This is a genomic window from Amycolatopsis sp. NPDC004079, from assembly GCF_040610415.1.
GTDB lineage: Bacteria > Actinomycetota > Actinomycetes > Mycobacteriales > Pseudonocardiaceae > Amycolatopsis > Amycolatopsis halotolerans.
This window is the reverse complement of record NZ_JBEXMH010000015.1, coordinates 55919-111865: the sequence shown is the minus strand read 5'-3', so window position 1 is coordinate 111865 and position 55947 is coordinate 55919. Positions and strand designations below refer to the sequence as shown.

55 protein-coding genes and 3 pseudogenes (2 of these 58 only partly in view) are annotated in these 55947 nt (G+C 68.8%); 27 read left to right on the top strand and 31 right to left on the bottom strand.

All coding sequences use genetic code 11. From position 1 onward, the window contains the following. The 4 genes and pseudogenes from ABZX37_RS18230 to ABZX37_RS18215 all read left to right on the top strand — a co-directional run. A protein-coding gene (locus tag ABZX37_RS18230; protein ID WP_354740817.1) for an alpha-L-fucosidase crosses the window boundary here: on the top strand, positions 1 to 751 show its 3' portion. It extends 671 nt beyond the left edge of the window; the window shows 751 of its 1422 coding nt (coding positions 672-1422); its start codon lies off the left edge, out of view; the stop codon is at positions 749 to 751. 274 nt (positions 752 to 1025) lie between these two features. Then, positions 1026 to 1442, top strand: coding sequence for a hypothetical protein (locus ABZX37_RS18225; RefSeq protein WP_354740815.1), 417 nt, complete (start codon positions 1026 to 1028; stop codon positions 1440 to 1442). A 755-nt stretch (positions 1443 to 2197) separates the two neighbouring features. Continuing rightward, positions 2198 to 2473: pseudogene (locus ABZX37_RS18220) on the top strand (hypothetical protein); the annotation flags it as partial. Between the two features lie 382 nt (positions 2474 to 2855). Continuing rightward, a complete protein-coding gene (locus tag ABZX37_RS18215) occupies positions 2856 to 3413 on the top strand; it encodes a TnsA endonuclease N-terminal domain-containing protein (protein WP_354740813.1) in 558 nt (185 codons plus the stop codon). A 545-nt stretch (positions 3414 to 3958) separates the two neighbouring features. Here the strand turns inward: ABZX37_RS18215 and fbaA are convergent. Both fbaA and ABZX37_RS18205 read right to left on the bottom strand, forming a co-directional pair. Beyond that, a complete protein-coding gene (gene fbaA, locus ABZX37_RS18210) occupies positions 3959 to 4990 on the bottom strand; it encodes a class II fructose-bisphosphate aldolase (protein ID WP_354740812.1) in 1032 nt (343 codons plus the stop codon). A gap of 104 nt (positions 4991 to 5094) precedes the next feature. Further along, positions 5095 to 5916: an LLM class F420-dependent oxidoreductase gene (locus tag ABZX37_RS18205; protein WP_354740810.1), complete on the bottom strand. Its 822-nt coding sequence runs from the start codon at positions 5914 to 5916 to the stop codon at positions 5095 to 5097. Between the two features lie 62 nt (positions 5917 to 5978). On the opposite strand from ABZX37_RS18205, the gene ABZX37_RS18200 reads away from it, so the two are divergent. From ABZX37_RS18200 to ABZX37_RS18190, 3 genes are all read left to right on the top strand, one after another. Next, positions 5979 to 6893, top strand: coding sequence for an aldo/keto reductase (locus ABZX37_RS18200; protein WP_354740808.1), 915 nt, complete (start codon positions 5979 to 5981; stop codon positions 6891 to 6893). Positions 6894 to 6974: 81 nt separating this feature from the next. Further along, on the top strand, positions 6975 to 7865 hold the full coding sequence (locus ABZX37_RS18195; RefSeq protein ID WP_354740806.1) for an SDR family oxidoreductase: 891 nt from the start codon (positions 6975 to 6977) through the stop codon (positions 7863 to 7865). Between the two features lie 7 nt (positions 7866 to 7872). Further along, entirely contained in the window at positions 7873 to 8346 is a 474-nt protein-coding gene (locus tag ABZX37_RS18190) for a pyridoxamine 5'-phosphate oxidase family protein (protein ID WP_354740804.1), read from the top strand. Here ABZX37_RS18190 and ABZX37_RS18185 read toward each other — a convergent pair. Beyond that, complete coding sequence (locus ABZX37_RS18185) at positions 8343 to 9392, bottom strand: zinc-binding dehydrogenase (protein WP_354740802.1); 1050 nt, start codon at positions 9390 to 9392, stop codon at positions 8343 to 8345. The two genes, ABZX37_RS18190 and ABZX37_RS18185, sit on opposite strands and share 4 nt — an antisense overlap. A 68-nt stretch (positions 9393 to 9460) precedes the next feature. On the opposite strand from ABZX37_RS18185, the gene ABZX37_RS18180 reads away from it, so the two are divergent. The 4 genes from ABZX37_RS18180 (at position 9461) to ABZX37_RS18165 (ending at position 13625) form a co-directional block, all read left to right on the top strand. Beyond that, a complete protein-coding gene (locus ABZX37_RS18180) occupies positions 9461 to 10228 on the top strand; it encodes a helix-turn-helix transcriptional regulator (RefSeq protein ID WP_354740800.1) in 768 nt (255 codons plus the stop codon). Between the two features lie 75 nt (positions 10229 to 10303). Next, positions 10304 to 11773 carry an NAD(P)/FAD-dependent oxidoreductase gene (locus ABZX37_RS18175; protein ID WP_354740798.1) on the top strand — a complete coding sequence of 490 codons (1470 nt, stop codon included), beginning with the start codon at positions 10304 to 10306 and terminating at the stop codon, positions 11771 to 11773. Continuing rightward, on the top strand, positions 11770 to 12630 hold the full coding sequence (locus ABZX37_RS18170) for a metal-dependent hydrolase (protein WP_354740796.1): 861 nt from the start codon (positions 11770 to 11772) through the stop codon (positions 12628 to 12630). Before ABZX37_RS18175 ends, ABZX37_RS18170 begins: the two co-directional genes overlap by 4 nt. After that, on the top strand, positions 12627 to 13625 hold the full coding sequence (locus ABZX37_RS18165; RefSeq protein ID WP_354740795.1) for a PDR/VanB family oxidoreductase: 999 nt from the start codon (positions 12627 to 12629) through the stop codon (positions 13623 to 13625). Before ABZX37_RS18170 ends, ABZX37_RS18165 begins: the two co-directional genes overlap by 4 nt. On the opposite strand, the gene ABZX37_RS18160 is transcribed toward ABZX37_RS18165, so the two are convergent. Beyond that, the gene (locus ABZX37_RS18160) at positions 13622 to 13906 is read right to left on the bottom strand and encodes a YciI family protein (RefSeq protein WP_354740793.1); all 285 of its coding nucleotides are present in this window, start codon (positions 13904 to 13906) and stop codon (positions 13622 to 13624) included. The genes ABZX37_RS18165 and ABZX37_RS18160 overlap by 4 nt on opposite strands. A gap of 195 nt (positions 13907 to 14101) precedes the next feature. Here ABZX37_RS18160 and ABZX37_RS18155 point away from each other — a divergent pair, with 195 nt between their 5' ends. The 4 genes from ABZX37_RS18155 (at position 14102) to ABZX37_RS18140 (ending at position 17377) form a co-directional block, all read left to right on the top strand. Then, positions 14102 to 14677, top strand: coding sequence for a SigE family RNA polymerase sigma factor (locus tag ABZX37_RS18155; RefSeq protein WP_051172562.1), 576 nt, complete (start codon positions 14102 to 14104; stop codon positions 14675 to 14677). Between the two features lie 52 nt (positions 14678 to 14729). Further along, positions 14730 to 15920 (top strand): N-acetylglucosamine-6-phosphate deacetylase, encoded by a 1191-nt coding sequence (gene nagA / locus ABZX37_RS18150; protein ID WP_344266539.1) that lies wholly within the window; start codon positions 14730 to 14732, stop codon positions 15918 to 15920. 32 nt (positions 15921 to 15952) lie between these two features. Continuing rightward, entirely contained in the window at positions 15953 to 16531 is a 579-nt protein-coding gene (locus tag ABZX37_RS18145) for a hypothetical protein (RefSeq protein WP_354740792.1), read from the top strand. Positions 16532 to 16672: 141 nt separating this feature from the next. Further along, a complete protein-coding gene (locus ABZX37_RS18140; RefSeq protein ID WP_354740791.1) occupies positions 16673 to 17377 on the top strand; it encodes a VTT domain-containing protein in 705 nt (234 codons plus the stop codon). A 192-nt stretch (positions 17378 to 17569) separates the two neighbouring features. Here ABZX37_RS18140 and ABZX37_RS18135 read toward each other — a convergent pair whose 3' ends face one another. From ABZX37_RS18135 to ABZX37_RS18125, 3 genes are all read right to left on the bottom strand, one after another. Further along, positions 17570 to 18964, bottom strand: a complete 1395-nt coding sequence (locus ABZX37_RS18135) for an FAD-linked oxidase C-terminal domain-containing protein (protein WP_354740790.1) — start codon at positions 18962 to 18964, stop codon at positions 17570 to 17572. 50 nt (positions 18965 to 19014) lie between these two features. Then, positions 19015 to 19611 (bottom strand): class I SAM-dependent methyltransferase, encoded by a 597-nt coding sequence (locus ABZX37_RS18130; RefSeq protein ID WP_354740789.1) that lies wholly within the window; start codon positions 19609 to 19611, stop codon positions 19015 to 19017. A 75-nt stretch (positions 19612 to 19686) separates the two neighbouring features. Next, positions 19687 to 20568 carry an SDR family oxidoreductase gene (locus ABZX37_RS18125; protein WP_354740788.1) on the bottom strand — a complete coding sequence of 294 codons (882 nt, stop codon included), beginning with the start codon at positions 20566 to 20568 and terminating at the stop codon, positions 19687 to 19689. Positions 20569 to 20656: 88 nt separating this feature from the next. On the opposite strand from ABZX37_RS18125, the gene ABZX37_RS18120 reads away from it, so the two are divergent. From ABZX37_RS18120 to ABZX37_RS18110, 3 genes and pseudogenes are all read left to right on the top strand, one after another. Continuing rightward, entirely contained in the window at positions 20657 to 21235 is a 579-nt protein-coding gene (locus ABZX37_RS18120) for a helix-turn-helix domain-containing protein (protein ID WP_354740786.1), read from the top strand. A 479-nt stretch (positions 21236 to 21714) separates the two neighbouring features. Continuing rightward, positions 21715 to 21912, top strand: a pseudogene (locus ABZX37_RS18115) (cold shock domain-containing protein); the annotation flags it as partial. 30 nt (positions 21913 to 21942) lie between these two features. Then, positions 21943 to 22662, top strand: coding sequence for a cold shock domain-containing protein (locus ABZX37_RS18110; protein ID WP_354740902.1), 720 nt, complete (start codon positions 21943 to 21945; stop codon positions 22660 to 22662). Positions 22663 to 22891: 229 nt separating this feature from the next. Here ABZX37_RS18110 and ABZX37_RS18105 read toward each other — a convergent pair. Then, positions 22892 to 23683, bottom strand: a pseudogene (locus ABZX37_RS18105) (IS5 family transposase). A 482-nt stretch (positions 23684 to 24165) separates the two neighbouring features. Then, a complete protein-coding gene (locus tag ABZX37_RS18100) occupies positions 24166 to 25680 on the bottom strand; it encodes an MFS transporter (RefSeq protein ID WP_354740784.1) in 1515 nt (504 codons plus the stop codon). An 89-nt stretch (positions 25681 to 25769) separates the two neighbouring features. Between ABZX37_RS18100 and ABZX37_RS18095 the strand changes: the two genes are divergently transcribed. After that, positions 25770 to 26342: a TetR/AcrR family transcriptional regulator gene (locus ABZX37_RS18095; protein ID WP_354740782.1), complete on the top strand. Its 573-nt coding sequence runs from the start codon at positions 25770 to 25772 to the stop codon at positions 26340 to 26342. Between the two features lie 344 nt (positions 26343 to 26686). Here the strand turns inward: ABZX37_RS18095 and ABZX37_RS18090 are convergent, their stop codons facing one another. Further along, positions 26687 to 27112, bottom strand: coding sequence for a PPOX class F420-dependent oxidoreductase (locus ABZX37_RS18090; protein ID WP_354740780.1), 426 nt, complete (start codon positions 27110 to 27112; stop codon positions 26687 to 26689). Positions 27113 to 27363: 251 nt separating this feature from the next. Here ABZX37_RS18090 and ABZX37_RS18085 point away from each other — a divergent pair, with 251 nt between their 5' ends. The 4 genes from ABZX37_RS18085 to ABZX37_RS18070 all read left to right on the top strand — a co-directional run bounded on the left by ABZX37_RS18085 (position 27364) and on the right by ABZX37_RS18070 (position 32179). Further along, positions 27364 to 27891 carry a MarR family transcriptional regulator gene (locus ABZX37_RS18085; RefSeq protein ID WP_344266566.1) on the top strand — a complete coding sequence of 176 codons (528 nt, stop codon included), beginning with the start codon at positions 27364 to 27366 and terminating at the stop codon, positions 27889 to 27891. Continuing rightward, the gene (locus tag ABZX37_RS18080; protein ID WP_354740778.1) at positions 27888 to 30515 is read left to right on the top strand and encodes an MFS transporter; all 2628 of its coding nucleotides are present in this window, start codon (positions 27888 to 27890) and stop codon (positions 30513 to 30515) included. The genes ABZX37_RS18085 and ABZX37_RS18080 overlap by 4 nt, the downstream gene beginning before the upstream one ends. Continuing rightward, positions 30512 to 31336, top strand: coding sequence for a YceI family protein (locus ABZX37_RS18075; protein ID WP_354740776.1), 825 nt, complete (start codon positions 30512 to 30514; stop codon positions 31334 to 31336). Before ABZX37_RS18080 ends, ABZX37_RS18075 begins: the two co-directional genes overlap by 4 nt. Positions 31337 to 31501: 165 nt before the next feature. Then, entirely contained in the window at positions 31502 to 32179 is a 678-nt protein-coding gene (locus ABZX37_RS18070; RefSeq protein WP_354740774.1) for a DedA family protein, read from the top strand. 4 nt (positions 32180 to 32183) lie between these two features. Here ABZX37_RS18070 and ABZX37_RS18065 read toward each other — a convergent pair whose 3' ends face one another. The 8 genes from ABZX37_RS18065 to ABZX37_RS18030 form a co-directional block, all read right to left on the bottom strand. Beyond that, complete coding sequence (locus tag ABZX37_RS18065; RefSeq protein ID WP_354740772.1) at positions 32184 to 32594, bottom strand: VOC family protein; 411 nt, start codon at positions 32592 to 32594, stop codon at positions 32184 to 32186. Positions 32595 to 32726: 132 nt separating this feature from the next. Continuing rightward, positions 32727 to 33470 carry an SDR family oxidoreductase gene (locus ABZX37_RS18060; RefSeq protein WP_354740770.1) on the bottom strand — a complete coding sequence of 248 codons (744 nt, stop codon included), beginning with the start codon at positions 33468 to 33470 and terminating at the stop codon, positions 32727 to 32729. A gap of 15 nt (positions 33471 to 33485) precedes the next feature. Beyond that, entirely contained in the window at positions 33486 to 34007 is a 522-nt protein-coding gene (locus tag ABZX37_RS18055) for a hypothetical protein (RefSeq protein WP_354740768.1), read from the bottom strand. Between the two features lie 18 nt (positions 34008 to 34025). Further along, positions 34026 to 34661 carry a nucleoside/nucleotide kinase family protein gene (locus tag ABZX37_RS18050; protein ID WP_116201184.1) on the bottom strand — a complete coding sequence of 212 codons (636 nt, stop codon included), beginning with the start codon at positions 34659 to 34661 and terminating at the stop codon, positions 34026 to 34028. Beyond that, positions 34658 to 35524, bottom strand: coding sequence for a PfkB family carbohydrate kinase (locus ABZX37_RS18045; RefSeq protein ID WP_354740900.1), 867 nt, complete (start codon positions 35522 to 35524; stop codon positions 34658 to 34660). Before ABZX37_RS18045 ends, ABZX37_RS18050 begins: the two co-directional genes overlap by 4 nt. Before the next feature lie 7 nt (positions 35525 to 35531). After that, positions 35532 to 36350 carry an ATP-binding cassette domain-containing protein gene (locus ABZX37_RS18040; protein WP_354740766.1) on the bottom strand — a complete coding sequence of 273 codons (819 nt, stop codon included), beginning with the start codon at positions 36348 to 36350 and terminating at the stop codon, positions 35532 to 35534. Then, on the bottom strand, positions 36347 to 37336 hold the full coding sequence (locus ABZX37_RS18035) for an ABC transporter permease (RefSeq protein ID WP_354740764.1): 990 nt from the start codon (positions 37334 to 37336) through the stop codon (positions 36347 to 36349). The genes ABZX37_RS18040 and ABZX37_RS18035 overlap by 4 nt, the downstream gene beginning before the upstream one ends. Beyond that, positions 37333 to 38352, bottom strand: a complete 1020-nt coding sequence (locus ABZX37_RS18030; protein WP_354740762.1) for a substrate-binding domain-containing protein — start codon at positions 38350 to 38352, stop codon at positions 37333 to 37335. Before ABZX37_RS18030 ends, ABZX37_RS18035 begins: the two co-directional genes overlap by 4 nt. Positions 38353 to 38483: 131 nt before the next feature. On the opposite strand from ABZX37_RS18030, the gene ABZX37_RS18025 reads away from it, so the two are divergent. Then, positions 38484 to 39503 carry a LacI family DNA-binding transcriptional regulator gene (locus tag ABZX37_RS18025; protein ID WP_354740761.1) on the top strand — a complete coding sequence of 340 codons (1020 nt, stop codon included), beginning with the start codon at positions 38484 to 38486 and terminating at the stop codon, positions 39501 to 39503. A gap of 148 nt (positions 39504 to 39651) precedes the next feature. Continuing rightward, complete coding sequence (locus tag ABZX37_RS18020) at positions 39652 to 40518, top strand: substrate-binding domain-containing protein (RefSeq protein ID WP_354740760.1); 867 nt, start codon at positions 39652 to 39654, stop codon at positions 40516 to 40518. A gap of 3 nt (positions 40519 to 40521) precedes the next feature. Here ABZX37_RS18020 and ABZX37_RS18015 read toward each other — a convergent pair whose 3' ends face one another. From ABZX37_RS18015 to ABZX37_RS17960, 12 genes are all read right to left on the bottom strand, one after another. Then, positions 40522 to 41571, bottom strand: a complete 1050-nt coding sequence (locus tag ABZX37_RS18015; RefSeq protein ID WP_354740898.1) for a glycoside hydrolase family 76 protein — start codon at positions 41569 to 41571, stop codon at positions 40522 to 40524. A gap of 659 nt (positions 41572 to 42230) precedes the next feature. Next, the gene (locus tag ABZX37_RS18010; protein WP_354740758.1) at positions 42231 to 42890 is read right to left on the bottom strand and encodes an RNA methyltransferase; all 660 of its coding nucleotides are present in this window, start codon (positions 42888 to 42890) and stop codon (positions 42231 to 42233) included. 16 nt (positions 42891 to 42906) lie between these two features. Beyond that, positions 42907 to 43305, bottom strand: coding sequence for a DUF2784 domain-containing protein (locus tag ABZX37_RS18005; protein WP_354740756.1), 399 nt, complete (start codon positions 43303 to 43305; stop codon positions 42907 to 42909). A 285-nt stretch (positions 43306 to 43590) separates the two neighbouring features. After that, entirely contained in the window at positions 43591 to 43863 is a 273-nt protein-coding gene (locus ABZX37_RS18000) for a hypothetical protein (protein WP_354740754.1), read from the bottom strand. A gap of 48 nt (positions 43864 to 43911) precedes the next feature. After that, positions 43912 to 44214: a hypothetical protein gene (locus tag ABZX37_RS17995; RefSeq protein ID WP_354740752.1), complete on the bottom strand. Its 303-nt coding sequence runs from the start codon at positions 44212 to 44214 to the stop codon at positions 43912 to 43914. Beyond that, on the bottom strand, positions 44211 to 44573 hold the full coding sequence (locus ABZX37_RS17990; protein ID WP_354740750.1) for an Asp23/Gls24 family envelope stress response protein: 363 nt from the start codon (positions 44571 to 44573) through the stop codon (positions 44211 to 44213). Before ABZX37_RS17990 ends, ABZX37_RS17995 begins: the two co-directional genes overlap by 4 nt. Next, positions 44570 to 45127, bottom strand: a complete 558-nt coding sequence (locus ABZX37_RS17985; RefSeq protein ID WP_354740748.1) for an Asp23/Gls24 family envelope stress response protein — start codon at positions 45125 to 45127, stop codon at positions 44570 to 44572. The genes ABZX37_RS17990 and ABZX37_RS17985 overlap by 4 nt, the downstream gene beginning before the upstream one ends. Then, entirely contained in the window at positions 45118 to 45672 is a 555-nt protein-coding gene (locus ABZX37_RS17980) for a sigma-70 family RNA polymerase sigma factor (RefSeq protein WP_354740746.1), read from the bottom strand. The genes ABZX37_RS17985 and ABZX37_RS17980 overlap by 10 nt, the downstream gene beginning before the upstream one ends. Before the next feature lie 92 nt (positions 45673 to 45764). Then, positions 45765 to 46328 carry an orotate phosphoribosyltransferase gene (gene pyrE / locus ABZX37_RS17975; RefSeq protein WP_354740744.1) on the bottom strand — a complete coding sequence of 188 codons (564 nt, stop codon included), beginning with the start codon at positions 46326 to 46328 and terminating at the stop codon, positions 45765 to 45767. A 40-nt stretch (positions 46329 to 46368) separates the two neighbouring features. Continuing rightward, complete coding sequence (locus ABZX37_RS17970) at positions 46369 to 48807, bottom strand: FtsX-like permease family protein (RefSeq protein ID WP_354740742.1); 2439 nt, start codon at positions 48805 to 48807, stop codon at positions 46369 to 46371. After that, positions 48807 to 49553: an ABC transporter ATP-binding protein gene (locus tag ABZX37_RS17965; RefSeq protein WP_354740740.1), complete on the bottom strand. Its 747-nt coding sequence runs from the start codon at positions 49551 to 49553 to the stop codon at positions 48807 to 48809. The genes ABZX37_RS17970 and ABZX37_RS17965 overlap by 1 nt, the downstream gene beginning before the upstream one ends. Positions 49554 to 49632: 79 nt before the next feature. Beyond that, positions 49633 to 50400 (bottom strand): SDR family oxidoreductase, encoded by a 768-nt coding sequence (locus ABZX37_RS17960; RefSeq protein ID WP_354740738.1) that lies wholly within the window; start codon positions 50398 to 50400, stop codon positions 49633 to 49635. Between the two features lie 61 nt (positions 50401 to 50461). On the opposite strand from ABZX37_RS17960, the gene ABZX37_RS17955 reads away from it, so the two are divergent. Next, complete coding sequence (locus tag ABZX37_RS17955; protein ID WP_354740736.1) at positions 50462 to 51331, top strand: hypothetical protein; 870 nt, start codon at positions 50462 to 50464, stop codon at positions 51329 to 51331. Between the two features lie 240 nt (positions 51332 to 51571). Continuing rightward, positions 51572 to 54769, top strand: a complete 3198-nt coding sequence (locus ABZX37_RS17950) for an arabinosyltransferase domain-containing protein (protein WP_354740734.1) — start codon at positions 51572 to 51574, stop codon at positions 54767 to 54769. Positions 54770 to 54824: 55 nt separating this feature from the next. Here the strand turns inward: ABZX37_RS17950 and ABZX37_RS17945 are convergent, their stop codons facing one another. After that, a protein-coding gene (locus ABZX37_RS17945) for a glycoside hydrolase family 88 protein (RefSeq protein ID WP_354740733.1) crosses the window boundary here: on the bottom strand, positions 54825 to 55947 show its 3' portion. It continues 26 nt past the right edge of the window; only the last 1123 of its 1149 coding nucleotides appear in the window; its start codon lies beyond the right edge, outside the window; the stop codon is at positions 54825 to 54827.

Here is a 55947-nt window from a genome sequence, read left to right as displayed (position 1 = left end):
CTACGACCCCGACCTACTATGGGCAGACGGCCAGGGCTACCACGATTTCGGCGGCGGCCCGATCTTCCGGCCGAAGACGTGGGACTGGCGCAGCGACGAAATCCTGTCCTACTACTACCGGCACGCCGCCGACCGCCCGCACCCGAAGAGCGTCCTGGCGAACGACCGCTTCGAGGCTTCACACGCGGATTTCACTACTGTGGAAGGGGATAACAAGAAGTACGTCCTGCGCCCGGATCCGTGGGAAGCCTGCCTGAACATCGGAAAGTCCTGGGGTTACAACGAAAACGAGGATCCGGCGAAGATCAAATCCTCCGTCCAGCTGATCCGCCTGCTCGCCGAAGTGGTGAGCAAGAACGGAAACCTGCTGCTCAACATCGGCCCCCGCGAGGACGGCACGATCCCGGACTGGATGAGTTCGCGCCTGCTGGACATGGGCCGCTGGCTACGCCTCAACGGCCGCGCGATCTACGATTCAACGCCGTGGATTAGAGCAATGGACGGCGACCTCTGCTACACCCGCACGCGCGGCGCGTTCCACCTGATCCCACTGCATTGGCCCGACGCGCGGCTTCTCGTGCCGGCGGATGTCCCGATCAGTGACCGGTCGCGAATCCGGCTGCGGGGAGGGAATTCCCGGCCGTTGTCATGGACCCGCACGGCGGACGGGATCGTGATCGAGCTGCCCAAGCACCGGACGGACGACTTCTCCGACGATTTCCCGGCGGTGCTCTCGGTAACGGATTGGTAGGTGCTCAGGCAGCGGACACCGGTCACCACGACAGGCACCTCGCGTTCTGCACGATTGCACTGGCGCGTTTTGTCGGTTAGAGGTTCGCGTTTTGGCGGTCAGACTGTCGTGATGAGCCTGCGTTCAGCGCAACGCAGCGCCCAGGGTGACTGAGTTGCTTTCCTCGTTCTGCGTCGTCCTGCTGGGCGGGGCGACACAGACAGGGAAGACCACGCTGGTGCGAGACCTGCTCGACTTGCCAGGTCACGCGTGATTCAGCTTTGACGACGAGGCCGTGCTGGCCCGGGCGTCCGATGACCCGGTCGGGTTCGTCGAGGTCTTGCCGCGACCGGCGGCAATCGACGAGTTCCAGCGAGCGGGACGAGGATTCCTCCTCGCGGTGAAGCAGGCTGCTGATCAAGATCGCACCCGGGGACAGTTGCTGCTGACCGGGTCGACCAACTACCTCGCAGACCGGGGCCTGTCGGGGACGCTCGGCGGGCGAGAGACCTTTCCGGACCTGCTGTTCGAGCCTGCGAGCTGGTCGAGAAAGACCGAAGCGTTCCCCCGTGCAGACTTGATACAGACGCTGCTGGAGGGCGATTCTCCCGAGATCGTCACCGAGGGCCTTTCCGGGAGGCAGCATAGAAACTGGTTCGAATCATATGTTCACGACGTCGTTGCACGGAGGGGCACTCCGTCCTATCGCTGAGGTCCGGCTGGAGGCGAAACTGCGTCGGCTGTTGCGGCGCCTTGCCGCTCGGACGGGTCAGGAGCTTGTCGTCTCTGGCGTCGCGGGCGACGCAGAAGTCGGCCATGAGACCGCGTCGAACTACGTCACGCTGCTCGAAGTCCTTCACCTGGTGACCTTGCTGCCCCGCGTGGTCTACAACATCACCAACCGGGCGAAGCAACGACCGAAGGTCGTTGTCGTGGACACTGGTCGCGGCCGACCTCTGCAGTCTTGGCGAGCAGACCTTCGCTCCGACGGCAGACGGTACTGCGGCAGGCTCGCTGCTCGAGACCTTTGTCATCACGGAGGTTCTCAAGCAGGCGACGTGGAGTGAGCGAAGCGTTGCTGCGAGACAAGCTGGGGAGCCGATTCACCATCGGTCTGGTTGTTCATACCGGTTCGCAGACCTTGCCGTTGGACGACCGTATTTGGGCAGTTCCGTCTCCTCGCTATGGCGATCGGACAGCTGACAACGGTGCAGTCAAGGATCTCTGCTGCTTACGCCGCCCTTCCGGTCAACGTGCGGGACGACCAGCGTCAAATCGCCACCATGCTCCGGATCGAACCAGGTGTCATCATGCAGTTCGAGTCTTTCTCCGTGTCGCCTATCCCGCTCAGGGAACAGCAATCGCATCAGTGGTCAACATCTCCTTGTCCAAACGTCGATATCAAGCTGTAGATTAACGCTGTCCGGTACGATCTCGGAGCCCGCTCCTTGGAAAACCCTGGATATTATGGGAATAAAAGAGCGGTGGGTTCCGGATAGGTTGGGGGGATTGGCTTTGTCGGATGTCAGCTGGGCGGGTGTCGAAGCTCGAGACCAGGATTGCATCCTCGGCATCCGGGAGCTCGTCGCGACCGCAGTCGGCGAGATCGCCTCGGCGAGCCACTCCGACGTCGTCGCCCGCAGGCTGGGCTTGCGAGGAGAGGAACCTCAGACTCAGCAGACGATCGGCGACCAGCGTGGCGTGACCTCGTCGACGATATCCCACCTGCAGCGTAAGACTTTGCAACGCTTGCGAGGACGGGCTAGACGAAAAAGCGATCACATCCACGACGCTTTCGCACGTCTGGTCGCCGAGTCCGCGGCAGCTGGAACGGGGCTCGCGGAATGCCTGTTCACGATCTCCACGGTGGTGTTCCCCGGAGCCGAACTTCGCATGGTCGGCGAACTGATCGCGGTACTGGCCGGCGTCCATCTCCAGCGAGACCTCGGCACCTTGCCGTCCGAGGTGGGTGGTGCGCTCGCCACGGCGCGAGAGAAGCTCGCCGCACAGGCCAAGGAAGCCGGTTTCGTCGCACGAGCCACAAAACGCTGGGCGCGATGTCGAGTGGCCTGCGGTGCCGGTGAGCCCCGCGCCCGACCGGTTGGCCCTCACACCACGTCGAGAGGTGAATCCGAAACGCTCTATCGTGTGGGAATCACCCAAGCTTGGCCGCGAGGTCGCGTGCGAGTCGGACACCGAGATGCATGTGGTCCGCACGCTGAGCTACGCCACGCAGGTCGAGTGGTTCTGTGAGCAGCCGCTGACCATCGACTACGTGCTTGACGGTGTGGAGCGCACGTACTATCCGGACCTGCTGGTGTGGCTCGATGACGGACGATGTGTGCTGGTAGAGGTCAAAGGGTTGCCCGACATGGCCAGCTGGATCAACCAGGCGAAGACCGAAGCCGCCCGCAAATGCTGTGCCCGACGCGGGTGGGGATTCGTGGGTACGGACGGGACGCGGACGTTGCGGCAGTTCATGCAGCGTGACGTGGCCACAGACGTCTTCACTCTACTGAAGAGCGCGTTATCGGAAGGAGCGTTGAACTGGCGACAGCTTAACGCCCTGCGAGCGAGTGCGGACTTCGACAGCGTCGATGTAGCCGTTCTTGCGCTTCGCGAGAAATGGCGACTGACCACCGACCCCGTGTATCGCTTGGAATTACCCGCCGATCCGAGCTGACCTGAGGCAATGGAGCCATTCCCGGTGATCCGGCACATCGGCTGCGCGATCCGTTCTCGACACCGCCCGAAGTGACCGAACTGCTTGAACAAATTGGTGAAGACTCGGCAAGTTGACTATCCTTACCTGCGTCAATAAGTGACGCGAAGTCCTAGCCCGTTCGATTTGACCGACCACGCCAGATGACTAACCCCTGCGTCGAATATCGGATAATAGAGATTACGCGTGCGCACTGGTCAGACCGCTTCGAAGTACGGCTGATCACGGTCAAGAATATCCTAGAGCCGAGACTCGACGAGAATATCCCAAAGCTCGGATCTGTCAGCGAGCTTCCACTCCTGCCAGCCAGGTCCGCAGCGGCCAGACCCACTCCCGAGGACCTCATAGCCAGCGATAAAGCCGTCAGCTGACCAGGGGGGACAGGTGCCATCCGGTTTCTGCGTCAGAAGGGCGCATTTATGGGGCAGTTGCTCTACGTCGATGCGAGAAACAGGAAGGCCGCCCCGATCAAAGATCGAGACGGCCTCCCCACCAGAAAAACCCCGTCAGCCCAGCTTCTGACCAGCCGAACCCAGCGCCTGCGTAGCCTCGACCACCCGGGTCGCCATGCCCGCTTCCGCGGCCTTCAGGTAGCTGCGCGGGTCGTAGACCTTCTTGTTCCCGACCTCGCCGTCGATCTTCAGCACTCCGTCGTAGTTCTTGAAGAAGTGGTCCGCGATCGGGCGGGTGAACGCGTACTGCGTGTCGGTGTCCACGTTCATCTTCACCACGCCATACGAAACCGCCTCGCGGATTTCCTCCGGGAGGGAGCCCGAGCCGCCGTGGAAGACCAGTTCGAAGGGCTTCGAGCCGGCGTCCAGGCCGAGCTTCTTCGCGGCCGCTTCCTGACCGCCCTTGAGGACGTCCGGGCGGAGCTTCACGTTGCCCGGCTTGTACACGCCGTGCACGTTGCCGAAGGTCGCGGCCAGCAGGTAGCGGCCCTTTTCGCCGGCGCCGAGCGCGTCGATCGTCTTCAGGAAGTCGCCCTCGGCGGTGTACAGCTTCTCGTTGATCTCCGCTTCGACGCCGTCTTCCTCGCCGCCGACCACGCCGATTTCGACCTCGAGGATGATGTTCGCCGCCGCGGCCTTGGCGAGCAGTTCCTGCGCGATGTCCAGGTTCTCGTCGAGGTCGATGGCCGAACCGTCCCACATGTGGGACTGGAACAGCGGCAGCCCGCCGTTCCGGACGCGCTCGGCGGAGATCTCGATCAGCGGGCGGACGAAGCCGTCCAGCTTGTCCTTCGGGCAGTGGTCGGTGTGCAGCGCGACGTTGACGTCGTACTTCGCCGCGACCACCTGAGCGAACTCGGCCAGCGCGGTCGCGCCGACAACCATGTCCTTCACCTTCTGCCCGGACGCGAACTCCGCGCCGCCGGTGGAGAACTGGATGATCCCGTCGCTCTCCGCCTCGGCGAACCCGCGGATCGCGGCGTTCACGGTTTCCGACGAGGTCACGTTGATGGCCGGGTAGGCGAACTCGTTCGCCTTCGCCCGGTCGAGCATCTCCGCGTACACCTCGGGGGTGGCGATGGGCATCGGTTCCTCCTCGAGACGACTGGCTTCTACAGCGGCATCGTACGAGGTGGACCGGTCGCGCCGACCGGTCCTACCTCACACGAGACGAAACCGACTGGAGCGATTCAGAGGAGCTCCGCCGCGATTGCCCGGTAGGCAGGGAACGGATCGTCGTCCAGCGACTGCACGCTGACGTGGTCGGCCCCCGCGTCGAGGTGCGCCTGCAGGCCCTTGGCCAGCGCTTTCCCGTCCCCGTGGACGGCGAGCGCGTCGATCAGGCGGTCGCTGCCCTTCCCGGCGATGTCCTCCTCGGAGAAGCCGTGCTTGCGCAGGTTCGCGGTGTAGTTGGACAGGCCGAGATAGAACTGCACGGTCTTGCGGCCGGTCTCGCGCGCCCGCTCCGGATCGGTGTCGAAGACGACCTTCTGCTCGGGCGCGAGCAGCGCTCCGGCGCCGAGGATCTCCCGCGCGGCCCGGGTGTGTTCCGGAGTGGTCAGGTACGGGTGCGCGGCCGCCGTGCGGTCGCGGGCGAGTTCGAGCACCTTGGGGCCGAGCGCGGCCAGCGCCCGCGACTCCTTGGGCACCCCAGCCGCGTCGAGCGCGTCCAGGTATTCGACCAGCGCCGCGTACGGCTTCTTGTACTCCTGCGTGTGCTCTCGGTGGCCCGCGCCGACGCCGAGCAGGAACCGGCCGGGGTACTTGTCCTCGATGCGGCGGAACGCCCGCGCGACGCTCCCGGGCTCGTCGGCCCAGATGTTGACGATCCCGGTGGCGACCTTGATCCGCTCGGTCGCGGCCAGCAGTTCGTCGACGATCGCCAGGTCACCGCCGGGGGAACCGCCGAGCCAGACCGTGCCGTAACCCAGTTTCTCCAGCTCGGCGGCGAACGCGCCGTCCACCGCCGTCGACATCCGCCAAACGCCTAGCTTGCCCAGTTCGATAGCCATGCCCCGCCCAACGCGCGAGAACCCGGTTTTCCTCCCGGCCCGGCCGGATTAGGTTCGAAAGCATGACCAAGCTCGGCACCACGGAACTGGATATCCACGGCCTCAACCTCGGCTGCAACGTCTTCGGCAACACCGCGGACGAACCCGCGTCATTCGCTGTTCTCGACGCGTACACCGCGGCCGGCGGCAATTTCCTCGACACGGCCAACACCTACGGCGGCGGTGGCGGTTCCGAAACGATCATCGGCAACTGGTTCGCCAAGCGCGGCCGCCGCGACGACATCGTCCTCGCCACCAAGGTCGGCATGGGGGACCAGCGGCCCGGCCTTTCCGCGAAGAACATCGCCACGTCGGTCGAGGAATCGTTGCGCCGCCTGCGAACCGACCACATCGACCTGTACTACGCGCACAAGGACGATCTCGACACCCCGCTGGAAGAAACCCTCGTCGCGTTCGACCAGCTCGTGCGCGACGGCAAGGTCCGCTACATCGCGGCGTCCAACTACGAACCGGACCGGCTCGCCTCCGCACTGTCCATTTCGGACCAGAACAACCTCGCTCGATACGTTGCCCTGCAACCGCACTACAACCTGGTCGAGCGCGACTACGAGCGGGAGCTGGCCCCGCTCGTCGCCCGCGAAAACCTGGTGACGCTGCCGTATTTCGGGCTGGCCAAGGGATTCCTCACCGGCAAGTACCGCTCGAAGGACGAGCCGGGCGACTCGCCGCGTGCTCCGCGGGCGCTGGCATACCTCGACGCCCGCGGCGAACGAGTGCTCGCCGCACTGGACGAGGTGGCTGCCGCGCACAACGCCTCGGTCGCCAGCGTCTCGCTCGCTTGGCTCCGCCAGCAGCCGACCGTCGCCGCGCCGATCGCCAGCGCGCGGACCCCGGAGCAGCTCGTTGACCTGCTCGCTTCGGTCGAGCTGACCCTGACCGACGCCGAACTCACCGCTTTGGGCGAAGCGTCGAACTGATACTTACCGAACAGTAGCTTACTGCGGGTAGGTTGTTGTACGGTGCCCTCCGGACAGGCAAAACCGGCTCAGGAGGGCACCGTGGCTCAGAAGCAGGTCGACGGCAAGGTCGTGCTCATCACCGGAGCCGCTCGCGGGATCGGAGCCGGCCTGGCCGAGCGGCTCGCCGCGCGCGGAGCCAAGGTCGCGCTCGTCGGGCTCGAAGCCGCCGAGCAGGAGGCGGTCGCCAAGCGGATCGGGCCGAGCGCGAAGTCCTGGGAAGCCGACGTGACCAGCTGGGACGACCTCGAGCGCGTCACCGAGGGCGTGGTCGAGCACTTCGGCGGCATCGACATCGTCATCGCCAACGCGGGCATCGCGACCGCCGGATTCGTGCGCTCGGTGGACCGTGCCGCGTTCGAGCGGGTGATCGAGGTCGACCTGCTCGGCGTGTGGCGCACGTTCCGCGTCACGCTCCCGCACGTGATCGAACGCCGCGGCTACCTGCTCGGCATTTCCTCGCTCGCGGCGATCACGCACGCGCCCGGCATGGCGAACTACGCGGCGGCGAAGGCGGGCGTCGAGGCGTTCTGCAACAGCCTCCGCGCGGAGGTCGCGCACCTCGGCGTGAAGGTCGGCGTCGCGCACCCGACCTGGATCCGCACCGACCTGGTCGAAAGCGCGGACGCGCACCCCGTGTTCGGCAAGCTGCGTTCCGGCATGCCGGGTCTGCTCGGCAAGACCTACCCGCTGAACGTCGCGCTCGACGACCTGGAGGCCGGGATTCTGCGCCGCGCCAGGACGATCCACGTGCCACGCTGGGTCGGCGGCCTGAAGCTGCTGCGCTCGTTCCTGCCGCCGATCGTCGAACTGGGCGCGCGGACCCGGGTGCCGGCGGCGGACCGGGCCGCGCTGAAGGACGTCGAGGAGCGCGGCGCGTTCGAGTCGTCGGTCAACGGCCACGGCGGGCGCGCGGCCACGAAGCACAGCTAGGAGCGCCATGTCCCGTCGCGACCAGATCCGGATGACTCCGGACGAGGTGCAGGCCTACCTGGCCGAGCAGAAGGTCATCAACGTGGCCTCGGTCGGCCCGAACGGCAGGCCGCACCTCACCGCCCTCTGGTACTACCCGCACGAGGGCGGGGTCGCGACGTGGACGTATGGCACCTCGCAGAAGGCGAAGAACCTGCGACGGCTGCCCGAGGCGACCGTGCTGATCGAAAGCGGCGACGCGTACGACCAGCTGCGCGGGCTTTCCTTCGAGGCGGACGTCGAGTTCGTCGAGGACACCGACCAGGTCACGGCGATGGGGATCGCGCTGATGATGCGCTACTCCGGGGCCGAACCGGGCGCGCCGGTGCCCGACGAGCTGCGGACCTTCATCGAACGGCAGGCCCCGAAGCGGCTCGGGCTGATCCTGCGTCCGACGAAGATCGCGAGCTGGGACCACTCGAAACTCGGCGGCACCTACTAAGGCACCAGGGCGACAAAGCTCAGCCCGGAAGTACGTTCTGCCAGGTCAAGCGCACTTTCCGGGTCATCAAAGCCCACCTTCAGCAGCTCGACCGCGGAGAGGTCCAGCACGCCTGAGCGGACCAAGTTCCACACCCTCGTCACCGTCTCGTCGTCGCTCATCCAGGAGCCGCGCAGGGTGAGCCTGCGGTGCATGAAGTCGCTGTACGGAATGGTGAGGTCCTGGCGTACGCCGCCGACGAGCACCAGCGTGCCGCGTACGCGCAGGCTGTCGTAGGCGGCCATCGTCGCGTCGGCCGTGGGCGTGGCGCCGAGGGTGTCGAGGGCGATGTCCACCGGGTCGATCGCCGTCGCGTCCGTCGTGCGGTCGCCGGTCAGCTGGTGGGTGCGGACACGCGGGCTGAGCTCGGCCAGCCGGTCGAGCGCCACCTTGTTACGGCCGACCGCCGTCACCGTCGCCGCGCCTTCCGCCAGCGCCAGCATCACGGCAGCGCCGCCCATCTGACCGGTCGCGCCGATCACCGCGACATCCCGCCCGGCCAGCGGACCTGCCGTGCGCAGTCCCGCGGCGGCAACGCAGAGCCACGGCAAAAACGCCAGCCGCGCCGGGTCCGGGTAATTCTCGGCATCGGGCAGTTTGACCATCGTTTCCTTGGCGCACAACGCTTTCTCCGCGAAGGCCCCGTCACGCCACACCTCGCGCATGCGGTCCGTGCGCGCAGTGCCGCCGGAACCGCCAAGGCCGACCCAGCCGACCAGGATCTCGTCGCCATCGCCCGCGTTGAGCAGCGCCGTGTCCAGCACGACGTCGCCGGGCGCGACATGGAAGACGTCCGGCGCGACGTCGGTCACGCGTCCGATGCACGAGGGGCCAAGGATCAACGGGGTCAACAGGCCGCCGCGGCCACCCGTCACCACCGCCTTTGTGTACGCCGGCAGGTGCGCGGCGAGTACCTCCACGACCACGCCGCCGCCTTGGAGAGAAGGCTCCGGGACCTCGGAGAGGCGCAGGTCGTCGTCTTGTGAAGCAACAGTCCAAGCTCGCATACGACAAGCCTCGCGCGCCGTTAAGCTGGTATCCAGAATCGCTTTATTCTAGTACTGGAGGTCCTAGGGTGAGCGTCGAACTGGGCACTTTCCTGCGCAGCCGCCGCGAGCGGATCGCCCCGGCCGACGCGGGCCTGCCGAGCACCGGACGCCGCCGCACGCCCGGGCTGCGCCGCGAGGAGCTGGCCCTGCTCGCCGGAATCAGCGCCACCTGGCTCACCTATCTCGAGCAGGGCCGCGACGTCCGCCCGTCCGACCAGGTGCTCGACGCCCTGGCCCGCGCACTGCGGCTGACCAGCGCCGAACAGGAGCACCTGCGCCGCCTCGCCGACGGCGGAAAGACGTCCGAGGACGCTCCCGAAGAGGCCGCGCCCGAGGTCGCGGGCGTCCCGGCGATGCTGGGCGACAACCCCGCGTACGTCACCGGCATCTGCTACGACCTGCTCGCGTACAACGACGCCGCCGCCGAACTGTTCCGGAACATCGGCCCGGGGGCCAACGTCGTCCGCTGGATGTTCACCGAGCCCGCGGCCCGCGAGGTCCTGGTCGACTGGGAGCAGGAGGCGCGCAACATCCTGGCCCGGCTGCGGGCGATCGCCGGACGGCATCCCGAGCACCCGCGCGTGACCCGTCTCGTGGCCGAGCTGACCGAGGCCAGCCCCGAGGTGCGCGAGTGGTGGCCGCACTACGAAATCCAGTTCAGCCACGCAGGTCACAAGCGCTTTCGACACCCCAGGCTCGGCGTGGTCACCGCGTCGCACGCCGCGTTCCACGTGGCCGAGCGACCGGAGCAGACGCTGGTGGTCTATCGGCTGCCGAGTGGTACTGACGAGTAGGAAGTACTTTCAAGTAACTGTTACCTGAGGTAACATCAACGCCGCCAGACCCCCAGCGCAGCGGAGGCCGACAAGATGACCGAGCGGTTCAAGGTCGTGATCGTGGGCACCGGGTTTTCCGGGCTCGGCCAGGCGATCCAGCTCGAAAAAGCGGGCATCCGGGACTACGTGATCCTGGAGAAGGCCGACGAGGTCGGCGGCACCTGGCGGGACAACTCGTATCCCGGCTGCGCGTGCGACGTGCAGTCGCACATGTACTCGTTCTCCTACGCGCAGAACCCGGACTGGAGCCGGTCGTTCTCGCCGCAGCCGGAGATCTTCGACTACCTCAAGGGCGTCGCCGACTCCTACCGGCTCCGCGACCGGATCCGCTTCGGGGTCGAAATCACCGGCGCGCACTGGGACGAGGGCGAACGCCGCTGGACGATCGAGACCAAGGGCGGCGCCGAGTTTTCCGCGCAGTTCCTCGTCGCCGGCGTCGGCGGCCTGCACATCCCGCAGATCCCGAAACTGCCGGGGATCGCCAAATTCAAGGGCCAGACCTGGCATTCGGCGCAGTGGAACCACGAGTTCGACCTGGCGGGCAAGCGGGTCGCGGTGGTCGGCACCGGCGCGAGCGCGGTGCAGTTCGTGCCGAAGATCGCGCCCGAGGTCGGCGAACTGACGCTGTTCCAGCGCACGCCGCCGTGGATCATGCCGAAGCCGGACCACGCGATGCCGGGCTGGGCCAGGCAGTTGTTCAAGCGCGTTCCGGGCACGCAGCGGCTGTACCGCAACGCGTTGTACTGGATGCTCGAATCCCGCGCGATCGGGTTCAACGGGCATCCGAAACTCATGCAGGCCGCCGAGGTTCTCGCACGCAGGCACATCGCGAAGGGCATCAAAGACCCCGCGCTGCGCCGGAAAGTCACGCCCGACTACACGATGGGCTGCAAACGCGTCCTGCTGTCGAACGACTATTTCCCCGCACTGGACCGGCCGAACGTCGACGTCGTCACCGACGGTATCGCCGAGGTGCGCGCGCACAGCATCGTCGACACCGCCGGGGTCGAGCACGAGGTCGACGCGATCGTCTACGGCACCGGCTTCAAGGTGACCGACGCGCTGGAGTACCTCGACATCACCGGCGTCGGCGGCCGCAACCTCGCGAAAACCTGGTCCACCGAAGGAATCCAGACGCACAAGGGCATCACCGTGTCCGGCTTCCCGAACCTCTTCTTCCTGCTCGGCCCGAACACCGCGCTCGGCCACAACTCCGTGGTGTTCATGATCGAATCGCAGTCCCGTTACGTGGTCGACGCGATCCGGCTGGCCGACTCGCGCGGCGCCGCGGCACTCGATGTGCGGCCGTCGGTGCAGGACGAGTTCCAGGAACAGATCCAGGACAAGCTCGTCAAGGGCGTGTGGACCCAGGGCGGCTGCAAGAGCTGGTACCTCGACGCGAAGGGCGTCAACCGGACGATCTGGCCGGGCTTCACCTGGCGGTACTGGCTGGAAACCCGCCGGGTCGAGCCGAGCGACTACGAACTGAGCGGCCGGTCATGAGTGCCGACCACGAACAGATCGTGCTCCACGCCCGGGACGTGGAGTTCGATTGGTCGAAGCTGCCGATGCACTGGATTCCCGGGCAGCCGCAGGCCACGCACAGCATCAACGTGCTCCATCTCGCGCTGCCCGAAGGCGAACGCTGGTTCGTCGAGGTGTTCAAGCAGGCCGTCCCGCTGATCCGCGACGAGCGGCTCAAGGAGGACGTGCTCGGCTTCATCGGCCAGGAGGCGATGCACGCCGAGGCGCACGACGGCGCGGCCGAACACCTGGAGTCCGCCGGGGTTTCCGTGCGGCCGTACATCGCGCAGATGGAGTGGATGTTCCGGCGGCTGCTCGGCGACCGGCCCGGATCGAGCCGGGAATGGCTGATCGAACGGCTCGCGCTGGTCGCGGCGATCGAGCACTACACGGCGTTTCTCGGCCAGTGGATCCTCGACGCGAAGGAACTCGACGCGGCCGGCGCGGACGAGACGATGCTGGATCTTCTTCGCTGGCACGGCGCCGAGGAAGTCGAGCACCGCTCGGTGGCCTACGACCTGTTCTGCCACCTCGACGGCCGCTACGGTCGGCGAGTGCGTTCGATGCTCGTGGTGACGCCGGTCCTGGCGTGGGTTTTCCTTCGCGGGACCCGATTTCTGATGAAGAACGACCCGACGCGCCCCGGCCGCACCAGCTGGCGGGCTTACCGGCGCGCCGCCCGCCAGGGGCTGCTGCCGGGACCGCGCGAACTGCTGCACGAGATCCGGCCGTACTTCCGGAAGTCCTATCACCCCACCGAAACCGGCAACACCGACCAGGCGGTGGCGTACCTGGCGAGTTCGCCCGCGGCCAAGGCCGCCGACGCTCCGCGATGACCGCACCGCAGTTCCCGCCCCGGCTCGACGGCAGCGGCAGACGCGACCGGCTGATGTCCACTTTGGTCGCCGTCACCGCGACTTACCGGCGGCTGGCGGAGATTTCCGGTCGACGGCGTCCGCCGGTGCAGGATGTCGACCGGCGGCTGCCGTTGGTCGTCGACGCCGTGCGCACCGAGGCCGACGGTGTGGTGAGCCTGCGTCTCGTGCGTCCGGACGGAACTTCGCTACCCGCTTGGCGTCCAGGCGCGCACATCGACCTGATGCTGCCTTCAGGGGAAGTCCGGCAGTACTCGCTGTGCGGCTCGCCTTCGGACCTGTCGCACTACCGGATTGCCGTGCGGCGCCTCGGTTCCGCGTCCGCCGAGGTGCACGCGCTCACTGCCGGAACTCGCGTCACCGTGCGCGGTCCGCGCAATGCTTTCCCGTTCGTCGCCGCGCCCGCGTACCACTTCATCGCGGGCGGAATCGGGATCACGCCGATCCTGCCGATGGTGCACCGCGCGGAGGCGAGCGGCGCGGATTGGCGGCTGGTTTACACCGGCCGCGACCGGGAGTCGATGCCGTTCCTCGACGAGCTCCCGGCCGAGCGGGTGCGGATCCGGCCGGACAAAGAATTCGGCATCCCGGCGTCCGGCGCGGAGCTGCTGGAGGAAATGCCCGCCGGCGCTTCGGTGTACTGCTGCGGCCCGGTGCCGATGATCACCGGCGTCCGCGTCGACCTGGCCCGCACGGGCAACGCCTCGGTCTACTTCGAACGGTTCTCGCCGCCGCCGATCGTGGACGGCGAGCCGTTCCGCGTGGTCCTGCGCCGCAGCGGACACGCCCTCGACGTGCCCGCCGACCGCTCCACGCTCGACGTGGTGCGCGAGGTGCTGCCGGACGTGCCGTACTCGTGCCGACAGGGCTTCTGCGGCACCTGCGAGGTGGCGGCCGAAGACGGCGGGCGGGTGCGGATCTGCGTCGACCGCGGGCCCGCCGTCCTGGAGCTTTAACCCTGAGCCGGGACCCAATCGCCGAGCACCGGCTTGAACTCGCGAACAGTGCGCTCGGCCACGACGCCCTCGAGCGCGTACGGGTCGTTGTCGATCAGCTCGGCCAGCGCCGCCTCGTCCTCGGCCTGCCAGAGCACCAGCCCGCCGGAGTTGTCGGCGAGCGGACCCGCGACGGCGACCCGGCCTGCCTCGACGTGCTCTTTCAGGTAGTCCCGGTGCCGCGGCCGGACGTCGGCCAGCTTCTCCTGGACGTAGCGGATTTCGACGAGGTACCAGGCCATGCGCTTACTCCCGGGGTGAACACGACGGTGACGCCGCAGACGCTACCGGTGACCGCCGGGCGGACGCACCATGCGAGCGGTGGCAGCGCAACGCCGACCCGATAGGCTGGGCGCGGGCGGAACCTGTGTGCACGCTGAGCCCATCGCGCGCCAACGGGCCTGCTGAGCGGACACGTCGAGGACAGGCGGGGATACATGCTGGAGGGGAACGCGGAACGCAGCGTCGAGGCGACCCTCGGCCACCTGCGGACCATGGACGGGCCGGTCCCGGCGCAGCCGCCGACCGCCCCGTTGAACCTGGAAGACCTCTACCGGCAGCACCGGATGCGGCTCGTGCGGCTCGCCATCCTGCTGGTCGACGAGCCGGCCACGGCCGAGGACGTCGTGCAGGAGGCCTTCACCGGGTTGCACCGCAACTGGGGCAGGCTGCGCGACGCCGCGGCGGCGGTCGGCTACCTGCGCACCGCGGTGGTCAACGGATCGCGCAGCGTGCTGCGGCGGCGCAAGACCGCGCGCGAGTACGTGCCCCCGCACGCGGTGAACGCCCGGTCCGCGGAAAGCCTCGCGATGCTTTCCAGCGAGCACCAGGCCGTGGTCAACGCGCTGTCGAAGCTTCCGCCGCGCCAGCGCGAGGTGCTCGTGCTGCGCTACTACGGCGGGCTGAGCGAAGCGGAGATTTCGGAAGCCGCGGGCATTTCGAAGGGCACCGTGAAGTCAACCGCCAGCCGAGCGCTTGAGGCGTTACAGAAGGCGATGCAGCCGCCCCAGTGACCTGGGCGGACCAATCTCGCGCTGGTCGGCCCTCTCTGGTCCAGACCAATATATGCTGGACCGCGTGAAACACCCCGGAGACTTCGTCATCACGGGCGGCCGCGTCGTGGCCCCGGACCGCGTACTCGACGACGGCTGGCTCGCCGTGTCCGGCGGACAGATCGCCGCGGTGGGCACCGGCACGCCCCCGAGCAGCCCGGACGCCGCGACGGTCGACGTCGCCGGGGCGCTGGTCGTGCCGGGTTTCGTGGACACCCACTGCCACGGCGGCGGCGGTGCCTCGTTCTCGACGCTCGACCCGGACGAGATCCGCACCGCGGTCCGCGCCCACCGCCGCCACGGCACCACGACCATGCTCGCGAGCCTGGTCTCCGACCCGATCGACCTGCTCACCGAGCAGATCGCCGCGCTGCGCGAACTCGTGCAGGAGGGCGACCTCGCGGGCATCCACCTGGAGGGCCCGTTCATCTCGCGCGCCCGCTGCGGCGCGCACGATCCGGACACTCTGCGTGAACCGGACACCGGCACGGTCGAGAAGCTGCTGCGCGCCGGACACGGCTCCATCCGGATGGTCACGCTGGCTCCGGAGCTGAACGGTGGCGTCAAGGCGGTCCGGCAGCTCGCGGAGTCGGGCGTGATCGCCGCGATCGGCCACACTGACGGGGTCGCTGACCAGCTGGTTCCGGCCATCGACGCCGGCGCGACGGTCGCCACCCACCTGTTCAACGGCATGCGCCCGCTGCACCACCGCGAGCCGGGCCCGGTCGGCGTGCTGCTCGACGACGAGCGCGTGACGGTCGAATTGATCTGCGACCTGGTGCACCTGCACCCGACCGTCGTGCGGCTGGCCGCGCAGCACGCGGGCCGCGGCCGGACGGTGCTGATCACCGACGCCATGTCGGCCACCGACGCCGCCGACGGCCGCTACACCCTCGGCAGGCTGGCGGTCGACGTCCACGACGGCGTCGCCACCTTGGACAACGGTTCACTCGCCGGAAGCACGCTGACCATGGACAACGCCTTCCGCAACCTGGTGAAGGGTGCGAAACTCGACGTACTGGACGCGGTCCGGGCGACGTCGGCGCGACCCGCCGAACTGCTCGGCATCGCCGACCGCACCGGTGCGCTGCGTCCTGGCCTCGCCGCGGACGCCGTGATCCTGGACGACGACCTTCGCCCGTCCAGGGTGCTGCACCGGGGCGAATGGGTGGCCGAGGCGGGCCGGGCTACCTTGAGTACGTGACGAGCTAGCACTTCGACAGGCGGACGGAGCGGATGAGCGAGCCGAAAGACCCGGAACGGTTACTGGCCGACGCGCTGCGTGCACAAGCCGTCTTCGCTCCGCACGTCGTGGCGAACCCGGTCGACGAGCAGGCCGGGTCCGGGACCGGTGCGCAGGGCGCGGTCCAGCCTGGTGCTTCCGGCACGGGTTCGTTCAGCGCGGCCGGTGGTCCCGGTATTTCCGGCCCTGGTGCCGTAGGAACCGGCTCCTTCAACGCCGCTCCGGCCGCTGGTCCCGCTCCGGCGTCCGGCACCGGGTCGTTCGGCGCCTCGGCCCAGACCGGCGCGCCGTCGCAGACCGGCCCGACCACCGAACTGCCGCCCAACTACGGGCTGTTGTCCGGCGCGGGGGCGGACTCGCTCGCCCGCGAACGCGCCGCCCTCGACGCGGCCGACTACACCTCGCCCGGCACGACCGGCTCGATCCCGCCGGTCGGGGCCAGCGACGCGACGGTCCGCCGTCCCGTCCAGGCGGCGCAGAGCGGCCCCCTGCCCGCGCACTGGGTCCTGTTGCTGGCCGTGCTGCTGGGACTGGCCGCCGGGTCCGTCATCGGCCTGCTGACACTGATCTGAGGCCGGGATCCGCCCCTTTTGCCCGGACGGCCACTCCGACAGGGCACACCCGGGCCGAGTTCTTAACCCCGATCCCACACCGATGACCTGCGATTCCTTGCCCGATGAGGCCACCGTGAGTCACCCTGTACCGTTTTCGGTGTGATTCTCGCCCAGAACACAGTGACCACCATGTCCCTGCTGCCGTCGTGGCTGGACCCGCAGCATCTGCTGAACGGGCTGACGGCGCCCGTGATCGCCGTGCTGTGCTTGATCATCTTCATCGAGAGCAGCATCTTCCCGGTGCTGCCCGGCGACTCGCTGCTCTTCACCGCGGGCCTGTTCATCGCGAACGGCACGCTGAAGGCTCCGCTGTGGCTGGTGTGCGTGCTGGTCACGGTCGCCGCGCTGCTGGGCAACGTCGTGGGGTACTACCTCGGCTACTTCGTCGGGCCGAAGCTGTTCAGCAGGCCGGACTCGAAGTTCTTCAAGCAGGAGTACGTCGACAAGACGCACGGCTTCCTGGAGAAGCACGGGCCGAAGGCGGTCGTGCTGGCCCGGTTCGTGCCGTTCGTGCGGACGTTCATCACCTGGATCGCGGGCATCGGCCGGATGGACCCGAAGCGCTACTTCACGTACACGGTCCTCGGCGGCGTCCTCTGGGCCGCGGGCATCACCGTGCTGGGGTCGCTGCTGGGCAACATCGGCTTCATCCGCGACAACGTCGACGCGATCTTCGTCCTCATCGTGCTGGTGTCGGTGGTGCCGATCGCCATCGAGTACCTGAAGAGCCGCCGAGAGAAGAAGGCCCGCCCGGCCGACGATTCCGCCGACGTCACGCAGCAGATCCCGCGCGTGCGCGACTGAGTTTTCTTGGCTTACCGAAGCGGCGTCCGGACTTTCCGGACGCCGCTTCGTCGTTGCCGGGTTTCTCAGTAGCGCGCGATATGGGGCGAGTTCACTCCCGCGGAGGTCCGTGAGGGGAACCCTGAGGAACTCTGATTCCCTCAGGGTTCCCCTCACGGACCTCCGCATCGCGCACCGGGGCCGCGCTGGGGGTCAGTCGGTCATCGAGAACATCGAGCCCGGGTTGAAGAGGTTTTCCGGGTCGAGGGCCGCTTTGATCTGCCGGTGCACGCGGATCCCGACCGGGCCGATCTCGCGGGCGAGCCATTCGCGCTTGATCTTGCCGACGCCGTGCTCGCCGGTCACCGTGCCGCCAAGCGACAGGCCGACCTCGAGGATCTCGTCGAACGCCTGCTGGGCGCGCGCGAACTCGTCCTCGGAATCGGGCGCGTACACGATGGTCGGGTGCATGTTCCCGTCCCCGGCGTGGCCGACGACGGCGATCTTGAGCCCGACCTTCTCGCTGATCCGCTCGCAGCCGCGGATCAGTTCGGCGATCCGGGTGCGGGGCACGCTGACGTCGTCGGTGAGCCAGACGCCGTACGTCTCCAGCGCGGTCAGCACGACGCGGCGGGCCTGCAGCAGCATCTTGCCCTCTTCGAGGTCGTCCGTGGCGTAGACGAGGTCCGCGCCGCAGTCGGTGCAGATCTGCTCGAGCAGTGCCAGCTCGCGCCGGGCCGCCTCGCCGCCGGCGTCGGACTGGCCGAGTAACAGGGCCTGACAGTCCGAGCCCGCGCCGAGGTCGGTGTTGAGGTAGGTCTCGGAGGCCTTGATCGACGCCGCGTCCATGATCTCCAGCAGCGACGGCACCAGCCCCTCGCGCACCGCCCGCGCGACCGCTTCGCCGGCCGCCTCGGTGGTGTTGAACCCGGCGACAAAAGTGGCCGGGGCCTGCGGCAGCGGCCGCAGCGAGACGGTCGCCTGGGTGATGACGCCGAGCGTGCCCTCGCTGCCGATGAACAGCTTGGTGAGGTCGTACCCCGCGACGCCCTTCACCGTCCGGCGGCCGGTTTTCAGCAGCGATCCGTCGGCGAGCACGACTTCGAGGCCGAGCACCGAATCGGTGGTCACGCCGTATTTCACGCAGCAGAGGCCGCCGGCGTTGGTGGAGAGGTTGCCGCCGATGGTGCACCAGTCGTAGCTGGAGGGGTCGGGCGGATAGAACAGGCCGTGCTTCTCGACGGCGGTCCGGAAGTCGAGGTTGACGACGCCCGGCTGCACGACGGCGAGCCGGTTGCCCGCGTCGACCTCGACGATCTCGTTCAGCTTCGTCAGCGAAAGCACGACACAGCCGTCGATCGCGTTGGCCGCGCCGGAAAGCCCGCTGCCCGCCCCGCGCGGCACGATGGGGACTCTCGCTTCGGCACAAGCCCGGACAGTCGCCTGCACTCCCGCGGTATCCGCCGGAAGCACTACCGCCAGCGGTTTCCCCGAGGGAGCGAGCGGCATCATGTCGCGCGCGTAGGCGTCGGTGACGTCAGCGTCGGTGAGCACCGCGGCCGGGCCGAGGTCGTCCCGAAGCCGCTGGAGGAGGGCGTCGTTGCTCATTCCCGCATGGTAAACCGGGATGTTCGCAGTGCGGAATATTAATTCCGATATTAGCTGGTCCGCTGGGCGCGCAGGACGGTGTCGCGAGTGTGCCCCGTCCCTGGCGGAGCAGGCGACACCCGCGGCCGACTCTCGTTGACGAGGACGGTCCACTCGTCGCCGAGAACCCGCGCGATGTCGTCGGGCTGGCAGTAGCCGGAGTGCTCTGGCCCCAGGTCGCGCGGGTCGTGACTGCCGAAAAGGAAGGTCCCGCCGGGCGCGACCGCGTCGAGCAGCTTCCGCACCACCCCGTCGTCGTGACGGAGCGGGAAATACTGGACGCTGACCAGGTCGAACGCCCTCGCCGGAACCGGACTCGCGGCCAGATCCGAACACACCCAGGCGATCCCGGCGTGCGCGGCGGCCGCCCGCTGCAACGCGGTGCGCGAGATGTCGAGCGCCGTCACCTGCCAGCCGCGCGCGGCCAACCACCGCGCATCCCCGCCTTCGCCGCACCCGACGTCCAACGCCTGCCCCGGCGGCAGCCCCTCGACCTCGGTGACGAGCACGCCGTTGGCCTCGCCGCTGAAGACCTGCTCGCGGCTGCGGTAGAGGTCTTCCCAGAACTGCGCGTCTTGTGGTGCTTCGGGTTTTCCGGACGGAGCCATTTTCGCTACCACCTCCGCCGTTCACGATTCCGCTGAACGCGTCGAACGACAAGGTTCTTTGCCGGAACCGCAAAATCAGCCTTGAAGATTCTCCAGGTCCGCCACCAAGCCGGGGTGTTTCGGCGCCCAGCCGAGCGCTTGCTGGGTGTGCGCACTGGAGGAGGGCTGATCGGTCGCGAAAATGGGACCGAGCGGCCCGTAAGTCGCCTCCGGCACCGATTCGACCGGGAGCCCCAGCCGCTGTCCGATCACCGCCGCGATGTCAGCGACCCGAACGCCTTCGTCAGCGACCGCGTGCCAGGACGTACCGGGCTCCGCCTTCTCCAGAGCGAGCCGGAAGAGCACCGCCGCGTCGAGCGCGTGCACCGCCGGCCAGCGCTGCGAGCCGTCGCCCGGGTAACCGGACACTCCCGTTTGCCGGGCGATGTTGGTCAGCAGACCGGCAAACCCGCCCTCGCCGTTGTTGTGCACCGTGCGCGGCAGGCGTACCGCGGACGTCCGGACCCCGCGATCCGCGAACCCCAGCACCTCGGCGACCGTGCGCCCCCTCCCGCCGACGGGCCCGTCAGTCGAAACCGGATCAGCCTCGGTCGACGCGCGACCCGGCGCATACGGCGTTCCGGAAACCGTGACCAACGGCCGGTCGCTTCCGACGAGCGCCTCAGCCTGCACCTTGAGCGCCGCCGTTTCCTCGGCGACCGCGTTCGCGAGGGCTTCGTCGCTGCTGAACGCATTGGCGAAGGCGAGGTGAACCACCCCGTCGGCCTTGGCCACGGCCTCGCGGATGACGTCCAAGTCGGCCAGCGCACCCCGCACCGGCTCGGCACCAGCCTTTTCGGCCGCCGCGGCGGAGGCTTCCGACCGAGCGAGCGCGAGGACGGAGTGGCCGTTGCCCAGCAGTTCGGCGACGACAGCGGAGCCGATCAAACCGGTCGCTCCGGTGACGAACACGCGCATGGATTTCTCCCTCACAGTGATGAGACTCTTGTCCCGTCACACGCTACCAGGGTGACGGGACAAAGGTCTCATCACATAGGATGGTTTTATGGCCCGATGGGAACCCGGAGCGCGCGAACGGCTGGTCGTAGCGGCCGTCGACCTGTTCGCCGAACAGGGCTACGACGCCACGACGGTCGCGCAGATCGCTGAGCGCGCCGGCGTCACCAAGAGCACGTTCTTCCGGCATTTCCCGGACAAACGGGAGTTGCTGGTGGCCGGACAGGAAACGCTGAGCCGACTGCTCGCGGAGGGCATCGCCGACGCACCCGCCGACGCCAGCCCACTGGAAGCGGTCGCGGGAGGTCTGCGCCGCGCCGCGACCGCGATGGGCCCGATGAACCGGGAGCTCGCCCCTCGGCTGAAGGCTGCCGTCGCGGCCAGTACGGAACTCCAGGAACGGGACGCGCTGAAGAGCGTCGGCCTCGCCGCGGCGATGACTGCCGCCCTGACCGCCCGAGGTCTGCCCGACGCGACCGCGGCGCTTGCCAGCGAGCTGGGGGTGCTGGCTTTCAAGCGGGGTTATTTCGAGTGGTCGGAGAGCGATCGCGGGGATGACGCTGATCCGGCGGAGTATTTGGTGGCCGCACTGGATGAGCTTCGCGCGGCCAGCGCTTCGCTGGGCTGACCGGCGGAGCCGATCCTGCCCGCCCGCGTGCGGCTTGGGCCGGACGGCATCCGCTCCCAGACAAGCGACTCCCTCTCGCCAGTGAGGAATTTCGTGCAGCGAGCACCTCAATGGGCTTTTCTCACTAGCGCACGGGGGTTCTCGGCCCCACCGAGGGGTTTCCCACTAGCGCACGGGGGTTCGCGCCCCCACCGAGGGGTTTCCCACTAGCGCACGGAAGTTCTCGCCCCCACCGAGAGGTTTTCCCACTAACGCACGGAAGTTCTCGCCCCTGCCGACCGGCCCGGCGCGATGCCGAGGTCCACCGCGCCCCGGCCGCCGTTCCCGCGGGACCTGGTCTCAAAACTCGGCGTGTCGCTAGGGGAACCAACGGCCCGCCCCTGGCTCCGCACCGCCCGCCTGTGGGCCCGGCCCGGCGGACCGGAGGTCTGTCAGAGAGACTGGGGGCCAGTGCCCGCCCTCTCGACCTGGAGACTTTGATGCTGCAAGGGACCGTCCGTTGGTTCGACGCCGAACGGGGTTTCGGCTTCCTCGCGCCCGAGGACGGCTCGCCGGACGTGTTCGTGCACGCCTCCGAGATCGTCGGGGACGGCAGCGCGAAAGTGCTCCGCGAGGGTCAGGCCGTCGTGTTCGAGGTCGGCGAGAACGACCGCGGGCCCCAGGCGCTGCGCGTTCGCGTCACCGCCGATGCGGCCACCGGCAGCGCCGTGGGCCTGCTCGGCACCGTCAACTGGTACGAGCCGGGCAAGGGGTACGGCTTCGCGTCGCCGGACGGCGGCGGCGCCGACATCTTCGTGCACAGCTCCGCCATCGTGACCGGCGGCGTGGTCACCGAGGGGCAGCGGGTGGCCTTCCTGATCGTCGAAGGCGAGCGCGGCCCGCAGGCCGGGCACGTGATCCCGCTGGGAGCAGGGGCCGGCTCACCCGCTGCGGCTGGTATCGCGGACGGTGCCGACGGCACGGTGGCCTGGTACGACGAGGACAAGGGCTTCGGCTTCATCAACCCCGACTCCGGCGCCGGGGACGTCTTCGTTCACGCTCGGGCCCTGGCCGAGGGGCTGACGTGGCTCGCGGAGGGCGACCGCGTCGCCTACGAGGTGGCTAGTGGAGACAAGGGCCCGCAGGCCCGCGACGTGCAGCTGGTCCGGGGTGCTGAGCCCCAGACGGCGCCGCAGCGGTCGGCACCTGCCGCGGCCGCAGGGCCGGCGGCGCGGGACGCGCCCGTACGAGGCGGCGAGGGCGTCGTCGCGCGCTACGACGACGACCGCGGCTTCGGCTTCATCACCCCGGACGCAGGCGGCGACGATCTCTTCGCCCACGCGTCCGCGATCATGGGGTCGGAGCCGCTGCAGAAGGGCGACCGGGTCCGGTACGCGGTGCGTCAGAGCGACCGGGGCCCGCAGGCCGACCGCATCGAACGCCTCTGAAGAGGCGGCCCCACCGATGGCTGATCACTTCCCGACGAGAGTGCTCGTTCATCCCCGTCGATGATGCCGTCAGCAACGCGGGCTGCAGCCTCCTCCAGGAGATCGATCTCCCTCGTGGTGACGGGGCCCCGTGCCGACCCGAGGACCTGCTCCGCGCTCAGAAACTCACCAGTCACCCCACCCGACGACACAGAGCTACCGATGTATCCCAAACGAGTGAATGGATGCGTTAGACCTGGTCGCAGAGCTCGATCTTGATGAGCCGGCGGACGTTGATCACGGTGCAGGCCAGCGTGAGTAGCGCCAGCGTGGTGCGTTCGGTCCGGTCGTAGCGCAGCCCGAGGCGTTTGAACCGCAGCAGCCAGGAGATGGTGCGTTCGACAACCCAGCGGACCCGGCCGAGGCGGGACTTGCCCTCAATCCCGCGCCGGGCGATACGGACCTTGATACCGCGGCGGGTCAGGCAGCGGCGGCAGCGGCGGTAGTCGTAGCCCTTGTCGGCGTGCAGCTTGTCCGGTCGGCATCGTGGCCGGCCCGCCCGGCCGTGGTGGCCGCGCACGGTCGGGTTCGTGTCCGGCAGCGGCTCGAACAGCATGCTGTCGTGGGTGTTTGCCGCCGACAACATGATGTGCAGCGGTAGCCCGTTCGCGTCGCACAGAACGTGGTACTCGGAGCCAGCTTTACCCCGGTCAGTGGGCTGCGGCCGGTCAGCTCACCCCCCTTCGACCGCACTGGCACCGCGTCGATGCAGCCTCTGGTCCAGTCGAGCTCGTCGATGTTGGACAGCTCGTCGAGCACGAGCTGGTGCAGCCGGTCCCACACGCCGGCGTCCTGCCACTCACATAACCGCCGCCACGCGGTGTGCCCGGAACCGCATCCGAGCTGCTCGGGTGGGTCTCGCCAGCGGCAGCCGGTGTCGAGCACGAACAAGATCCCCTCTAGCGCGGCACGGTCATCGATCCGGGGCCGCCCACCCGGGACCGCGCGCCGCTGGTCGGGACGGGATCGGGGGTTCGATCAGCTCCCAGAGCCGGTCTTCGACCCCGTCGCTGCTGCGTCGTCTTCGCCACGACTGCCCACGATCGACGACCAGGACCGGCAGGCTACGCAGTGGCACACCCTTAAGTTTTGAGACCAGGTCTTAGTCCGGGCGAGATCCTCGCCCGGACCAGCGACCGCCGCTGAACCGGGAGCGCTCGCCGTCGAGCGGAGCCATTCCGTGTGGCCGGAAAGCAACTACTGATCCGGCGGAGCACCTCGCGACTGTGCCCGAAGAACTTCGAGCGGCAAGCGCTTCACTGAGCCGCACAAGCGGAATCCGAGCAGCACCAAAGGTTTCCGCTCGTCTCAGCGCCCGTTCCCGCATCTCGAGCAGGACGGCACCCGCACTCGTCAAGCATCGACGGATTGCCGCCCGCCCGGAAGCGTTTTCCACGCCCGCCAACAGAAACTGCGCGGCCCGTCAGGCAGGCAGCTCTTGCTCGCCTGCCCGACGGGCCGGGATCACGCCGACATCACGGCCTCCTCCGGCTGAGGTGCCTGCGGGCGATTCCGACGGCGTCCCAACAAGAAGTACGCCTGCACCGCCGTGTACACGAGGATCGCGGCGCCCACCCACGCACTCGTGTGCAACGCCGTCACGAAGGACTCGCGGGCGGTGCTCAGCAACTCCGCACCTTCGGCAGCGGGCAGAGAATGCGCGGTGGCTACCGCGCCGCCAAGGGTGTCGTGGGCCGCGGCGGGCGTGGTGGCGGGCAGGCCCGACTGGTAGACCGCCGTGGCGAGGCTGCCCAGCAGGGCCGTGCCCAGTGCGCCGCCCAGTTCGTAGCCCGTTTCCGAGATCGCCGACGCGGCACCGGCGCGGTTGACCGGGGCGGCGGAGATCACGAGGTCGTTCGTGAGGGTTTCCGACAGCGCCACCCCGCCGCCGACCAGGACGAACGCGACCACGACCGCAGCCAATCCGGCGTCGGCCCCGATGGTCGTCAGGACCAGGAAGCCAGCCGCGCCGAGCAGCAGGCCCAGGCTGACCAGGACCGGCACCCGGACTCGGCGGGCGAGCCACGCGGCTGCCAGGGCGCCGACGACACCCGCGACCGTCGCGGGCAGCATCCACAAGGCCGCGACCAGCGGGGTCAGGCCGAGCACCAGCTGCAGGTACTGCGGCAGCAGGAACAGCAGCCCGACCAGGGCGAACACGCCCAGCAGGTTCGTGATCACCGAACCGGCGAACGTGCGGTTGGCGAACAGGCCGAGGTCCAGCATCGGCTGCTCGAGCCGCCGCTGCCGGCGCACGAACGCGGTGCCCAGCGCGAGCCCGGCCACCATCGCGAAACCGGCCGGCCAGGTGATGCCCTCCGTCGCGGCGATCTTCACGCCGTAGACGACCGGCAGCATCGTGCCCAGCGACAGCAGCGCCGACCACGGGTCGAAGCGGCCCGGGTTCGGGTCGCGGAACTCCGGCAGCAGCAGCGGGCCCGCGACGAGCAGCAGCACCATCACCGGGACGTTGATCAGGAAGACCGAACCCCACCAGAAGTGCTCGAGCAGCCAGCCTCCGACGACCGGGCCGACCGCCATGCCGCCGGAGAACGCCGCGCTCCAGATCGCGACCGCGGTGCGCCGCGTGCGGTCCTCGGTGAAGATGCTGCGGATCAGCGACAGCGTGGACGGCATCAGCGTCGCGCCGCCGACGCCCAGCAGCGCCCGCGCGACGATCAGCATCAGCGGCGACGTGGCGAACGCCGCCAGCACCGAGGCCGCGCCGAACGCCGCACCACCGATGAGCAGCAGCCGCCGCCTGCCGATCCGGTCGCCCAGCGTGCCCATGAAGACCAGCAAGCCGGCCAGGACGAACGAGTAGACGTCGACGATCCACAGCTGTTCCGCGCCCGTGGGCGCGAGGTCCTCGCTGAGATAGGGCAGGGCGAAGCCCAGGACTGTCGTATCCACGCTGATCAAGAGGACCGGCAGCACCAGAACCGCCAAAGCCCACCACTGGCCTCCGCGCCTCACCATGGCGCACTCTTCCTTTCTTATACCGTCCAGACGGTACAGTTTCGTTCCTGAGGTAGAAGGTAAACCGTCTGGACGGTATAGTCAAGGCGATGGCTAAACCTTCAGCACGTGAACGCATCCTCGGTTCGTACGAGGTCATCCTCGCCGACCGCGGCCCGACCGAGATCACGCTCGACGCCGTCGCGGCGCACGCCGGGGTGTCCAAGGGCGGCCTGCTCTACCACTTCGGCTCGAAGGACGCCCTGCGCGACGGCCTGCTCGAACGCCTGGAGCGGCTGACCGACGACGATCTCGAACGCGCGCGGAGCGCACCGGAGGGCGTGGTCCGGTACTACCTGCGCTCGGCGATCACCGACGTCACGAGCGACCTCGCGCTGCACCGCACGACGATGGCCGCGATCCGGCTGGTGCTCAACGACCCGATCGCGGCGGAGGTGTCGCGGCGCTGCACCGAGCGCACCCGCGCGCTGATGCTGGAGCACATCGAGGACCCGCTGACGGCGGAGCTGGTGATGCTGGTCGGCGAAGGCCTCTACATGCGCGCGGCACTGGGCGAAGAGGCGACGGAAAGCCTGCTGGCGCAGATCGACGAAATCGCCGACCGGATCCAGGCCGGAGCACCAGCCAAGGCGACAGTCGCGGCGGGGCACCGGAAAAGCTGAGTCGCTGGGACCGCTGCGCCCGGCCTCACGTCCGCGAGGGGGACCCCGATTCCCCATGCCGGGAACTTAAGGCTGTGACGTGGACGCACCGCTGGCGCTGTTCCGCGGCTCGACTGGTTCGGTCCGGTTGAGCCCAGGGCCCGGGAGCGCAAGGCGGGCTGTGGTCCGCAAAGGACTTCAAGACACAGTCACATGGCAGCGAATCGGGTATTTCGGCGCCATTAGCGTCCTCTGTGGACGATCAGCGGGCCGAGGTCACGCGGCTTAAGTTCCGGACATGGGGCCCAGGTTCCCTCAAGGAGTCCTTCACAGACCGCAAACCCCAGCAAACCCAGCCGAAAAACTCAGCGGGCCAACCCGTAAACCCGCTCGATCTCCACCGTCAGCACCAGCCGCTGATCCGCCACCATCGCCGCCCGGTACTCCGCCCAGTCGGGATGCTCGCCCGCGACCTTGCGATACAGCGCGATCAACGCCTCCACCGCCTCGTCGTCCGGCGCCGCGGCGACCGGCGACAGCACCGCCCGACCCTCCGCCACCGCGTACGACCAGCCATTCGACGACGCCACGTGGTAGCTCACCCGGGGATCCCGCCGCATGTTCTTCGTCTTCGCGCGCGCGTCCGTGATCGACACCTGCAGCTGGCGGGCGTCGCGGTCGAAGTAATGCGTCACCGTCGACAGCTGGGGACGGCCGTCCCGCTTCAGGGTCGCCAGGACCCCCTGCTTGCCCGCCGCGATGAGGTCGTAGAGCGCTGTGTCGTCAGTCATACCCCTACAAGGCCCGGCGAGAAGGATCTGTTCCCGCTCCGAAACCCCGAGTGACCAGCGGCGTCCGCATACCGGGAGAAACCGGACGTTACCTCTCCGGTTGAAATCTGCTTGCATGCGGCAACTAAAGTGTCATGTGACACAACCATGGGTCGGCCGCTTGCGAAATACGCCGTACGGGCACACTCTTGCTTGAGGCAACTAGTTGCAGTCGCCAACCAATGGTTTGCTCCACCCCAAGGAAGACCCACATGGCACCTCAGAACTCCGCCGTCAGGCCCGAGGCCGACCTCGACCTTGCCGACCAGCTCGGACACGAGCTGGTCCGGTTCATGCGCTTGATCACCAAGGCGAAGTCCCAGGTCGCCAAGCACGGTCCGGACGGGATTGAACGGGCCGCGTACGCGATCCTCTTCTGCCTCGTCCACGAAGGTCCGCAACGCACCAGCAAGCTGGCCGAGTTCCTGCACTCGGAGATCTCCACGATCAGCAGGCAGTCCAGCTCGCTCGTGCAGCACGGACTCGTCGAACGGCAGGCCGACCCCGAGGACGGCCGCGCCTGCTTGCTCGCCCCGACCGCCGAAGGCCTGCGGGTCTTCGACGAAAACCGCAAGCACCGCGCCCGGTGGCTGGCCGAAGTACTCGGCGACTGGAGCCAGGAGGAGCGCGAGACGCTCAACGAGCTTCTCGCGCGGCTCAACACAGGTATCGAAAAGAACAATCCGTCGCTGTCCGAAATCACGGCGGCGGGACAGGCCAAGGGGGCCTCGAACGCATGACGTCCACCGTTGAAAAACAACCTCAGTCGCGAGGGGGAGCGCCCGCTGACGACAGCGAGAGCGGTCCGCGGCTGACTCACCGCCAAATCGTCACGATCATCAGCGGCCTGATGTGCGGCATGTTCCTCGCCGCGCTCGACCAGACGATCGTGGGCACCTCGATCGTCCGGATCGCCAACGACCTGCACGGCTTCGACCTGCAGGCGTGGGCGACCACGGCGTACCTGATCACGTCGACGATCGCCACGCCGATCTACGGCAAGCTTTCCGACATCTACGGCCGCAAGCCGTTCTACCTCGCCGCGATCGCGATCTTCGTCGTCGGTTCGGCGGCCGCGTCGTTCTCGACGTCGATGTACGAACTGGCCGCGTTCCGCGCGGTGCAGGGTCTCGGCGCCGGCGGTCTGATGTCGCTGGCCATGACGATCATCGGCGACGTGGTCCCGCCGCGGGAACGCCCGCGGTACCAGGGCTACTTCCTCGCTGTGTTCGGTATTTCGACCGTGCTCGGCCCGGTGCTCGGCGGCTTCTTCGCCGGCTTCGACAGCCTGGCCGGCCTGCACGGCTGGCGCTGGGTGTTCCTGATCAACGTGCCGATCGGCATCGTCGCGCTGTTCGTCGTCGCGAAGGTGCTGAACGTCCCGCACAGCCGCCACGACCACAAGATCGACTGGTGGGGCGCGCTCACCATGGTCATCGCCGTGGTGCCGTTCCTGATCGTCGCCGAACAGGGCCAGAAGTGGGGCTGGGGCGACCAGAAGTCGATCTGGATGTACATCATCGGCGGCGTCGGCATCGTGCTGTTCATCGTCGTCGAGAAGCTGATGAAGGACGCCGCGCTGATTCCGTTGCGGCTGTTTAAGAACTCGACCTTCACCGTGGCCATCATCGGCGGCGTGATCGTCGGCGTGGCGATGTTCGGCGCGATCACGATGATCCCGCAGTACCTGCAGGTCGTGCAGGGCTACACGCCGACCGAATCGGGTCTGCTGATGCTGCCGCTGATGGTCGGCATCATGTCCAGCTCGATCATCTCCGGCCGGATCACCTCGAAGACCGGGCGCTACAAGATCTTCCCGGTCGTGGGCACGATCCTGATCGCCGCGGGCGCGTTCTTCTTCGCCATCGTCAAGTACGACACCCCGATCTGGCACCCGCTGGTGGCCGCGCTGATCATCGGCCTCGGCCTCGGCCAGTGCATGCAGACGCTGATCATCGCGGTGCAGAACGCCGGCCCGCGCAAGGACATGGGCGTGTCGACCGCGTCGGCCACGTTCTTCCGCCAGATCGGCGGTACCGCGGGTGTCGCGGTGTTCCTGACGATTCTGTTCAACGTGCTGCCGGGCAACATCACCAAGGCGTTCGGCGGCCACATGCCTCCGGGCGCGGGCGGCAACCTCGGCGACCTGTCGAGCAACACCAGCGTCATCCAGACGCTGCCGGAAGCGGTGCGCACGCCGATCCTGATCGGCTTCACCGAGTCCATCACCACGGTGTTCTGGGTCGCGGGCGGCGTCGCGCTGCTGGCCACGCTGGTGCTGCTGTTCATGAAGGAGATCCCGCTGGCGGGCATGAACCCGGCCGCGGCCGCCGTCGAAGGCGGCGAGGCGCTGCTGGACCTGGACGAGACCGCTCCGGTCCCGGCTGCGGACGACACCGCTGAGCTGAAGACGGGTTCGCTGTTCGAGGAGACCCCGAAGGAGCCGGTGCTCGCCGGTGTCGGCGGCAGGCACGCCCTGACCAACGGCCACGGCGACGCGCAGGCGGTGGCCGACGCCCGGCCGATGCCGATCACCAACTCGCTGGCCGACGCCGAATTCGGCACGGCCACCGGCTCGGGCGGCGTCCCGGTCACCGGTCACGTGCGCCGCCAGGACGGCAGCCACGTGAGCGCGGCCGCGCTGACCCTGATCGACCAGCAGGGCCGTCAGGTGGCGCGGGCGACCGGCAACGGCGACGGCAGCTACTCGATCCCGACCCAGGGTCCGGGAACGTACGTGCTGATCGTGTCCGCTCCGGGGCACCAGCCGCAGGCCTCCAGCGTGGTGGTCGGCGGGCACCCGGCGAACCTCGACGTCACGCTCACCGGCTCCGGCGAGCTGACCGGCGTGGTCCGTTCGATCGGCACCGCGACCCCGCTGGCCAACGCGACGGTCACGCTGACCGACTCGCGCGGCGAGGTCAACGGCGCGTTCATCACCACCGAGGACGGCGTCTACACCTTCAGCGGCGTCGGCGCCGGGCAGTACACGCTGGTCGCGAGCGGCCCGCACTACCGCCCGGTCGCGGTCACGCTGACGGTGCCGGACAGCGGCGTGCTGCGCCACGACGTCGAACTCGCCGGCGCGGTGCTGCTCCAGGGCGTCGCGCGCACCGAGGGCGACCGGATCGTGCCGGACGCGCGGATCACCGTGCTCGACGCGAACGGCAACGTCGCGGCGGTGGCCCGCACCGACAGCGAGGGCCGGTATGTCGTCAGCGACCTGCCGATCGGCTCCTACACGGTCGTGGCGAGCGGCTACCCGCCCGCCACCAGCCAGGTGACGCTGAACGACGGCGAGGCGCAGCACGACGTGCGGCTGAGCTACGACCAGGCGCTCGACGAGCTGGTCGACCGGTCATGAGCGGGGGCCTGCGCGCACAGCTGCGCTCGAACGGCGGATGGCCGGTCGAGAACGCGGTGCTCACGGTCACCGACTTGAACGGTCGCCAGGTCGCGCGGCAGGTCACGGACGCGAAGGGGGCAGTGGTCACTGACCCGCTGCCCCCGGGCGTCTACACCGCCGTGATCACCGCGCCGGGGTACACGCCGCTGGCCCGCACCGTGCAGATCGGCTCCGACGGGGCCGGGCTGCTCGGCGACATCGCGCTCGTGCCGGTTTCCGGCGCGGTCGAGCTGCCGCCGGAGGGTCCGTGGACGATCGACCCGATGCACTCGTCGGTGGTCGCCACCGCGCGGCACATGGGCATCGCGAGCATCAAGGTGCGGTTCCCGGACGTGGCCGGGCGGATCGAGGTCGCCCGCCCGGTGGAGCGGTCGACGGTGCACGCCGAGATCAAGGCGGGCAGCATCGAAAGCGGCATCAAGATGCGGGACGACCACCTGCGTTCGGCCGAGTTCCTCGACGTCGACGCGTATCCGCTCATCACGTTCGAAAGCACCGGGCTTTCCCAGCTCGGCACGGACAACTGGGCGCTGCGCGGGGTGCTGACGCTGCACGGCGAACGCCGCGACGTCACGCTCGACCTGCGCTACACCGGGCACGGCCCGGACCCGTGGGGCGGCGTGCGTGCCGCGTTCCACGCCGAAACGCAATTGCACCGCAACGATTTCGCGATCAACTACAGCGCGATGGTGCGGGCCGGCGTGGCCGCGATCGGCACGACCGTCAAGGTGGAGCTGGACATCGAGGCGGTGCAGGGCGAGTCCCTGCCGCAGTTCTAGAGAAAACCGCGACAGGCCGCCCGGGAACTGTTCCGGGCGGCCTGTTCGTTGTCCTGGGCGAAAAGGGTGAACAGTCTGGTTATCCCAGGAATACCCAAAGTCACCGAATGCGGAGGATTCGATGGTTGCGTACTGCAGCCGGTCCCAGCCACGTAGGCTCTTCGCGTGAACCTCGACGCCGCCCAGCCCGCGCACGCCGCGGGAATCGGCCTGAGCTGGCTGGACACCGCCGGCCCGGTGCTCGTCTGGGTCATCGTGCTGTCGTTCGTGCTCATCGAATGCGCGCTCATCATCGGGCTCTTCCTGCCCGGCGATTCGCTGCTGTTCGGCGCGGGCGTGGTGCTCGCGCAGCACGGATCGGACCTCAACGCGTGGCTGCTGTCCGGGGCCGCGCTGCTCACCGCCGTGTTCGGCAACCAGATCGGCTATTACATCGGCCGCGGCGCGGGCACCACGCTGATCGCCCGCCGCGGCGGGCGGATGCTCAACCGGCGCAACCTCGAGCGCGCACAGGAGTTCCTGGACCGCAAGGGTTTCTTCGCGATCGTCGCGGCGAGGTGGATCCCGTGGATCCGCACGCTGGCCCCGCTCATCGCCGGAGCCGCGCGGATGGATTCGCGCCGGTTCCTGCTCGCCACCACCGTCGGCGGGCTGCTGTGGGTGCCGACGCTGGTGCTGCTCGGCTACTACGGCGCGGGTCTGCTCGACGCCATTCCGTGGGTCAAGACCGCGGCGCTGTGGGTGAGCATCGCGTTCTTCGTGTTCGGCACCGCGTACGGCGTGCTGCGCTATCGCCAGGAGATGCGCCGTCCGGTCGACGAAACCGACGACGCGCACGCCTGAGTTCTCAGGCCGGGTCGGACCAGACTTCCAGCTGGATGCCGTCCGGATCGCGGAACACGATCACCGCCGAACCTTCGAAGGTCTGCGACTGCGTCGCGGGCAAGTAGGAGACGCCGTACTCCCGCAGGCGGTCCTCCCATTCGGCGACCTCGGCACGCGACGAAACCGAGAACGCGACGTGGTCCAGACCAGTGCGTCTTTCGTCGAACGCGGGTCTCACCGCGATCGGATGCTGGACCAGCACGACGGAGAAACCGTCTCCCGCCGAACGCAGAACTACTTTGCGCACCCCGGTTTCCGGGTCTTCGCGCCGATGGCTTTCCTCGAGGTCGAGCACCCGGACGTACCAGGGAACGCTTCGGTCCACATCGGTCACGGTGAGCGCCAGATGGTGCACAGACGTGAGCTTGGGCATGACTTTCGCGGCCGTCCTTTCAACCCCTCGTTCCAGACTCGCACACCGGGACAACCGCTACGGGCGAGTTGACCGAGTTCCGGGGTCAATCGTGATCTGCCCGTCTCCGGGCGTCTCACTGTCCGAGATCGATCAGCGGCCGCCGCCGACCTCGAGCACCGCTCCCACGGTGAAGGACGCCTCCGGGGACAACAGCCACAGCACGGCCGCGGCGATTTCTTCCGGCTGGCCCACGCGCCGGAGCGGGATCAGGGCGCTGAATCGCTCGGGCCGGTCCGGCATCCCCGCGGCGGCATGCAATCCGGTCTCGACCAGGCCAGGCGACACGACGTTGACCCGGATCCCCTCCTCGGCGACTTCCTGCGCGAGGCCGAAGCTGAGCGAGTTGACCGCGGCCTTGGACGCCGCGTAATGCACCCATTCGCCCGATGACCCGGTCCGCGACGCGGTGGACGAGATGTTCACGATCGCTCCGCCAGACCCGCCGTAGCGCGTCGACAGCCGCCGCACCGCCTCTCGGCAGCACAGAAAAACGCCGGTGACGTTGATGTCCAGCACCCGGCGCACAGTCTCGACGCTCTGCTCGTCAAGCCTCCCCGGGGTGTTGCCGGTGATGCCCGCGTTGTTCACCAGGCCGACGATCGGCCCCAGCTCGGCCGCCACCGAAAAAAGCTCGCTGACCTGCTGTTCGTCGGACACGTCGGCGCGGTGCGCAAGCGCTTGCGCACCGTGGGAACGCACCCGCTCGGCGACCTCCTCGGCCGAGGACGGATCACCGGAGTAGTTCACCACCACGTCGTAGCCACGAGTCGCGGCCAGTTCGCAGATCGCCGCCCCGATGCCCCGGCTGCCGCCGGTGACGACCAAAACCCCCACAGGTCACTCCCTTACTCAGCTCGGCTTGAGCGGCTCCACGAACTGAGCGTCGAGCCACCGCATCTGCGCCATCCACATCCACCACGTCGCGTCGTCCGGACAGTGCTGCCCGTCGACCGCCTCGCCGCGCAGCCACGCACCGAGCAGCGCGGTGATCGCCGTGCACACGTCGAGCAGCGCGCGTCCCCACCACCATTGGTGCATCGGGGTGTGCAGTTCGAGGACCCCGCCGTGCTCCGGCAGCACCGACAACGCCCAGTCCAGCCGCGTCCGGACGTCGGCGAGCACCTCCGGCTCGAGCTGCGGTTCGGCACCGGTCTCGCGCATCCGCTCCACCAGCAGCGCCAGCCTGGGATCCGGCCCCGGTGCCGAAGCGGGCTCGGTCAGCCGCCGCTCGACCAGCGCCCGCAGCCCGTTCAGGTGCGTGCGCACGAGCGGGACGTACGGCGGGTAGAGCACGGCGATCCGGGCGTCGCCCGCCCGGTCCCAGGTGACCGCGCCGGCGTAGGGATCCGTCGTCGCCGGATCGTCGAACATCACCTGCTCAGAGCCCGCTCAGAGGGCGAAATTCGTCAGCGGCAGGTTCTCGAGCACCAGGTCGGCGCGGTCGCGGGTGTTCGCGATCAGGTCCGCGTTGCGCTGGTCGGAGCCGAGCGCGCGCTGGCGGGCCTCGACCAGCGAACGGCCGTAGCGCCGGTGCCGGGACACCAGCCGCTCGATCCGCTCCGGCTCGTCCGGGGCGAGGAACCACGCCTCGGTGAGGTACTGCCGCACGCCGCTCCACGGGTCGTCCGGGAGCAGCAGGTAGTTGCCCTCGGTGATGACCAGCTGCACCTCGGGCGCGACCGGGACGGCGCCGGCGATCGGCTCCTCGATCTCGCGGCGGAACTCCGGCGCGTAGACCGTCTCGCGGCCTTCGGCGAGCCGGCGGATCAGCTGCACGTAGCCGGCCGCGTCGAAGGTGTCCGGCGCGCCCTTGCGGTCGGTGCGGCCGAGCCGCTGCAGTTCGACCTGGGCCAGGTGGAAGCCGTCCATCCCGACGACCGCGGCGCGCGAACCGAGCGCGTTGGCGATCGCCCAGGCCAGCGTGGTCTTTCCGGAGGCGGGCGCGCCGATGATGCCGAGCACGTGCCGTTCCCGCGGTTTGGCCAGCTTTTCGGCCCGCGCCAGGAGGTCCTCGAACGCCGTCATCGCACTCCCTCTTCTCTGCTCTTCGCCAGTTCTCCGACCGGCCCGGTCCACGAGCGCGGACCCACGTGCCGGACGCGTTCCGCGGCCACCGCGTTCGCGTATCCGATCCAGTCGGGGACGACGCTGTCCCGGTTCGCCACGGCGTACGCGAGCGCGCCGTGCCACACGTCTCCGGCCCCCAGGGTGTCCCGCGCTTCGACGAGCGGCACGGGGACCTGCCCAGAGTCTTCCGTAGTGCTCCAGGCGACCGGCTCCGGGCCCGCCGTCGTGATCGTCACTGACACTCCGCGTTCGGCCAAACTCGGTGCGGGAGCACGGAACCGCGCTGAACAGGCTGCCACGCGGACCAGTGGCAGCAACTGGTCCAGTACCGGTTTCCAGCTGCCCGCGTCGAGGATTACCGGGATCTCGCGGGTGCGGGCCTCCCGGGCGACAGCAAGCGCTAGCTCGGGGTGGTGCCCGTCGACGAGGACGGCTGCCACGCCGTCGAAAATCGGTGCGAGGTCAGGCAGTTCCAGCGGTTCGTCGGCGGCGGCGTTGCGGGAGACGACGGTGCGTTCGCCATCGCCGTCCCGCACCACGACCGCGCTGACCGGCGGTGCCTGCGTGCGTTCTGGAGCGAGATCGACCAGGTCGACGCCGCAGGCTTCGAGGTCAGCGCGCGCGAGTGCGGCCAGCGGGTGTGTACCGAGAGCCGTCACGAGGGTCGCTTCGCCACCGAGCGCCGAGACGGTCACCGCGGCGTTCGTCGCGGGCCCACCGGCCGCGACATCCACCTGCAGCGACTGCACTTTCTCGCTCGGCTCCGGAAATTCCGCGACCCGTTGCACGACATCGACGGTGCACAACCCCGCCAGCAGCACTCGCACGTCAGGTCAACCCGGCGTGCGTGGTGGACGCGACCTCGACGACTTCGCCGTTGTCTTCGAGCTTCAGCGCACCGGTGAGCAGGCCGACGACCTGGTTCATGCTGTGCGACTTCGGCGTCACCACGGCGACGCGCTTGCCGAGCCGGTGCACGTGGATCCGGTCGGCGATTTCGAAGACGTGCGGCATGTTGTGGCTGATCAGCACCACCGGCAGGCCGCGGTCGCGGATCCGGCCGATCAGCTCCAGCACCTTCGCGGATTCCGCGACGCCCAGCGCGGCCGTCGGCTCGTCCATGATCACCGCTTTGGTGCCGAACGCCGCCGCGCGCGCCACCGCGACGCCTTGCCGCTGCCCGCCGGAGAGCGTTTCCACCAGCTGGGTAATGGATTTGACCTTGATGCCGAGGTCGTCCAGGATCCGCTGCGCTTCGGTGCGCATGGTCGCGCTGTCGAGCTTGCGCAACCCGATCCCGAACGGTCCCTTCAGCCGCTTTTCCCGGCCCAGGAACATGTTCGACGCGATGTCCAGCGCCGGCGCGACCGCCAGGTCCTGGTACACCGTCTCGATTCCGAAGTGCCGGGCGTCCAACGGGGACTTGAAGTGGACCGTCTTGCCGTCCACTTTGATCTCTCCGGCGTCCGGCACCACCGCGCCGGACAATGCCTTGATGAGACTGGACTTTCCGGCCCCGTTGTCGCCGACCACGGCGAGCACTTCGCCGGGGTAGAGGTCGAAATCGGCGCCGTCGATGGCGGTGACCCGGCCGTAGCGCTTCACCAGGCCGCGCGCGGAAAGAGTCGGCTGCTGCGTGGTAGTCATGACTGCTGCTGCCTCCGTGCGATCCGGTCCACGACCACCGCGGCGATCAGCAGCGCGCCGGTCGCCAGGTCCTGGTAGTTGCCGTCCACGCCCATCTGCGTCAGTCCCGAGCGCAGCACCGCCACGACCAGCGCGCCGAACAGCGTGCCCAGCACCGAACCGCGGCCGCCGAACAGGCTCGTGCCGCCGAGCACCACGGCGGTGATCGAATCGAGGTTGCCGAGCTGGAACTGGTTCGGGTCGGCGTTCGGCGTGCGGCCGAGCGCCTGCCACGCGGCGATGCCGAAGCACAGCCCGGCGACCAGATAGACCGACAGCACGGTGCGGTTGACCTTGATCCCGGACAGCCGCGCGGACTCCGGCGCGTTGCCGACGGCGTAAACGTGCTTGCCCCACGCGGTTTTCGTGAGCGCGTACCAGACGGCGAGGAACATGAGCAGCGCGAGCGTCATGCCGTAGGTGATCGGGATGCCGCCGAAGAGGTACCGCTTCGTGCCGAGCCAGGTGAGCAGGCCGTCGGACACCGGAACCGCCTGGCCGCCCGCGATCAGCTTCGCCACCGCGGTCAGGCCGGTGAACGTGCCGAGCGTGATGATGAAGGCGGGCAGCTTGATCCGCGTCGCCAGGGTGCCGATGAACAGGCCGACGACGACAGTCAGCGCGACTCCGGCCAGCAGCGCGAAGAAAACGTTCGTTACTGCGGCCAGCTTCGCCATCACCAGCGTCGCCACGACCATCGACGACGCGTTGGAAAGGTCGATGCCCGCGATCAGGATGATCAGCGTCTGGCCGAGCGCGAGCGTGCCGACCACCAGCGACTGCTGGACCACTGTGGACAGATTGTCCAGGTCGAAAAAGGTGTCCGTGGCAAAGGAAAACACCACGACCGCCACGACCAGCGCCAGCGCCGGGCCGACCGCCGGGGCGCGCAGGAAGAACTCGCCGAGCGTCTCGCGCTCGCGGTTGTTGACCGTCGCGCTCGTCATTTCCCGCCTCCCCAGCAGTTCTGCAGGCCCCACGCGGTGTCCTTGCTCGGGACGCCCGGCATCGGGTGGTCGGTGATCACCGTCGAACCGGTGTTGACGAAGCCGCCCGGCTTCTTCCCGGTCTTCGCGTACTCGACCGCCGCGAGCACGCCCTGCTCGGCCATCTTCCGCGGGAACTGCATCACGGTGACGGCGAACTGGCCGTTCTTGACGTTCTGCACGCCCTCGCAGCCGCCGTCGATCGAGCCGACGGTGAGCTGTCCGTTGAGCCCACGCGCCTTCAGCGCCGCGTACGCGCCGCGGCCCATCGGCTCGTTCATCGTGTAGACCGCGTTGAGGTCGGTGGTGCGCTGGAGGAGGTTCTCCATGCCTTGCTGGGCGAGGCTCTGGTCGCCGTTGGCGTTGGCGTGCCCCTTGATCTCCGGCGCGCCGTCCTTGAGCCCGATGCCCTTGAGGAACCCACCGTGCCGCTGAGTGTCGACCGAAGCGCCTGCGGTGCCGTCGACCATCAGGAGCTTGGGATCGGTGCCCTTCAGCGCCGCCTTGACGTACGCGCCCTGCTGCTCGCCTGCCGCGAAGTTGTCGGTGGCGAAGGTGGCGTCGACCGCGTCCGACGGTTCAGTGGCGGTGTCGAGGGCGATCACCAGGATGCCCGCGTCGCGAGCGTCCTTGATGGCCTTGAGCACGCCGGTCGACGAGCTCGGGGTGATCAGGATGGTGTTGACGCCCTGCTGCATCAGGTTCTCGATGGCGCGCACCTGACCGTCGTTGTCGCCGTCGAACTGCCCGGCGAGCGCACTGAAGTCGGCGCCGTTGGCCTTCGCCGCGGCGGACGCGGCGTTGCGCAGTTCGACGAAGTACGGGTTGGTGTCGGTCTTCGTGACGAGGCCGACCTTGGCCTTGCCGCTCCCGCCGGTTTTGGAGCTGCCGCCCCAGTGGCGTTCGACGGTGCACCCGGCGGTGGAGACCGCGACAGCGGCCGCCAAGGCGAGTGCGGTGAGACTCCGGTGTCTCATGGGGATGCCCTCCGAATCGAGGTGCGAGCTTGCCGATGGACGGGAAGGTAGACAGACTCATGCCATGACGCAAGCGTTTGCGCAAACGCTTGCCAACGCTTCTGGTTGAGCTCTCTCGATGAAGGACAGACATGCCGCGACCCCGCTCCGCCCGCCCGACCCAGCGCGACATCGCCGAAATGGCGGGCGTGTCGATCACGACGGTGTCCCACGTCGTCAACGGCACGCGGGCGGTGGCCGAGGAGACGAAAGCCGCGGTGCTGCGGGCGATCGAGACCACCGGCTACACCGGCGACGCGATCGCGCGCTCGCTGGTCACTGGGGGTACGCGGTCGATCGGGATGGCGATCTCGCTGGTCGCGAACCCGTACTTCGCGGCGCTGATGCACGCGATCGAGCGGGAGGCGTCGGCAAACGGATACACCGTGCTGCTGGCGGACACGCACGACACCGCGGGCACCGAGCGGGACGTCGTGCGCGCGCTGCGGTCCCGGCGGGTCGACGGCCTGCTGATCACGCCCGCGCCCGGCGACGGATCGGTGCTCGGCGAACTGGTGTCGCTCGACGTGCCGACCGTGCTGATGGACCGGCTGACCACGCGGACCGACATCGACCAGGTCGGCGCGGAGAACATCCAGGCGACCTCGGCGTTGACCGCGCATCTGGCGTCGCTGGGCCATCGCCGGATCGGCATGATCTCCGGCGCGCCCGGTCTCACGACGAGCGACGAACGCGTGCTGGGCTACCGGCTCGGCCTCGGCCGCTCGGGGCTGAGCTGGTCGCCGGACCTGGTGGCGTGCGGACAGTCCTCTCGCGACGGTGGCGGCCTGGCGTTGAGCACGCTGCTGGCGCTGCCGGAACCACCTTCGGCCTTGGTGGTGGCCAACGACAGCATGATGGTCGGCGTCCTGCACGAGGCGCGGCGGCGGGGGTTGCGGATCGGCCAGGACCTGCCGGTGGTGGTGTACGACGACGTCGAATGGGCCGATCTCGTGGACCCGCCGCTGACGACCATGGCCCAGCCGATCGACGAGATCGGCCGCCGCGCGGTCCAGTTGCTGCTGGCTCGACTGGCGGATCCCGGACGGCCCGCCGAGACTGTGCGGTTGCCGCCGACTTTGCGGCACCGGGCTTCCTGCGGGTGCTCGTAGCCGCCGGCCTTGACTGCCCGGCGTAACCAAGCACGTGCTTCGTTCACTCACTTCAGTGATTCTCGGGACCCGATCGTCTCGGACCCTCTCCAGTGCGGCCCGACAGTGGTTACTGTTGGGTAGGTATCTACGACGAGGGCCATGAGAAATGACCGTTCTGGCGCCGGAGGTCTCCCACTGGGACCTGCCGGTCACCCATCGGTTCGGGGTGGCATTGGGGAGGCACGCCAGCCCGTACCACGACCAGCTGCTGCGTGCGATCCGCGGCGCTGCCGCGCGGGCGGGTTGCGACCTGCTGCTGGCCGACACCAGCGACTGCCCGCGCGAGGAAGCCGAAGTGCTGCGCGCCCTGCAGGCGGACCGCGTCGACGGCGTGCTGCTGGTGCCCGCCCCCGGTGACGAGGCTGTCGTGAACGGGCTCGTGCGAACCGGCGTGCCCACCGTGCTGGTGGACCGGATCGCCGGCCGCAACGACGTCGACCAGGTCGGGTCGGAGAACTTCCAGGCCATGTCCGCGCTGGTCGAGCACCTGGCCTCGCGACGGCATCGGCGGATCGCGCTGATCACCGGGACCGAGGGGACCACCGTCAGCGAAGAACGCGCCCTTGGCTATCGCCTTGGCCTAGGCCGTGCGGGCCTGCGCTACCACCCGGAACTGGTCGCCTCCGGCCAATCCACCGCCGGCGGCGCGGCCCGGGCCGCCGCGAAGCTTCTGGACGGCTGGCCCTCGCCCACAGCTTTGGTCGTCGCTGGCGAGGCAATGCTGATCGGGGTGCAGTGGGAAGCACACCGGCGCGGAATCCGGATCGGGTCGGAGCTGGCGGTCGTCGGTTACGGTGATATGGACTGGGCGCGCACGGTTTCGCCTGGCGTGACGACGATGGCGCAACCGATCTCGGAGATCGGCCGCCGGGCGGTGCAGTTGCTGCTGGCGCGCTGCCGGGAGCCGGAGCGTCGGCCGGAGTCCGTCCGTCTCGCGCCTCGGTTTTTGCACCGCGCTTCTTGCGGGTGCTGATCTTTATAGCGTTGCGGCCGCCTCCAGCAACATCCATCCTCCAATTTGGACAGACAAGTCTTTTTCCGCCCGGCTTGGCGGATTCTTCGCTGGCTGTGCCCACTCCGCGCTGAAGCGTGGACCGGTTTTCTCTTGCGTTGCCCCGTTCCAGCACGCTTCGGCCGACTTCTGGACCAGCTTCCTGGCCGTCTCCGCTTCCGGCTTGGGGAGAGTTTTCGCCGCAAGTGCCAGGTAGCGAGCCAAAATCGCCGAGAAGAGGCCGCCGTCGCCGCCCTCCGAACCGGGGAGGATGCCGTCGGGTGCTCCGTGTTGTTCGACCGCCCGGATGGTGCGGGCCGCATCTTCCCACTGTTCCTGCTCGAGGCACGCGCCGAGGTAAACCCCTTGGCAGTACGAGAAAATATGCTTGACCAGTTCGCCGGTGTCCGCCCTTATCCCGTCCCAGACGAGGCCGGTTTCGGGGTCTACCAACGTGTCGGTGAGCCATTGCGTCATGGCGCGGGCGCGTTCTTGATCACCCACACGAGCGTGAAAGATAGCAGCCGGGCCGTTTGCCGGGGTATTCTTGAAGGAGTCGCCCCGCCGCCACCAGATTCCCCCGCCAAGGTCTTCGGTCCAGCCTTCATGCAGCCGTTTGTCGATGGCCCCGATCGCTTCGCCCACGGTCGTTTCGTCCACTGTGGATAGTCGGCGTACTCGTTGCAACGCGAGCCCTAGCCAGGCTATGTCGTCGTAATAGTCGTTGACCCAGGAGCCGAAGTTCCGCCGGTGCACCGTCGTGACGAACCGATTGATCAGCCGTGCCCGGTCTTCGGTCGGTTCACGCAGCTGCGCGTCGACGAGGCTGTCGAGGAGATGGGCCTGCCACCAGTAGTTCCAGTGCCAGTGGACCCGCTGCCCCAAGGTAGGCGGCCACCCACTGCGGCCGAGAGCGGTGCCGGGCAGAGCCCACAGCCGACGGACGTGCCTGGCACATACGGCCCGCTCAGCCGCTGCGGCTCGCGCTGCGGGATCGGTCGTGCCTTCGCCGGGGTCGGCCGCTGCGGCACGCACTGCGGAATCGGCCTCGCTCTCGCCGTGATCGACCGCCGCAGCCCGCACTGCGGGGCCGGTCGCGCCCTCGGCCGGGTCCGCCGCTGCGGCCCGCACTGTGGGGCCGGTCATGCCTTCGGCAGGGTCCGCCGTTCCGGCTCGCGCTGCGGGATCGGCCGCGCGCTGGGCAGGACCGGTCGCATCGCTGCTCGCAGCGGAATCGGCGGGTTTAGCGGGCTCGGATGGATCGGCGGTCATAGGCCGATTCTGCCTGCGCTGCGGAAAACTTGCCTCTCCACGGCGTTTGCCGACCGCGGAACAACTCGGGGGATCCGCCGGGCCGCCCGAGCAGCCACCGCCGCTATTGCCGTTGGCCAACCAATTGCCGCGCCGATCGCTCGAGAGTCCTGCAGCCTTGCCACGCCGATCGCTCGAGAGCTATGCAGCGAGTGCCGTGTCGAGGGGGACCAGCGAACCGGTCGCAGCGGCTGACTGCCATGTGGTCAGCCGCGCTAGCCGGGCGGGAGTCAAGAGAACGGAGCGCGCTGCCAGCGTGCGCTCGAACTGCTTCAGGTCAATCGCGCAGCCAGAGCCAAGTCTGGGTTCTCGTGAGTGGCTATACCGGTTCTAACCGGCGCAGCCACTCACGAGACACCCCGTCGGGGGCGAGGCGGCGCGGGTCACCAGGCTTGGGACAGGTCCGCGTGCTGCCGAACCCACGCGTGCATCACAATCCCCGCCGCGACGCCTGCGTTGATTGACCTCGTTGTGCCGAACTGGGCGATGGACACGACTTTCGCTGAGTCCGACTGGGCGGCTTCGGACAGGCCGGGGCCTTCCTGGCCGAACAGCAGCAGGCACTTGCGCGGCAGCTCGGCAGTCTCCACCGGCTCGGAGCCGGGCGTGTTGTCCACGGCTACCACCGTCAAGCCCTCGGCGGTGGCGAATTCCAGCAAGGTCGCGACGTCCTCGTGGTGGCGGAGGTGCTGGTAGCGGTCCGTCACCATCGCACCCCGGCGGTTCCAGCGGCGGCGGCCGACTATGTGGACCTCCGCGGCGGCGAAGGCGTTCGCGGTGCGGACGACCGTGCCGATGTTGTGGTCGTGCTGGAAGTTCTCGATCGCGACGTGGAACGGGTGCCGTCGGGTGTCCACATCGGACACGATTGCTTCGCGGCGCCAGTAGCGGTACGCGTCGACCACGTTGCGGCGGTCGCCGTTGGTCAGGAGTTCGGGGTCGTAGCGCGGGTCGGCTGGCCAGGTGCCCGGCCACGGACCGACGCCGACCTCCTCGCGGTTCACCCACTCGGTGGGGCCCGCTTCGGGTTGTTCCGTCGTCACGAAGGACGATTCTCGCTCAGCCGAGGCTGACGCCGTGCGCCGGACTGTCGTCGTGGCGGTGTCGCCAGCGCAGATACGCCCCCAGGTACGAGATCACCAGCACCGCTAGCGCCACTGCGACCACCACCGGCAGCAGCGAGCGCGGGATGACCGTCCCGTAGAGGTAGTAGGCGTTGAATCCGCCGGGCAGGTCGCCTAGCCCCTGCTGATGCCGGAAGAAATCCTCCAGCGCGGTGAGCGGGCACGGAATGGGGGTGACATTGACGAGCACGCCCCATACTGCGAAGAAAATGTGCCCGAAAATGACTTTCGGCCACCGCCAGGCAAGGAATCCGCCGAAGCCGATGAAGAGCAGGGCCAGGATGTGCACCGCCACGGTTACGTCGGCGAGAACGTGCGCGACCGTCGTGTCCACCTTCGCCCCCTTCCAGTGCACCTACCAGCGACGTTACTCCGATTACTCGCACCAGGAGCGGGAAATCGGGGGACCTCGTGTGATGTTCGACCCACCGGAGCAACGTGTTCACCCGGCAGGTAACGGAGGGATCACTCCGGGTAGGAGAGTCGTCGCGATACTCGCCACGAGGGACCCAACGCGGCGTAAATGACTCCGTTCCGTGCACGCGGGCGGAGTGCTAATCGTCGGAGAAAGCGAGTGAGAAACGCGGTTGACAAACGCGGGAAGAAGGAACCGGCGCAGTTAGCCCGGCGTGCCCGCGCCGCCGAAGCCCGGCCAGAGGGTGACCGCGTTGAGCTTGAGGTCGTCGGGCAGCAGGGGATCGCCGTTCGAGCCCTCCATCGTCCAGACGACCTCAGAGTCGGGATAAAGAGTCACGTCGAAGGTCACCTCAACGAGCTGCGCGAACTCGATCGAGAGCACGTCGTCAACGCCGAGAACGACTTCGTCGCCATAGGGTTCGACGTTCCAGGTCCTGGGCTTGTCGTCCTTGTTGGTCACCTGGATCCGGATCATGCGCCCCCCTGGCTCGAATGCCAGGGTACCGAAACGGGCAGGGAGCGTTCAGCCAGTGAACGCCGCTCCGTCGATGTCCGTCACCACCAGGCGAATGCGCGCGTCCGCCCACTCCGTCCCCTCGAGCAGTTCGCGCACCCGCGCCTCGGCGGCCGACAGCAAGGGCGGCAGTGGCAATCGCAGCGCCACCACCCGAACCTCCACTGACTCCGGGGTCAAATCCACCGACCCGCCAGCCGGATCGGTCGGGAGCCAGCCGATTTCCGCGGCCGCGCTCGTCGCGGGGCGAAGGCCGTCGACGGCGGACAGGGCGTCGGCGAGTCTTCCGGCCAGCGAACGCGGATCGGTCACCGCTGCCCCACTTCGATGTCCAAAATGGACACTCGGACGGCGTCCACGGAACGACCGGTCTGCGCGAGGACTTCCCGGAACACCGCGAGCTGCACCGCACGGCCCACGGCGGCGGCTTGGTCCGCGCCCGAGATGACCACGTCGACCTCGACGGTCACGCGGTCCTCGTGGGTGCGGACCCGGACGCCGTCCGCGGGAGCCGGTTCCAGCCCCTTCCAGCGTTGCCGGGCTTCGCGGGCCCAGGCGGTCGCCAAGCCGAGCAGGCCGGGCTCCAGGCGCACGACTCCGGCGGTTTCGGCGGCCGCCCGGGCGGCGACACTCGCGATCACCGGGGCGGCGATCACGTATTCGGCGGTCATTCCCCGTCCTCGTACACGTCTTCCACCAGCAGATCCAGGCTGACCAACGAAATACCCACTCGCGAGGTCGCGGCAGCCGACACCAGTTCTCGTACGCGGGCCAACGTGTCAGCGCCGCTGGTGTTCCCCAGGCGCGTCGTGAGGGTGAGTTCGACCTCGACCTGCGCCGCGCCAGAGGGATCGACGCCGACCTTTCGCACCCGTACGCGGCGGGCGCGGACGTTGCCGGCGGAGTCGGCGGCGTAGCGGAGCACGACCGCGACGGCTTGCTCGCTCACTTCGACCGAGCCCGGTTCGGCGGCGGGAAGGTCCAGCATCTGGCCGCGACGCACCTCGGCGCGGACGGCCGACATGATCCGGCCCACCAGGTCCGGCGGGGTCGGGTCGGGCTCGTCGATCAGCTCCTGCGTCGCCGCGCGCAGGGCCAGCAGGCTTTCCCGCGCGGTGCGGCAGTGGACGCAGTCGCGCTGGTGCTCGTCGACCTCGTCCAGGTTCTCCCAGAGCCGCTCCAGTTCCCGGCCGCACGGCAATCCGTAGTCCTGGTTCACCTCCACGGCTTCATCACCTCCGCCAGCTGCGCACGGGCCCGGGCGATCCGGCCCCGGACCGCGGTGGGGTTCGCGCCGACGATCTCGCTGATCTCGTCGTACGACCGGCCGTGCACCTCACGCAACAGCCAGCACGCGCGCTGCTGCGGCGTCAGCGTCTGAAGCGCCTCGTCGAGCGCGGCGAGCTGGCCGCTGACCTGCACCGCGTGCTCGGGCTGAGTGTCGCGGCGCGGCGATTCGGCCAGGTCGAGGTCGACGTCGGCCTGCGGACGGCGCGCCCGGATCACGTTGAGGCAGCGGTTGGTCGTTCCGCGGTACAGCCAGCCGACGAACGCCTTGTCGTCGTTCAGCTGCGCCAGCTTCCGCCACGCGCCGAGGAACGCTTCTTGCACTACGTCCTCGGCGTCGCCGCGGTGGTGCAGCATTTTCAGGGCGAGCCGAAACATCGGGCCCTGATATCGCTGCACGAGCTGTTCGTACGCGCGTACGTCGCCGTCTCGCGCGCGGCCGACGAGCGTGGCGTCGTCGAGCGGGACACTGGTCGTGGTCACGGCACCCCCTTCCGTCAGGGGGACACCGCGTGGCGGGCATTCGTCACGCACGCATTGTGAGTGACTGTGCTCACTCCCGCTCGGTTGAAGCCTCAGTTGAGCCCGAGGTCGTCCTTGCTCAGCAGGTACCGGTACTCGAGCCCGGCCTTCTCGATGGCCTCGCGCGCGCCGGTGTCGCGGTCGACGACCGTCGCGACGCCGACCACGGTGGCCCCGCCTTCGCGCAGCGCCTCGACCGCGGTGAGGACGCTGCCGCCGGTGGTGGAGGTGTCCTCGACGGCCAGCACCCGCTGCCCGCGCACCTCCACGCCCTCGATCCGGCGCTGCATCCCGTGTTCCTTGATCGCCTTGCGGACGACGAACGCGTCGAGCACGACGCCCTCGGCCGCCGCCGAGTGCAGCATCGCCAGCGCCACCGGATCCGCGCCGAGGGTGAGCCCGCCGGTCGCGACGTAGTCCCAGTCAGCGGTGAGCTGCCGCAGCAGCTTGCCGATCAGCGGGGCGGCCGCGTGCTGCAGCGTCGCCCGCCGGAGGTCGACGTAGTAGTCGGCTTCCTTGCCCGAGGACAAGGTGACTTTGCCGTGCACGACGGCCAGTTCGCTGACCAGCCTGGCCAGTTCGAGCTTCGCAGTTTGATCCAACCCGGGGTACGCCACGGCCGAGAGTCTTACACACGCCACCGACAACTTCCGCGCGTCACTCCCCGGTCGCGACGGCCGTCACCGGACGGGTCCGGGTCGCCACCCAAGCCGGGAGGACCGCGGCGGCCAGGGCGAGCACGATCGCGGTCGCGACGATCACCAGGTAGATGGAGATCGGCCCGTCCGGCAACACCCGGCCGGTCGCGACGAGACAGAACGGCACGATCGCGCCCGCCGACACCACGGTGCCCAGCAGGATGCCGATCGCGGCGATCAGGCCGCCTTCGCCCGCGGCCATCCGCAGCACCTGGCCGCGGGTGAAGCCGCCGAGCCGCTGCAGGCCGAACTCCCTCCGCCGTCGCGAGGTCGCCATGACCAGGGTGTTCACCACGGAGATCACCGTGTAGCCGACGATCATGCCGACCAGCAGGTAGTTCACCCACGCGCCGGTCTCGTCGTTCTTGGCGTTCGCGGCGGCCAGCGTGCTCCGGTCGCCGACGGACACCGGGAGACCGGCGGTCGCGGCGGTCAGGCTCTGGGTCAGCCGGGTCTGGTCGACGCCGGGCGCGGCGCGGACGAGCACCTGCCGGGCCAGACCGGACGTGGTGTGCCCGGCGAGCAGATCGGCGGGCAGCAGGAGCTGTTCGGCCTCGGCCCGCTGGTGCACGATCGCGACGACGCGAAGGGTCCGGTCGGTCCCGTCGCCGAGACGGAGCGTGACGGAATCGCCGACGGACCGGGACACCTCGGCGGTGTCCGGCAGCGCGACCGTCTCGCCGGTGAGGTCGGCGAGGTTGCCGCGCACGACCGTCGCGGCGTTGGTCGTCGCGTCAGTGAGGCCGAGCGCCGGGTAGCCCTTCTTGGTCTGGTTCTCGTCGAACGGCGCGGTGATGAACGCGCGGCTGGTGACGTACGGCGAGACCGCCGCGACGCCGTCCGCGTGCCGGATCCGGTCGATCGCCTCGGGAGAAATCCCGGTGGGACCCGCGACGATCGCGTCGGCACGGAGGTCCGCGGCGAAGGACTGCGCGGAAGCGGCGGTGGTCGTGGTCTGCAGGTAGATGTTGGCGGTCGCGATGCCGACGGCGAGCATGATCGGCGTGACCGCGCCGGCCACCCGGGTGGCCGCGTTGCGCGTGTTGGTGATCGCCAGCCAGCCGGTGACGCCGCTGAACAGGCGCATCGGGCCCTGCAACAGGATCGCGGTCAGCTTCGTGACGCCCGGGCTGATCATCGCGACGCCGATCGCCCACAGCATCACCGCCGGACCCGCGGTGCTCGCCGCGATGGGTCCCGTCATCACCGCGAGCGTGACGATGGCCAGCGCGGTCCCGCCGCCGAAGCACAGGATGGCGAAGATCAGCCGCAGCGGGGTCAGCCAGCCGCGCGGCACGGAGGCCTCGGCGAGCGCCTCGGTCGGCCGGATGCGGCCGACCCGGAATCCGGCCACCAGCGCGGAAATCCCGACGGCGAGCAGGGTCGCGCCCGCCGCGATGATCATCGGGATCCAGCCCTGGTGGAACCGCACGGCGGGCGAAATGAACCCGCCCGAGGTGAACTGCCCGAACAGCCACCCGCCGAACACCGGGCCCAGCGCCGCCGCGGCCCCGGTCGCGAGCACGCCGATGACCAGCGCTTCGCCGAGAACCATGCGACGCAACTGACGCGGGGTCGTGCCGATCGCGCGCAGCAGAGCCAACTCCCGCTGCCGCTGGCGCACCGACAGCATCAACGTGCTCGCGATGACGAACACGGCGACCGAAAGGGACAGGCCGCCCGCGACACCGGACAACGGGATCAGCCGGCCGCCGCTCGCTTGTGCCTCCGGGAATTCGGCGAGTCCGCGCTCATCCCCAGTCAGCACGGAAACGCCCGAACCCAGCTCCAAAGCGGCGGGATTGTCAGTGACGACCCCGAAATAGTCGACCTTGCCAGGGTGGCCGGAGAGCTGGTCGGCCACGCTGTCGGCGAAGAACACGTCAGGACGATCACTGACCTGAGCGACGCGGTATTGGCGCATCGACCCCTGCACAGCAATGTCCACAGTGGATCCAACTGCGACGCCACTAGCCGCAGGCAGCACCACTTCGTCGGCACGCGGCGCAGGCCCGGACAGCCGAGCGGACTCCCAGCCGTGCGCGACGAGAGGCTGCTTGCCCAGCGATACCGGGAAATTCACCTCGCCGACCACAGTGGACACACCGGGCGTCGCGCGGATCGTGTCCGCCATCGACCGGTCCAGCCGGACCCGTTCCGGCAGCGTGACCGACTGCGTCTTGGGCTTCTCGGAATTCTTCCGGAGATCGAAATTCTGTTGTCCGGCAACGACCGCCGACGCCCAGGCCAGCCGATGCGGCGGGGTCGCGGACCGGATCCCGGTCTCCATCAGACCGGCGCAGGCGGACACGATCACCGCGCCGAGGAACGCGGCCACGAACGCGGCGATGAACCCGCCGGTGCGAAAACGCAAGGTACGCAAGGCAAGACTGAACATCAGAAGCCGCCCACCGGCATCCGGTCGGCCCAGGCGCCGAGGTGGGTCATGCGTTCCGCGACCGCCGCGGCGGTCGGGCGGAGCAGCTCGCCGGCGACCCGGCCGTCAGCGAGGAAGACAACCCGGTCGGCATAGGAAGCCGCGACGGGATCGTGCGTCACCATCACGACGGTCAGCCCGCCGCGCACCGATTCCGACAGCAGGCCAAGGATTTCGCCCGCGGTCCGCGTGTCGAGCGCGCCGGTCGGCTCGTCGGCGAACAGCACCGCCGGACGGCTGACCAGCGCGCGAGCGATCGCCACCCGCTGCTGCTGGCCGCCGGACAGCTGGCCCGGCAGGTGCTTGCGCCGGTCGCTCAGCCCGACGTGCCCGAGCATCTCGGCGACGCGGCGGCGGTCCGGACGACGCCCGGCCAGCCGCAGCGGCAGCACGACGTTCTGCTCGACGGTCAGCGCGGGCAGCAGGTTGAACGCCTGGAAGACGAACCCGATCTTGTCCCGGCGCAGCTTCGTCAGCTGGGTCTCGGAGAGCTTGCCCAGCTCCTGGTCGTCGAGCAGCACCGAACCGCTGGTCGGCCGGTCGAGCCCGGCCGCGCAGTGCAGGAACGTGCTCTTGCCCGAGCCCGAGGGGCCCATCACCGCGGTGAACCCGCCGCGCGGGAACGACAGGCTCACCCCGTCCAGTGCCGTGACCCGGCCGTATTCCTTGCGGACGGATTCGAGCCGCACCGCTTCCCCAGTCGCCATGGGGAAAACGCTATGGGTTTACGGGGGGAAACACCCTGGGGCACACACGCCGGGACGGGGTAGGGCTTTCCCTACCCCCTCAGGTGCGGCGGCGGTTGCCCAAACCTCCGGCGAGCTTGCGCAGCACCGGCCTCGGCAGCAGTCCGCCGATCCCGACCAGGGCTTTGTACTGCAGGCTCGGCACCGAAATCACCTTGCCGCGCCGCAGGTCAGCGAGGGCTTCGTCGACGACCTGCGCCACGTCGAGCCACAGCGCCTTCGGCCCCTCCCGCTGCAGACCGGCGCGCTCGTGGAACTCGGTGTAGGTGAAGCCGGGACACAGCGCCATCATCCGCACGCCCTTCGGCAGCGACATCGCGATGCCCTCGGTGAACGACGTGACCCAGTTCTTGCTGGCGGTATAGGTCGAGCCGCGTCCCGAGAAGAAGCCAGCGACGCTGCTGACGTTGATCACGTCGCCGCGTCCGCGTTCGACCATGCCCGGCAGCGCCGCCCGGCTCAGCTGCAGCACGGCGGTCACGTTCACGTCGAGCTGGCGCTGCAGGTCCTCGGCCGGGATCTCCCAGAACTCGCCGCTCAGCCCGAAGCCCGCGTTGTTGACCAGCAGGTCGACCGGCCGGGTTTCGAGCAGCTCGGCGACCCGCTTGCGGCCGTCCACTTCGGACAGATCGGCGGACAGCACGGTCACCTCGACGCCGTGCTGCGCGCGCAGCTGCTCGGCCAGCGCGGTCAGCCGTTCCTCGTCGCGGGCGACCAGGACGAGGTCGTGCTTCTCGGCGGCGAGCCGGCGCGCGAATTCCGCGCCGATGCCCGCGGTGGCTCCGGTGATCACAGAAGTGGTGGTCATGTGGGTGAAGCTACCCGTTTTTCAGCTGCGTTCGCCCTGGTGGCGCAGTATGGTCCGGCGCATGGGCAAGCACACCAAGCGGACGCCCGGATATCTGCCCCGGATGGCCGCCGGTGCGGCGCCCCTCGCTCTGTTGCTCGCCGGCCCGGCCGCGGCGCTGGCGGACACCCCGCGCGGGGGACTGCCGCTCGACCTGCACCAGCACGGTTCCTCCTCCGACCTGCAGTTCACCCGCGACGAGACGATGGCGACGCGTGACCTGCCCGCGTCCGCCGCGTCGAACCTGCGCCAGACGCTTGGCTCGAACACCGCCGGCCAGTCCCAGACCCACGACTTGCGGCTTGGCGAGCCGGGTCGCGCGTTCACCGGCAACGACCTCGATGTGCACCACACGCAGCCGTTCGACGGTGCGCACGTGGCCGGTCTGGACCAGTCGATGCGGCACGGCGTCCAGCTGCCGCACGGCGTCGACGCGCTTTCCAGCAGCAAGACCGGCACCGAGACCGGTCTGGCCGGCCGGTTCTCCGGCGATCTGATGAGCGGCACCCGCTTTGAACGCACCTCCGCCGACGCCATCGACCTCGGCCCGGCGGGCTCGGTGGTCGCGAACTCCGACGAGAGCTTGCTCGGCCAGTTCACCGGCAAGCTCGACGTGGCGCGGCTGGAGTCGACCGAGCGGCACAGTGTGTCCGGCGACCTCGGCCCGGTGCACTCGCTGGCCGCGACGAGCCAGTCGACCGCCGAGCGCACGAACCGGTTCCACGGCGAACTCTCGGCGGCGGACATCGCGGCGGCGCGGACGAGTACCGCTTCTACCCTGGGTGTTCCGGTTACCCGGAGCCAGCAGGTGGGTGCCGAAGTGCTCGGAAAACCGGTCATCGACAACGGATGGACAGTTTCCGGACCGCCGTTCACCTTGTCGCCCGGCTGAGTTCACTGACTCGCCGAGTCCGCTTTCGGCAACCGAGTCCGGACCGTTTCCGGATCGTGAAACGGTCTGTCCGGCTCCTGGCTCTGACCTGCTCGGTGTCACCCGTTCGCCGTAAGCGAGTCCGGGTTTACTTCACCCACCGTGGTTATTCGTCGGGGGAATCCCGGCTCGACCAGGTGGGGCCGCCCCCGGGAGAGTCCCCAGCGGGAGGCCCGTTTCCGCTTGGATAGCCTGCGGGGCGTGGTCGACCTCGAATCCGTTGCCGCCGAATCGGCGTCTTCGACAGCTATCGGCAAGAGCCAAGCCGGTCGTCGGGCGCGGTTGCTCGCTGCGGTTTTCGGAATCGCGGGCGCGATCCTCGCGATCGCGGTCCCGTTCCTGCCCGTCACGCTCGAGCAAACCACCCTCGACTGGCCGACCGCCCAGGGCACCAGGGCGGTGACCGCCCCGCTGACCGCGCAGGCGCCGATCTCGCTCGACGCGAAGGTCCCGTGCACGACGGCCCGGGCGCTCGACGCGCGTACCGACGGCAGCGCGGTGCTGTTCAGCACCAACCCGCCGAACTCCGGCATCGGCGTCGTCACCGGGATGGCGCTGCAGGTCGGAAACGGCCAGCTCACGCTTTCCTCACAGGGCCAGCAGCTCGGCTCGGCCCCGGTCGGCGACGGCGATTGCACGATCACCGTGCACACCGACGCGAAGCGGACGACAGCGTCCGTCGGCGGGAACCGGATCGCGGACGTCACCGACGACCACCGGCCGCAGCTCACCGGTTACTACTCAGACCTCACGAATCAGGACGACACGCACGGCCTCTCGGTCTCCGCGCAGGTCGACAACCGCTGGGCCAGCACCGCGACCGGCATCAAGCTCGCCGCCATCGTGCTGTCGGTGCTCTGCTTCATCGGCGCGGTGCTCGCGCTGTACCGCCTGGACCGGCTTTCCGGCCGACGCGCGCCCCGGCTGGCCGCGCGCGGCTGGTGGAAGCTGAAATTCCTCGACATAGCCGTGCTCGGCACGCTCGTCGTCTGGTGGCTGATCGGCGCGATGACCGCCGACGACGGCTACTTCACGACCATGGCGCGTGTCCGCGGCGACGCCGGCTACATCGGCGAGTACTACCGATGGTTCGCCGCGCCGGACGCGCCGATGGCGTGGTTCGTCGATATCTACGCGGCGATGGCCAAGGTCAGTTCGCTCACGCCGTGGATGCGGCTGCCGTCGCTGTTGATGGGCGTCGCCTGCTGGATGCTGATCAGCCGCGGCGTGCTGCCGAGACTCGGCAGGCAGGTGCGGATCAGCAGCGCGGCAGGCTGGGCGGCGGGCGCGGTCTTCCTCGCCTTCTGGCTGCCCTACGACAACGGCCTGCGCCCGGAGAACCTGGTCGCGCTGCTTTCGCTGATCTCGATCTGCACCGTCGAACGCGCGGTCGCCACCCGGCGGCTGGGTCCGGCGGCGATCGGGCTGACCGTCGCGGCGCTGTGTGTCGCGGTCAACCCGCATGGGCTGATGGCCGTGCTGCCGTTCGTGGTCGGGCTGAAGCCGCTGGCGAAGATCGTGCTCCGGCATGCCCGCCAGTTCGGCTGGGTGCCGGTGCTCGCGCCGATCGCCGCCGCCGGGCTGGTGATTCTCACGCTGATCTTCTGCGACCAGACCCTGCGCGGCGCACTGGAATCGGTGCGGCTGCGGTCGTCGCTCGGACCGACCGGTTCCTGGTACGACGAGCTCGACCGGTACTCGATGCTGTTCAGCAACGGCCCGGACGGCTCCATGACGCGCCGGTTCCCGGTGCTGTTGATCTTCCTGTGCCTGGCGACCTGCGCGGTCGTGCTGCTGCGGCGCGGCAACATCCGCGGCGCCGCGCTCGGCCCGAGCCGCCGGCTGCTCGGCATCAGCGCACTGTCCTTTGTGGTCTTGGCGCTGGCTCCGACCAAGCACACGCACCACTTCGGCATGCTGGTCGCGGTCGGCGGACCGCTCGCCGCGCTCACCGCGTTGTCGACGAGTACGACCGTGCTGTTCTCGCGCCGCAACCGCGCGGCGTTCTTCGCGGGACTGATGGTGATCGTCGCGCTGGCTTCCACCGGGCCGAACGCCTGGTGGTACGTCTCGGCCTGGGGCGTGCCCTGGTTCGACCTGCCGCCGCAGGTGTTCGGCATCAAGCTGAGCACGATGGCGCTCGTGGCGGCGGCGGTCGCGCTGGCGATCGCGGCGATCGAGCACATGAAGCACAACGAGCACGAACCGTTCGTCCCGCCCGCGCCGGTCGCGAAGGGCGACCTGGAAAACCGCGGCCGGGCGCTGCGGCTCGGGCTCGCTCCGCTGTCGACGGTGTGCGCGATTCTGGTGCTGTTCGAGATCGGCAGCATCGCCAAGGGCATCCAGAAACGCTGGGACACCTACAACATGGGTGCCGACAACATCCGCCAACTGGCCGGGCAAAGCTGCGGGCTGTCCGACTACATCAAGGTCGAACGCGACCCGAAGGCCGGGCTGCTGCAAGCCGCGCCGCAGCAACCGGAGAACGCCGCACCCGGCTGGCAGGTGCCCGCCGACGCCGACCGCGGGGTCACCCCGAAGGACTGGCTGGCCAGCACTCAGAAGGGCTTCGTCACCAACGGCGGACTGCCGACCGAGAACGCCGACAGCTGGAACCCGCCGTACCAGTTCGGCAAGGACGGCGCCCCGATCTGGGGCAGCTACCACAAGTCCGGCGACGGCGCGGGCGACCTGCGGACGCAGTGGTACTCGGTCCCGGAGCGGGCGCGCGACGGCTCGGTGCCGATCGTCGTCGCCCTCGCGGGCAAGGCCGACGACCCGAACTCGCTGACCGCCGAATTCGGCAAGAACACCCCCGCCGGGTTCCAGGTGCTCGGCCGCGAGCAGCTCGACGCGAAGAAGAAGGACACCAACTGGCGCGACGCGCGGGTCAGCGTGCCCGAGGGCGCGGACCAGGTGCGGATCGTGGCGAAGGGCCGCGGGCTCGGCAGCGACGGCTGGGTCGCGTTCAGCGCGCCGCGGGCGCCGAAGATCGCGAAGATGACCGACGTCGTCGGGCAGGACCCGGTGTTCCTGGAATGGGCCGCCGCCGCGCAGCACCCGTGCCTGCGCCCGTCGTCGATCCACAACGGGATCGCCGAGGTGCCGAAGTACCGGATCAGCGCGGGCGACGACCTGCGCACGGTCGGCAAGTACTGGTCCTCGCCGGCGGGCGGCGGGTCGTTCGTGTGGATGAACGTGGCGACCCAGATGCAGGCGCTGCCGACGTATCTGGAAGGCGACGTCGAGCGGGACTGGGGCACGTTGTACGAGGTGACTCCCGAGGTCTCGAACGCGCTTCCGGCTTCGGCGGCGTTGCATCAGCAGTCGGTGACGCATTCCGGGATCTGGTCGCCCGGGCCGCTGGCCAAGCCCGCCAACCCGACCGGCGAGTCGTAAGCCCTACGTGCTGTGAAGGGCTCCTTGATTCCCTCAAGGAGCCCTTCACGGACGTTCAGCAGCGGTACCGGGTGAACTGCTCGTTCATGATCAAAAATGCGCCGAGGCCATGGAAATCATTGGTCAGCCGCTTGCGAGCGAAGTAGAAGTTCATGTCGCCGACGTTCGTTCCTTCGCAAATGTCGGCGAGATTCGTCAGCCCGTCCGCCCCGACGGACACCTTCTGCAGCACCCCGGCATACCCGCGCTGTGCGACCGAGGCATAAGAAGCAGGCAGATACCCGCGCTCGATCCCCCGGGAAACAGTGAACGCGTACATCGAGGACGCGGACGTCTCGAGCCAGTTCCCGGCGTCGCCGCCGTGGTCGACCACCTGATACCACCGGCCGGTCCGCGGATCCTGGAACCGGCGGTAGCCCTCGGCGAGGAACTTGACGATCCCGATCAGCTCCGGCCGTCGCGGATGGTCCGCGGGCAGCACCTCGAGGATGTCGATCGCGGCCATCCCGAACCAGCCGATCGCGCGGGCCCAGTGGAAGCTGGAGTGCTTGCCGGGGCCGGTCGCCCACGGCTGGGTGCCGCTTTCGTCGTAGGCGTGGTAGATCAGGCCCTTTGCAGGCTCCTTGAGGTGTCCGAAGTAGACGGAGAGGTTCTTGGCGGATTCCTCGTAGCAGTAGGTCGGATCGTTGAAGACCTTGCCGTACAACGCGAGGAACGGCTGCGCCATGTACACCCCGTCGCCCCACAGCTGGTGCTGACGGCTGACCGCGTGCCACATCCCGCCGTCGCTCGTGCGCGGGTAGGTCTCGAAGCGTTTGCGCAGCTGGTCGGCGGCCTTGCGGTACTTGGCGTCGCCGGTTTCGTTGTACAGCAACGGAAGCATCTGGCAGGCGCGCATCGAGTCGAGGCTGCTGAAGCTGTTGGAGATGCCGTCGGCGGTGATGAAACGGTCGTACCAGGCGACTAGGTAGTCGAGGTACTTTTGTTCCTTCGTTCGCCGGTAGAAGAGGTATTGGCCGTAGAAGTAGAGGCCGAGCGGATAGCTCCAGCCGCCGATGGACGCCGGGGTGTAGCGCTTCATGGTGGAGTCGATGACGGCGCGGGACCAGTCGCGCGCGGTGCCCGCCGCCGCGACTCCGGGCAGCGCGAGCGTGCCGAGCGCCGCTGCGGTCCCGGCG

What these genes read in the sequence shown, in the direction of transcription:
- ABZX37_RS18085 (WP_344266566.1), top strand. Translation starts at nt 27,364, where the DNA reads ATGGCACCTCAGAACTCCGCCGTCAGGCCCGAGGCCGACCTCGACCTT.
- ABZX37_RS18065 (WP_354740772.1), bottom strand. Translation starts at nt 32,594, where the DNA reads ATGCCCAAGCTCACGTCTGTGCACCATCTGGCGCTCACCGTGACCGAT.
- ABZX37_RS18035 (WP_354740764.1), bottom strand. Translation starts at nt 37,336, where the DNA reads ATGACGAGCGCGACGGTCAACAACCGCGAGCGCGAGACGCTCGGCGAG.
- ABZX37_RS17970 (WP_354740742.1), bottom strand. Translation starts at nt 48,807, where the DNA reads ATGTTCAGTCTTGCCTTGCGTACCTTGCGTTTTCGCACCGGCGGGTTC.
- ABZX37_RS18145 (WP_354740792.1), top strand. Translation starts at nt 15,953, where the DNA reads ATGAGCGAGCCGAAAGACCCGGAACGGTTACTGGCCGACGCGCTGCGT.
- ABZX37_RS18030 (WP_354740762.1), bottom strand. Translation starts at nt 38,352, where the DNA reads ATGAGACACCGGAGTCTCACCGCACTCGCCTTGGCGGCCGCTGTCGCG.
- ABZX37_RS17960 (WP_354740738.1), bottom strand. Translation starts at nt 50,400, where the DNA reads ATGACCACCACTTCTGTGATCACCGGAGCCACCGCGGGCATCGGCGCG.
- ABZX37_RS18075 (WP_354740776.1), top strand. Translation starts at nt 30,512, where the DNA reads ATGAGCGGGGGCCTGCGCGCACAGCTGCGCTCGAACGGCGGATGGCCG.
- ABZX37_RS18090 (WP_354740780.1), bottom strand. Translation starts at nt 27,112, where the DNA reads ATGACTGACGACACAGCGCTCTACGACCTCATCGCGGCGGGCAAGCAG.
- ABZX37_RS18185 (WP_354740802.1), bottom strand. Translation starts at nt 9,392, where the DNA reads ATGCGAGCTTGGACTGTTGCTTCACAAGACGACGACCTGCGCCTCTCC.
- ABZX37_RS18155 (WP_051172562.1), top strand. Translation starts at nt 14,102, where the DNA reads ATGCTGGAGGGGAACGCGGAACGCAGCGTCGAGGCGACCCTCGGCCAC.
- ABZX37_RS18095 (WP_354740782.1), top strand. Translation starts at nt 25,770, where the DNA reads ATGGCTAAACCTTCAGCACGTGAACGCATCCTCGGTTCGTACGAGGTC.
- ABZX37_RS18200 (WP_354740808.1), top strand. Translation starts at nt 5,979, where the DNA reads ATGACCAAGCTCGGCACCACGGAACTGGATATCCACGGCCTCAACCTC.
- ABZX37_RS17955 (WP_354740736.1), top strand. Translation starts at nt 50,462, where the DNA reads ATGGGCAAGCACACCAAGCGGACGCCCGGATATCTGCCCCGGATGGCC.
- ABZX37_RS18205 (WP_354740810.1), bottom strand. Translation starts at nt 5,916, where the DNA reads ATGGCTATCGAACTGGGCAAGCTAGGCGTTTGGCGGATGTCGACGGCG.
- ABZX37_RS18055 (WP_354740768.1), bottom strand. Translation starts at nt 34,007, where the DNA reads ATGTTCGACGATCCGGCGACGACGGATCCCTACGCCGGCGCGGTCACC.
- ABZX37_RS18125 (WP_354740788.1), bottom strand. Translation starts at nt 20,568, where the DNA reads ATGCGCGTGTTCGTCACCGGAGCGACCGGTTTGATCGGCTCCGCTGTC.
- ABZX37_RS18130 (WP_354740789.1), bottom strand. Translation starts at nt 19,611, where the DNA reads ATGGCTCCGTCCGGAAAACCCGAAGCACCACAAGACGCGCAGTTCTGG.
- fbaA (WP_354740812.1), bottom strand. Translation starts at nt 4,990, where the DNA reads ATGCCCATCGCCACCCCCGAGGTGTACGCGGAGATGCTCGACCGGGCG.
- ABZX37_RS18000 (WP_354740754.1), bottom strand. Translation starts at nt 43,863, where the DNA reads ATGATCCGGATCCAGGTGACCAACAAGGACGACAAGCCCAGGACCTGG.
- ABZX37_RS18175 (WP_354740798.1), top strand. Translation starts at nt 10,304, where the DNA reads ATGACCGAGCGGTTCAAGGTCGTGATCGTGGGCACCGGGTTTTCCGGG.
- ABZX37_RS18050 (WP_116201184.1), bottom strand. Translation starts at nt 34,661, where the DNA reads ATGACGGCGTTCGAGGACCTCCTGGCGCGGGCCGAAAAGCTGGCCAAA.
- ABZX37_RS18170 (WP_354740796.1), top strand. Translation starts at nt 11,770, where the DNA reads ATGAGTGCCGACCACGAACAGATCGTGCTCCACGCCCGGGACGTGGAG.
- ABZX37_RS18165 (WP_354740795.1), top strand. Translation starts at nt 12,627, where the DNA reads ATGACCGCACCGCAGTTCCCGCCCCGGCTCGACGGCAGCGGCAGACGC.
- ABZX37_RS18160 (WP_354740793.1), bottom strand. Translation starts at nt 13,906, where the DNA reads ATGGCCTGGTACCTCGTCGAAATCCGCTACGTCCAGGAGAAGCTGGCC.
- ABZX37_RS18190 (WP_354740804.1), top strand. Translation starts at nt 7,873, where the DNA reads ATGTCCCGTCGCGACCAGATCCGGATGACTCCGGACGAGGTGCAGGCC.
- nagA (WP_344266539.1), top strand. Translation starts at nt 14,730, where the DNA reads ATGCTGGACCGCGTGAAACACCCCGGAGACTTCGTCATCACGGGCGGC.
- ABZX37_RS18120 (WP_354740786.1), top strand. Translation starts at nt 20,657, where the DNA reads ATGGCCCGATGGGAACCCGGAGCGCGCGAACGGCTGGTCGTAGCGGCC.
- ABZX37_RS18025 (WP_354740761.1), top strand. Translation starts at nt 38,484, where the DNA reads ATGCCGCGACCCCGCTCCGCCCGCCCGACCCAGCGCGACATCGCCGAA.
- ABZX37_RS18020 (WP_354740760.1), top strand. Translation starts at nt 39,652, where the DNA reads ATGACCGTTCTGGCGCCGGAGGTCTCCCACTGGGACCTGCCGGTCACC.
- ABZX37_RS18135 (WP_354740790.1), bottom strand. Translation starts at nt 18,964, where the DNA reads ATGAGCAACGACGCCCTCCTCCAGCGGCTTCGGGACGACCTCGGCCCG.
- ABZX37_RS18040 (WP_354740766.1), bottom strand. Translation starts at nt 36,350, where the DNA reads ATGACTACCACGCAGCAGCCGACTCTTTCCGCGCGCGGCCTGGTGAAG.
- ABZX37_RS18100 (WP_354740784.1), bottom strand. Translation starts at nt 25,680, where the DNA reads ATGGTGAGGCGCGGAGGCCAGTGGTGGGCTTTGGCGGTTCTGGTGCTG.
- ABZX37_RS17990 (WP_354740750.1), bottom strand. Translation starts at nt 44,573, where the DNA reads ATGACCGCCGAATACGTGATCGCCGCCCCGGTGATCGCGAGTGTCGCC.
- ABZX37_RS18080 (WP_354740778.1), top strand. Translation starts at nt 27,888, where the DNA reads ATGACGTCCACCGTTGAAAAACAACCTCAGTCGCGAGGGGGAGCGCCC.
- ABZX37_RS17965 (WP_354740740.1), bottom strand. Translation starts at nt 49,553, where the DNA reads ATGGCGACTGGGGAAGCGGTGCGGCTCGAATCCGTCCGCAAGGAATAC.